This is a genomic window from Spirosoma knui (genome assembly GCF_054780635.1).
Genome location: NZ_BAAGVY010000002.1, coordinates 862,395 through 920,065, shown reverse-complemented (window position 1 = coordinate 920,065; position 57,671 = coordinate 862,395). Strand labels below are relative to the sequence as shown.

The following is a 57,671-nucleotide window of genomic DNA, read 5'->3' as shown; positions in this document are numbered from 1 at the left end:
TGCCGGTTGGGAGCTTGCTCATCAAATCGCCCCTGCCAGACCTGCCGCCGTTCCTGTTCAACGGCGTTATCCAGAAACGCATCCGGCATAATTCCCCGGTAGGTTTCCTGCCACGAACGAGCATGCAGCCCCGCAATCTGTTCGGTATCAGCCGTGGTTGCTGTCCGGTAAACGATCGTATCCATACGCGTATCAGGCCAAGCGTCTTCGGGTAAAACTTACACTTCTACGGGCATGTCCACCAGTTGTTCACTCTCAGCGGCAACCGTTACCGTTTCGCCGTGTACGTTGATGGTAATCGCCTGCGGGGAAAAATTGCGTACCGTTACGTCTTGCTGGGTTGTCGTGACTTCCAGCAAGGCCCCCCGGAACCGAATCTTGAAGGCAAAGGCCTTCCAGTTCTGGGGGCAATAGGGCGCAAGAACCAGTTGCTCGTTTTCGATGCGCAGCCCGCCAAATCCTTTCACAACGGCCAGCCAGGTACCCGCCATAGACGTAATGTGGCAGCCATCTTCGGTATCGTTGTTGTAATCGTCGAGGTCGAGCCGGGCCGTGCGCAGGTACATCTCATACGCTTTCTCTTTCATCCCCAGTTTCGACGCCTGAATGGAGTGCACGCAGGGCGATAGCGACGATTCGTGCACCGTCATGGGCTCGTAGAACTCGAAGTTGCGCCGGAGCGTGTCGGTGTCGAACTCATCTTCAAAGAAGTAAAGCCCCTGCAACACGTCGGCCTGCTTAATGAAGCATGAGCGCAGAATCCGGTCCCACGACCAGTTCTGATTAATCGGACGCTGGCCTTTCGGAATATCGGCTGCGGGCATCAGCTCTTTATCCAGAAATCCTTCCTGTTGCAGAAAAACTTTTTTCTCCTTGTCGTAAGGTAAATGAATTTTCTCAACGATGTCCTGCGCTTTCGGGATTTCAGCCTCTTCATTAAAGTGGATTCGAGCGGCCAACTCAGCGTATTTGGGAGCATCCAGGGCCTTCACCTTACCGACAGCTTCGATCGTGTAGCGTAACGTCCAGGCGGCAATGTAATTCGTGTACCAGTTGTTGTTGACGTTGTTCTCGTACTCGTTCGGGCCGGTTACGCCGAGCATGACGTACTGCTGCTTAGCCGCCGACCAGTTCACGCGTTGGCTCCAGAATCGGCTAATGGCGATGAGCACTTCCAGTCCATACTCGACCAGGTACTGCTCGTCGCCGGTATAGCGAACGTAGTCATAAATGGCGTAGGCAATAGCCCCGTTCCGGTGAATTTCTTCGAAGGTGATTTCCCACTCGTTATGGCACTCCTCGCCGTTCATGGTCACCATCGGATAAAGCGCAGCACCGGCTCGGAAACCTAATTTCTGAGCATTCTCAATAGCTTTACCAAGTTGCTTATAGCGGTAAACGAGTAGATTTTTGGCTACTTTCTGGTCGGCCGTCGACAAGTAGAACGGCAGGCAGTACGCTTCGGTATCCCAATACGTCGACCCGCCGTATTTCTCACCGGTAAAGCCTTTCGGACCAATATTGAGCCGTTCGTCTTCGCCGGTATAGGTTTGGTTCAGCTGGAAGATATTGAAGCGAATGCCCTGCTGAGCGGCAATATCCCCGTCGATCACAATATCGTTCATCTTCCACTTATCCGCCCAGGCCTGCTTCTGTTCGAACAGCATCTTCTCGAATCCCTTGCGGGTAATCCGCTGGATCGAGTTATGTGCTTCTGCAATAAGCGTATCCGTCTCGTAGTTCATCGACGACAGGTTGACGACGTATTTATAGATGACGGTTTCCTGCCCCCGCTCGCAGTCGAGGGTTATGCGGTTCGCTACGTACTTCTCGTACTTGATCGGCTGCGACTGGTAATCAATTTTCACTCCATCCTGCTCAATCTCTACGCACATGCCAGTGGCGACATGAAAGCCGGTTTTGCGGGTACGGAGTTCGATGTAAGCTTCGCCGTAGGCCGTCTCTTTACGCACCTCGTCCCAGAACGTTTCGTCGTAGTTGGCGTCCCGGTTACGAATGGCTCCATCAATGTACGGAGTTACCGTAATTTTGGCGTCGAAATTAAGGGGCTTCACGGCATAGCGAATCACGCCAGCCTCGTCGTCGACAATGGAACAGAACCGCTTTGCATTGACCTGTAGTTCTTTCCCGCTTTTGAGAACCGCCACGAACGACCGTTCCAGGTAGCCTTCCCGCATGTTGAGTTCGCGCCGGAAATCGCGCACTTCGCAGGTGTTCAGATCCAGCGTTTCGTACTCGATCTCGATGTCGATACCGATCCAGTTGGCGGCATTCAGGACTTTGGCGAAGTACTCAGGATAGCCGTTCTTCCACCAGCCCACGCGGGTTTTGTCGGGGTAATAGACGCCCGCTACGTAGTTACCCTGCAGCGTTTTGCCGGTAAATTTTTCTTCGAAGTTGCCCCGCTGGCCCAGACGACCGTTACCCAGCGACATCACACTTTCGGTTATTTCATTGTAGTCACGGTAGAAACCCTCCTCGACGATACGCCAGGGGTCTTGCGTTATGTAATTTTTCATCACAGGTTGTTAGTCGTATCAACAAAATTACCCATTTCCTGCTTTACGCGCATGGCCTGGTTAATATGCCTCTCTGTATGAGACACTAGCATCTGCATTACGTCACCCAGCCGCAAGGTCAACCAGTTGCCGAACAGGCTCGTTACCTTCTCTTTATTCCAGTCGAGGTACGTCGCTTTGTCGAGTAATTGATGCAGCAACGTCTGCAACTCAACAAACTGCGGGATCACGTCTGCCGGTTTCAACTCCCCGGCCCGACGGGGACGAATCATACCGGGAGCGGGCACTTTAAATTTCACCTGCGGATCGACTGCGTAGCGCATAATTTTCCCGATCCAATCGCTTTCCAGCGGCTGATCGATCGGATTCGTTTGCTGAAGGCCGAGCCGATCCACTTTGTGCTGAATATTTCGAATATAAAACCGTTCGGCCAGGTTTAGGTGCTGCAGGCATTCCAGCACACTCCATCGATCGGGCGCGGGTTTCCACCGAAGCTGCTTGTCAGACAACGGCTGAAACTCCTTCGCTACCGTATCCAGGATGGCCGTAAGGCGACCTTGCAGTTCGCGGGCGGTTTCAAGTTTTTGCATATCAAATAGACTATGTCCCTTTTTGCTATACTGATTAACTAATACCAGTATAAGAAAAAGCAACTCGTGACGAATTTAGCCTTTTTGTAGATACATTCCTGATGACCATGATGATCGATTCAATAAAGCCTCGGCTCGAAGCCATACCTGCTGTGGCTTGAATACAAAACAAGCCCGGTGCTAGTAACGCCGGGCTTGTTTTGTGTTTGTCCGTAAAATGCGCTAGGGTTTGATCACCTTCACGCTTTGCCGCTGAGCCGGTAGACCTGCACCGGCTTCGCTGACCACCTGCAACAGATACAGCCCACTGGCTTGCCCCTGCATATCCCAGTCGAAACGTTGCTGAGGCTCGGCCTGAGTCCAGCGCTGCTGACGTATCGGCTTACCACTTAGATCAATCAGGTCTACTTGCAAGGAACGTCCCTCCGCACCGCGTACTATAGCACGAAGACGATCCTGCTGGATAGGGTTGGGTGCTAGCTCCACGTGTAAGGGTGTCTCTAGCTGAGCTACTTCTCGGGCCCGGCAACTGGCGTCTACTGTTAGCCGGTAGGGTCCGTACACCTTCACCTGACCTGAACGGTCGGTGACCTTGAGAAAGAAGTTGCCCTGGGTGTTGGTCTGGGCATTGATCAACGTCAAGCTCGACGTAGCCGTACCCCGGAAGAGTTGGGGCGTTTCCATGATCTTGGGGCTAGTCAGACTATTCTTGTACCACTCGTACTTTACTGGATCACCCTCAACTATTACGTTGATCACCGCCGTTCCTCCCCGGCACACGGTGGGGTTGTTGCCACCCGTTACCGTCGTGGATGCTATAGTTGAACAACCGTTGTCCTGGCGGGTTACGGTCACCGAGTACACCCCCGCCGTGGTGACACTCGCCTTGTTGCTACTGCCCTGCTGGGCAGCGTTTGAACTAAAGTTATAGCTGTAGCCTGCTCCTTCTGTAGCGGTGAGCGTTACACTGGTGTTGGTAAACGACACGGGACCGTTGTTAGTCAGGCTTACGGTAGGCCCAGCCAGGCTGATGCCCACCTCCGTGGTGGCCATCGTTGAGCAGCCGTTCGCCCCTGTTACGGTGACGGTGTAGCTGCCTCCATTGCTCACCGTAGCCTGAGCGCTTCCATCCTGAGTGATGGGGTTGGCTCCCGTGAAACTGTAGCTCAGCGCACCGCTCGTCGTGCTGGATGCGTTGAGTTGAACCGACGTCTTCGCACAGGTCAAAGGGCCGGTATTGACTAAGCTCACATTCTCAGGAGCGGTGGTGTTACTTTCTACCGTAGTAGTTTGGACGGCCGTACAGCCATTGGTGCCGGTTGCCGTCAGCGTATACGTGCCGGGGCGGTTGACACTCGTCATACCCCCACTGGCGCTATAGCCCTCTGGTCCGGTGATGCCATACGCCACTCCAGTCGTGGAGCTGGATGCGCTCAGATTGACACTGGTTTGAGAACAGCTCAACGGACCATTATTGGTTAAGCTCACATTCTCAGGAGCGGTGGTGTTGGTCTCTACGGTGACTGTCCTGGTAGCACTACAACCGTTGTTGCGGGTGGCCGTCAAAGTGTACTCACCGGGCTGGCTGACGGTGGCCGTGTTGGCCGAATAGCTCTGACCACCCGGCCCGGTGATGACAAAGCCGGGATTGTTGTTAGCCGAAGCATCCAGCACCGCCGTTGGCTGAGCGCAGGTGATGATGTTGCTCACCGTTAGGCTCAGGTTGCGGGGCGGATCGGTGTTGGCCTCTACCAGCGTGGTCGCGGTAGCGGTGCAGCCCTGGGCGTTGGTGACTAAGACGGTGTACTCCCCGGGCTGGCTGACGGTGGCCGTTCGGCTGCTGGTACCGGTGGGCTGACTGACGGGGAAGGGGCCGCTGAAGACATAGGTAGCGTTGTTGCCAACAGAGGGCACAGCTAGTCGAACCGAGGTCCGCTCACAGCTCAGCTGGCCGTTGTTATTGAGGCTCACGCTGAGGGTGGGATTGACGCTCAGGCCAGTGGTCGCCGTTGCCTGTGTACCCTGACTGCTGACTAGCAGCGTATAGCTCTGGCTGGCGGAGCCGCTGGCTGTCAGACTCTGACTGAAAGCGCCACTGGTTGAGCTACCTGACAGGGGTGCGCTCTCTCCATTAGTCAGGGTATAGCTGTAGCCGCCTGAGTAGTTGCCAACTGTGGCGGTGAACGTGACGGGACTACCCGCGCAAACCGGGCTAGGACTCGCGCCAAAGTCGGTGATCGTTGGAGTGGGATTGCTGACCGTCAGACGGTAAGGGCTACTCAAACCCGTGCAGCCCTGCTCAGCCTGGGCTTGCACAATGATCGAGTAACTGCCCGTCTGGGTAGGGACGCCACTCAATAGCCCACCTTGTGATAGCGAGAGCCCTTCTGGCAGGCTGCCGCTGACTACGCTATAGCTGTAAGTGCCCTGCCCACCGCTGGCTGAGAAAGATTGGCTAAAGCTTACGCCCACCGTAGCGGTGTTGGCCGAAGGAATAGTTACAGTGGTGACTGTAGGGCTGGCCTGGTACTCATAAGCACCGATATCGATGCGGCCACCCGTGGGGTAGAAGCGGGGCTGACCGGCCAGGTCGGTGGCTCCGCTGGTCGCAGAGGTGCTGGCCGGGTTACCGGCGTTGATGGCCTGCGAGCAGTCAATAAGCCGCAGGTCGGTATCGGAAACGAACGGCGAACGGGTAGCCACGATGTTTCCTGTGCCCGAAAAGGTAGTTTCGCCCTCGCCAATCACGCAATAGTTGGCTGTTACGCTGCCACTAGCAATGCCAATGGCCTGATTGCTGGCTTCCTGATTATCCCACAGGATGGTGTTAGTAAAGATAGCCTGACCGTTTCCTTGGTTGAATAGAGCCGCCCCGATGCCAGTGGCTCGGTTCTGACTTAGCGTGCAGTTGGTAATAGTAGAGCGGCTGGCTTCAGCGAAGACGGCCCCACCAGAACGGTTAGCTGAATTATCCTGCAGGACACAGTTCGTTAGACTGAGATTACTATTGGTTATATTGAATAGGCCCCCGCCCAAGATGGCCGTATTGCCCTTTAGGATACAGTTACTTATATTAGGGCTGCTGTTATTTCTGACGCTCATGCCACCACCATAATTAGCCGTATTAGCCTGCAAGAGGCAGTTAATTACTGTGGGGCTACTATTAGAAATAGAGATTCCCCCGCCAAAGTCAGTGTTGCCCCCGGTGATGATAAAGCCGTTCAACTGGGCACTGTTGGTCTGCCCTCCGGTGCTAGCGATGACACTACGGCCATTGCCTGCCAGCGTACTACTTGAGGGTCCACCACTAACTGGATTGACCGAAGGCCGATCCTCGCGCACCTCTTCTGTGCCCCGAAAGCCCCCGTAGATGGCCACGCCCTCTTTCATGGCAAAGCTGGTGTTGAGGGCGGGCTGGTAGCGTCCTGTTGCCACCCAGACCTGCTCCACCCCAGCCTCGTTGATCATGGCCTGCAAGTCACCTGAAGCATTAGCCCAGCTGGAGCCGTCACCCGTACCATTGGGCTTGACGTAACGGATTGGTTGAGCTAGCTCATAGGAGATGACAACCAGCCCATTGCCTATTTGGCCAGCGACCCCGGTTAAGCTACTGGGATTTGTGCCCGAATTAAATGACCCACCGCCACCACCTACACCATGATCAGCTCCCCCTCCAGAGTAGCCGCCCCCGCCCCCAGCATCCGCCATGCCACTTCCATAACCGCCCCCACCAAAACCACCAGCACCATTCACTCCTCCCACTCCACCGTTGACAAACGCCCTACCCCCCGTAGTGCCACTTCCCCCTCCGTTTGTGTACAAGCCGCCACCAGCTCCAATACCGCTTCCAGATTTCCCTCCTTGTCCATCTACTCCTCCAGCACCCCCACTAGCGCCCCTTCCACCCCTCGGCCCAGCCTGACCGTGCTTTTGCTCAGGATCATTTATTTCCCCACTCCCTCCACCCCCACCAGCAATGAGTAAAGGCGTATTCCCGGCAGCGATGACAAACGTACCGCCACCCCCATTATTATCACCCGTGACAGGTGTTCCTCCTACGAGAATACTCAGCGACTGCCCGGGGGTGACAGACACGGTACCGGTGATAATGGCCCCCCTGCCTGGTCCAAAAGCGGAACCTCCGTTCCCTCCCTCGGCTCCCCTGGCTTCAATGGTCAGCGAGGTCACCCCAGCCGGTACAATCCAGGTTTCAATCGTTTCGGTAAAGACAAACGTTACTGAGGTAGCCGCAGCTAGTCGGCCACTGGGAAGAGGCCGCATAATAGTAACCTTAGCCGGTGCAACCGCCCTGAGTTGGTTGGTAGCCGGTTTGGTGGGGGGCACATTCCGGCGTTCTTGTCGCTCAAGAAGTCGGTCAATCTGTTGAGCCGAGCCGCTTACAAAACCAGTCAGCAAGAAGAGAAGGGTACACAGGTGTTTCATGCGAATAGAATTGGATTGAGTGTTAAGAAGTTAAACGTCCTGTAAAGCTACTTACTTGGTATACTGACCCCAAGTAACTATCAGAATAAAAAAGGGTATTTAGTAAGTAGAGGGCACAAAAAAGCCTGGCTGCATCGCGACCAGGCTTTTCTTCATTCTGCTTAATGAAACATTGTTTGGCTGACAAAGGTATACGGCCTAGGTTAATCAGCGTATTTACGGCTTGGCCACCTTTACGCTTTGCCGCTGAGTCGGTAGACCGGCACCGCCTTCACTGACCACCTGTAGCAGATACAGTCCGCTGGATTGTCCTTGCATGTCCCAGTCGATACGTTGCTGAGGCTCGGCCTGAGTCCAGCGCTGCTGACGTATCGGTTTACCGCTTAGGTCAACCAGTTCTACCTGCAACGAGCGACCTTCTGCTCCACGCACAATCGCCTGTAAGCGCTCCTGCTGGATGGGGTTAGGCGCTAGCTCCACTTGTAAGGGTGTCTCTAGCTGAGCTATCTCTCGGGCCCGGCAACTGGCGTCTACTGTTAGCCGGTAGGGTCCGTACACCTTCACCTGACCTGAACGGTCGGTGACTTTGAGAAAGAAGTTGCCCTGGGTGTTGCTCTGGGCGTTGATTAGCGTCAGACTTGACGTAGCCGTGCCCCGGAAGAGTTGGGGCGTCTCCATCAGTTTAGGGCTAGTCAGACTGTTCTTGTACCACTCATACTTCACCGGATCACCTTCCACCACTACGTTGATGACCGCTGTACCGCCCCGGCAGACGGTAGGGTTGTTACCTCCAGTCACCGTTGTGGAGGCCGTAGCCGTACAGCCGTTGTCTTGGCGGGTTACGGTCACCGAGAAGACACCCGTAGTTGTGACGGTGGCGGAGTTGGTTGTCCCCTGCTGCGTAGCCCCCTGACTAAAGCTATAGCTGTAGTTATTGTCTGGGGTAGCCAGTAACCTAATGCTGGTGTTGGTAAAGGACAACGGGCCGGTATTCGTCAGGGACACGTTCTCAGGGGGTGTTGTGCTGCCCGTTACGTCCGTAGTCGCCGTAGCGGTACACCCGTTGGCGCCCGTCACGGTGACGGTATAAGTCCCCTCGGCTGTGACCGTAGCGGAGGGGCCACCTGTCTGGGTAATAGAGCTGGAGCCAGGCCCACTGAAAAGATAAGTGAGTGTACCACTGGTACTGCTGGCGGCAGTGAGCTGAACGGTAGCCTTGTTACAAGTGATGTTCCCATCCGTTGTCAGGGTCACACCCTGAGGGGGCGTTGTATTGCCAGTTACCTCCGTGGTCTGGATAGCCGTGCAGCCGTTGGCCCCAGTCACGGTGACACTATAAACTCCTTCATTGCTCACCGTAGCCCTGTTGCCATTGGCCGTAGTGCCGTTACTGAAGACGTAGCTGTTCCCCCCATCTGCAATTAAGGTCACCGTGCGGTTGGTACAGGTAATAGGGCCGTTGTTCGTTAGGGTAGCCGCCGGAGCGGTCGTGTTGCTTTCGACCGTCGTAGTTGCCCCATTTATACACCCATTGGGGCCAATTGCCAGGACAGTGTATTGGCGGGCCTGATTGACCGTGGCTATCCCCTCACTACTCGCCACCCCAACAAAACTGTAGCCGACGCCCGGCGTAGTGCTGCTGGCCGTCAGGGTTACACTGGTTTGGGAGCAGGTCAGCGGGCCATTGTTGCTTAGGGTTACGTTCTCGGGAACCTGTCTGTCAGTGATGACGGTGGTAGAGGCTACCGTTGAGCATCCGCCGGAGTTAGTCACCGTAACACTATATACCCCTCCACTCCTCACTCTGGCGAAACTCGTATTGGGACCACCCCCACGAATCGCTCCATCACTAAAGGCATAGGTGTTGTTAGTCCCACCATCAGCATCCACAATTATTTCTATCTCATCGTCTTTACAATCAAGGGTCCCATTCTGACGGAATGTAACAGTGCTGGGCGGGGCATTCACCGTTAAACTTACCAGACGGGTGCTGATGGAGTTTTCTGCTGATAATGAAGCTACCGTAACGGTTAAAGTTTGTACTCCACTCACGTCTGCTCCCACACTCGCCGACACCGCGCTGGTACTGGTGGCCGAGAGGGTGATGCCTTCCGGAGCGGCCCAGGTGTAGGTGTAGTCCGGCATTCCGGTCGTGCCACCGGTAGCCGTTACTGACAGTGCCACTGTGCTGCCCGCACAAACGGGATTGGGGCTGGCCGATACCGAGAGAGTAGGTGCCGGAATTGTGCAGTTATAAAGCACCGAGACCGTATTGCTGCTGTAATTAGCCGTGACCAGGTCAGGCTTGCCATCGCCGTTGAAATCGCCCACCGCTACGGATTGGGGCCTGCTGCCTACCCCAAAGTCGGCTTTGGGCCCGAACCCGCCCTGGCCATCGCCCAGCAGTACCGAGACGGTGCTGTAGGCATCACTAGCCGAGACCAGGTCATCATAACCATCGCCGTTGAAGTCCTCTACGGCCACCGTATAGGGCTGAGGATTCACCTCAAATTCGGGGGAAGTCGGAAAGATTCCAAAACCAAAGCCAAGCATCACCGAAACCGAACTGCCGCTATTATTAGCTACGGCCAGATCAGGCTTGCCATCGCCGTTAAAACTCCCCACCGCCACAGAAACGGGTACAGCATCTCCCTGAAAGGGAATTGCGTTGTTGAATCCTCCCGTGCCAGTGCCCAGCGCTACCAAGACTGTGTTGTTGCCAGAATTAGCCACGGCAATGTCGAGCAGATCATCGTCGTTGAAGTCCGCCACCGCCACCGATTGAGGGCTACTGCCCACCCCAAAGTTGATAGCGGCACCGAACCCTCCTGCGCCATTGCCCAGCAGTACCGAAACGTTGCCACTACCCTGGTTGGTCGTGATCAGATCAGGCTTGTCATCGTTATTGAAGTCTCCCACAGCCACCGAAGAGGGGTTACTTCCCACCGCAAAATCGACCTTGGCGCCGAATCCACCTGTGCCATTACCCAGCAGCACCGAAACCGTATTGTTGTTATAATTGGCGGTGACCAGGTCGGGATTTCCATCGCTGTTGAAGTCCCCTACAGTCACGGATCGGGGCTGAGTACCCACCGCGAAGTCCGTTTTGCCGCCGAATCCACCCAAGCCATCGTTTAGCAGCACCGAAACCGTATTGCTGTTACTGTTAGCTACGGCCAGGTCAGGCTTATTATCGCGGTTAAGGTCCGCCACCGCCACCGATTGAGGCTGAAGACCCACCGGAAGGTTAAGCATATTCTGAAAACATTGCGCCCAGCTAGTAGCCTGACTCAGTAACAGCAGCCCCAAGAGGCTGAAAACGTACTGAGTATACTGGCTACGGAAGGCCATACAGCGGAGTCGATTTGGGCCATTTGTCTTCAAATGGTGGCCGACTGTAAACAGATCGGGTTGAGTAAGTAGATTTGGGTTCATGATCGATATAAGATAGCTGGATGAGAGAATAATCGAGTCGTTCTGGGACATCAAAGAGCCATTTGTAAGGTTATCTCGAAACGACCCGGGCCGGGTGAGCGCAACGGGAATCACTCGATCGAAGGCAACTGGGGCTTTTAGTAAATACTCGATTGATTATTAATTGAACATAGATCGGCTCACCGAGAAGAGTCCTGATAAACGCCGAGCACCTGCTGATACTGTCTGGCCAGGTTTCGCAGCGAATCGGCAATCGGCAGCCCGTCGAAGGCTTCCACGGGTAAATCAACACGAATGCCCTGCTCATCAATCAGATAGGCCGATACGAGCGTATTTCCCAGAGAGACAAAGCTGTTGAGTACTTCGAGTTGCGTGTCCAGTTCGGCACAGCAAACGCAGGGGCTATCAGAAGCGCCCAGGGTGAAATGAAGGGTCATGTCGTTGACGGTAGTTTAACGGGTTAGGTACAACTTCTCCGGTTGGGATTGACCGGAAGTCCTGGCTAATCCCAACCGGAGAAAAATCTAGAACGTAATCTTAAACAAGACTCCGTCGCCCATACTGGTTAGGTAAGCGGTGTGATTATCCACCACTTTCAGGTCCGTTGGCATGTTCAGCTTGTCGATCAGTACGTCATTGGTGGTTCCATTTGCCCGTATCAGCCGACCGGTTTTGGGCGTCCAGCCCATTGGGCCAAACACGGCAAATTCAAGGGCTAAATAGTTACCATTTCCATCGTTCTCAATGTCGACCAGACTGTTGAAGGTCTGCTGAAAGACGCTAAGCTTGCCCGACATGTCCATCCGGTAGATAAGCGCTTTACCGGCCGGAAACGGAAAGCCCAGCAACGTACTGATGGCGAACTGCTTGCCGTCGTAGGTAATGCCCGTAGGCACCGACTGTACAAAGGGAGGACCTGGAGGGGGCCCGGCTGGATTGGGATTGGCAATGCCCGGCACGGCCGCTACCACACTCAACTCACCAGTTTTAGACCGGCGTATAATGGCGTTGGCGGCTGCATCGGTGAAGTAAAGCGCCCCGTCGGGTCCCAGAATCATGTTGTACAGATGCGATTCGCCGGTATCCTCAGTGAAGGAATAATCGATGACGAACTTCTGAATAGTTTCCGGTGTCAGACTGGACGCAGCAATCGGCGCATCGCCGGTTTTATACGAGCTTAAATTAAAGGTGTAAAGTCCTTTGGCATTCAGTACGTAAAGGATGCCATCGACTGCCAGCAAGTGATCGGTAGCGTCGAGTTCGTTATCGGGACGTTTGAAGGAATACAGCCCCGTAATAATCGGATGTACTTTTCCATCCGGTGTGATTTCCGACACGCGGCCATCGTTGTTGCCGGTACCTTGTTCGGTTACAAAGACCCGTCCACGGGAGTCGGTCTCTACGCCAATCACCCCGACCAGACCTGTAGCCAGCGTGGTCGTCGTGAGTTGAACGGGCTCGGTGGTAATTCGGTGATCCTGGCATCCGGTGAGTAGGCTACCCATCAGAAATAAACCTAAAAGGGGTAATTTGTTCTGCATAACATGAGGTGTTTTAGAAAAATGGAGCATCTCGACCATCGACTCGTTTCTCACCGAATACTGTCCTGACAGGAATTTGGCAATCAGCCGGTTAACGAAAAAGTGGTCGATCAGGGCCGGGTCAAAAGTAGGGACCAGGCACCCCTTAGGACGATAAGAAATGGTCCAAATCCGATAAGAAATGGTCCATTTGTGGTTAAGACGCCCAAACGATGAGCTAGACAGCGCTCTAATCAGGCTTAATCGATAAACCTGCCAATGCTTCCCGGACGAGCTTTCCGAGAGCATTGGCAGATGCAGGTCGCATGCCCGACACTGGCTGGCATGCCAGTTAATTTAGATGACGTAGTTGCTCGGGCTGGCGCTGCTACGGGGGGCGTATTCGCTCACAAAAAGTGCAGTTCCGTTTTGGCCCCTTTCCACAGCTTCCAGATAGGTTTGGGCTACCATAGCCGCCGTTGGATACAGTGTTTGATCCAGGCCAAACGAACGGGCGGTTTCGGCAACCAGGGGCGGGTGAACAATGACCAGCCTGCGCCCTTCGGTCATGTCCAGGGCAGCCCCTCTGACAAAGCCTTCCAGACCAGCGTTGACCATGGCTACCATCGACGTTGCAGGCCAGGGCGAGTAAGCCAGCATACCGCCTGTCATAACAATCACCCCGTTGGGCTGAAGCTTGGCCATGCCGCTACGTACCATGTTAATCTGGCCCATCAGTTTGCTCGATAACGTCAGCTCTATTTGGGAATCGGTTAGCTGGTCCAGCGAGCCAAAGGCTGCATCACCGCCAATAATCAGAATGGCATCCAGCTCGTCGATCTGCTCGTAAAAAGCCTTGATGCTGGCCTGATCGGTAAAATCAACGCCGGGCTGAGTAGACCGGGAGGCTGTTCTAAGCGTATGTCCCTGCTCGCGAAAGAGCCGATCGACAGCGCTGCCGATGGTGCCCGAGGCTCCAATAAGTAGTACGTTCATCAGAAAGAGTATTGAGTAAGATTAACGTGGGAATACGATCTCGTATGGACCGGTCAATGGAAGTTCTTAACGCACCGGGTCTGCCAATTACACTAAACGGCTGATGGGACGGTACCCCGTAAACGTAATACCAGGTGCCAGGTAACCCGGTTTGATGGGTTCCTCCCGGACTAAGTCGGTACTGAGGTATTTTTTGTTGCAGTCACACAGAATTGTTACCACGCGCGCTTCGGGGCCCATTTCCTGTTGTAGCCTGATCGCGCCGATCAGGTTAGCGCCCGACGAAATCCCTACCGCTATGCCCAGTTGTTGAGCCAGTTTCTGGGCCATGAGTATAGCATCACCATCGCTGGCCTGCACCACAGAATGTAATTCGTTCAGGTGGATACCATCAGGGACAAACTCGTCGAAAAACCCTTGAATTCGGTGCGTTCCGGTTTTATATCCGACGGATAGGGTTGGTGATTCCGCGGGTTCGAGCGGGTGAACACGGATGTCGGGTTTGCGGGACTTGAGGTAACGGCCTACGCCCATCACTGTACCTCCCGTACCCACCCCGGCCACAAAAGCATCGGGTGTAATCCCCACCTGCCGAAGCTGCTGCCAGATTTCCCTGCCCGTTGTCAGACGGTGGGCTTCGGCATTGTCATTATTGGAAAACTGGCGGGGTAGAAAAACGCCCGGGTCAATGACGGCCATCTCTTCCGACCGTCGGATAGCGCCCGTAAATCCACCTTCTTCTTGCGAAAACAGCTCAATATCGGCACCCAGACTTCGGATAATATCAATACGTTCCTGGCTCACACCGGCGGGCATGATAATCGTAACCGGATGCCCCAGCGCCCGACCTATTGCCGAAAAAGCAATGCCCGTACTGCCGCTGGTGGCTTCCACTATACGGTCGCCTGGTTGAATGGTGCCTCTGCGATACGCCTGATGCAATATGTGAAGTGCCATTCGGTCTTTCATGCTGCCGGTCAGGTTGTACTGCTCACACTTTACATAGAGCGAACCAGACTGTCCCTGATACGTATAGGACAGTTCCAGCATAGGGGTGTTGCCAACCAAATACCAGAGTTGTTCAAACTTCTCCTGAACAATGGGTGTCAGCGCAGTTTCCAGGGATAGAATCATAAAACGAAGAGTTTAGGACAGGCTTTATAGTACGGATTGACGCATTCAGACATTCGACCAGGGCGGCCGCTACGTTTATTTTACCTCGTGCAGGTACAGGTAAATAGCTCTTAATTCATCATCGGAATAGGTGAACGCCTGCACGGGCATGTACTTGCTTAACACGCGCCCTTCGGGCGTTTTGCCCGTATGGAACAGGTTGACAAACCCTTGCTGCGTCCATTTACCCAGGTTTCCAGTCGACGAAATGTCGGGAATGGGGGGTTGTTCAGGCGAACGGGAAGGCGCTCCTTTGAAACTGTCGGTGTGGCAACCGGTACACGTAACGGCCAGGTATTTTCCGTAATCAGCGTTAACCGTAAGTTTTACGTCGTCCACATACGTAGCGGTGTGATCAATTTTTTCGGCGGGAAGCAACGGAAATTCACCCACAAACGTAAGAATGCGCCCGAGTGGCTTCAGCGACTTCGGCGGGGTTGTTTTATCGACAGGTGGCTGCTTTTTGACGTAGCTGATGAGGGTCGCCATGTCCTGGTTCGATAAGCCACAGATCTCGTGCGACGGCATAAACCAAAGGGGTTTGTTATCTTTCCCCAGGCCGTGTCGCAACGCCCGAATCCAGTCCTGATCCGTGTACTGAATACCGCCTTTACCACTGGTAATGTTTGACGCCTGTATGTAGCCAATAGGCGACTGTTCATCGGCAAACACTTCACCCGTAGCGAGATCGGCACCATGACAAGCCAGGCAACCCCTGATCTCGGCCACGTGCCGACCTGCGACGTAAGAAGCTGAATCGTCGGGGATGGCGAGAGTCTGGAGTTCTACGTCGTATATTTTATTAATACTCGCTTCGGTTTTGGCGTAAACAAACCCGTAAAATGCAAGGAGCAGAAGGACCAGGCTGCCTAAAACAATACCAGTCCATTTGACAATTTTCTTGAACATGGGAATGATTAATAAAAGGGAAGATTCGTTGGATATTCTAGATCTTAAGACAAGCCAAAAGTAGGGGACGGGCACTGCTGGGAGCGATAAGGATTGATCCAAATCCGATAAGAAATGGTCCAAAGGCGCATAAATACCCCTGCAAAGGCTACCCAATCAACCTTGAGCGACAAACTCGGTGGGACTCAACTGATACAGGTCCCGAAACAACTTGCTGAAGTAGGCCGGGCTCTCGAAGCCCACCTGATAGGCCACTTCCTTCACTGAAACGCCTGAGCGCAGGAGCTGAGTGGCTCGTTTGAGCCGGTAATTACGTAGCAGTTCATGGGCGGTCAGCCCCGTCAGCGCTTTTACCTTGCGGAACAGATTGGTGCGGCTCATGCCTAATTCACTCAACATGTGATCAAGACCAAAGCCAGCGTCACTCAGGTTGGCTTCGATCAGGGCGTACAAGCGAGTCAGAAACGGATCGGTGGGTTCGGAGACCGGTTGAGAAAGAGCCGAATTAGGGTTATTTAGACTGGCCTGCACCCAATCGCGTTGCCGTTGTTTGCTCACCAGTTGGTTGCGTACCCGAAGTTGAAGTTCGGTGATCTGAAAAGGCTTGGTCAGGTAATCATCGGCCCCGAGCGAGAGACCCGCCAACCGATTCTCCACCGACGACTTGGCCGTCAGCAGGATAATCGGGATATGGCTGGTACGTACGTCGGTTTTTAACTGATTGCAGAGTGTGAAGCCGTCCATCAGCGGCATCATCACATCGGAGATGATCAGATCAGGCAAGTGCTCCAGGGCTTGTTCCAGCCCATCGCGTCCGTTCACGGCGCGCCGAATGCGATACGTATGGGGCAGGCTTTCGGCTATGAACCGGGCCAGTTCATCATTATCTTCCACGATAAGTAACCGGGGCTGTTCCGATTGCTCTGCAACTGTCGGGGCATCGTCGTTAGCAATCTGTTCCCAGGGAGCCGTTACGTCCGGAGTTGACTCCGATGGTGCAGCCCGTCGATATGGTAACTCGACCACGAACGTAGTGCCTTTGTGAAGCTGGCTCTCAACTGAAATCCGCCCTCCCTGCAACTGGACCAGCTCCTGAACCAAGGCCAGACCGATACCCGTACCCGGTGTATCGTTCGTATCATGTACCTGGTAAAAGCGGTCGAAGATATGAGGAAGGTGCTGAGCCGAAATTCCAGCGCCCGTATCGCTAACGGTAAGTCGGATATGCCCCGAGGCTTCCGTCAAGGATACGGTAATGGTACCCGCTTTGGTGAATTTAAGCGCGTTGGCCACCAGGTTAGTCACAATCCGTTCCAGCTTTTCGGCATCGAACCAGTAGTCGCCCGTTACCTCGGAGTCAAACGTCAGACTCAGCCCCTGATTAGTAGCCTGATCCGTTAAGGGATTTAGCCAGTGTCGGATAAATTCGGTTAGGTTTCCCCGCGACTCGTGCACGGGCATGACGCTGGCTTCCAGCCTGGACAGATCCAGCAATTGGTTGATCAGCCGTAGCAGTTGGTGGGCGTTCTGTTCAATGGTTTGCAGTCTTCGCCGATTTTTTGGAGTCGGGTTCTCACTCGCCATCTGTTCGGTAGGAGCCAGAATGAGCGTGAGGGGCGTCCGGAACTCGTGGGTGATGTTGGTAAAAAAATTGGACTTGAGTGTATCGACGGCCCGGAGCTGGTCGGCCTCCTGCTGACGGAGCCGAATGGCCTGGTTGAGTCGGAGTCGATTGAAATAAATCCGAAGGAGCCCCCAGGCTATGCCTAAACCGATCAGGACATAAAGAACAGTGGCCCACCAGGTGGCCCAGAGGGGCGGCTGAATGGTGATGGCCAGCTTACGCACGTACCGACTCCACCGGCCTGACGTATTGGATGCGTTAACAGCCAGCCTGTAATCGCCCGGTGGCAGGTTAGTATAAACGGCCTCGGGCCGGTCCGTTTCTTTCCAGGCATCTTCCAGTCCTTCCAGCCGGTAGCGGTAGCGGTTCTTAGCGGGTTGATTGAATTGCAGGGCCGTAAACTGAACGGTCAGGTAATTCTGATCGTGGGCTAACACGAGCTGATCGGTAGCCTGGATGGGTAACGTGCCCAGTAAAGATCGGTTAGCAGACTTAGTTGTGTCCGTACCGTTCAGGACTGGCAGATCAGGCTGAATTGCCTGATTATTCACCTGAAGTTGCGTTAATTCAACTCTGGGCTCAAACGTATCCCGACCAATCTGGCGGGGATTGAACAGAGTGAAGCCTTCCAGACCAGCCATCAGTATGTTGCCCTCGGGAAACTGGACGTAATGGTTCCGGTTAAACTCGTCGGCCATAATGCCGTCATCCCGCGTAAAAGTCTGAGTGGTAAATGTCCGGCGGTTCATCCGGCATAACCCTTTGTTGGTACCCACCCACAAATACCCGTAGTGGTCGGGCAGGGCCGAGTACACGACGTTGTTGGGCAACCCGGCAGATTGGGTAAACCGGCGAAATCGCCCCGTTCGTTTGTCGAACAAACACAACCCACCACCAAAGGTACCGATCCATAACCGGTTAACGTCGGCGGGATCGGCTGACAAACAGTAAAGCGCATTACTGCTCAGGGATGTAGCATCGTTGGGTCGGTTGACAAATTGCTGAACCTCGCCATTCCGTCGGTCGAGCCGCCAGAGCCCCCCCAACTGACTGGCCAGCCAGAGCGCCTGTTTATCGACCACGAATTCTGTAATAGGACCTGAGGATAAGCTGGTAGGAATCGGGTAGCGAAACCGGGTCCAGCGCTGCGTCGACTCATCGAACCAGAACGCCGTTGTGTCATACACCGCCCAGACCCGGCCCTGGGGATCGGTGGTCTGAGGGCTGGGATGGATTAAACTCCCTTCGGTGATATAGCGGGTGGGTAAGGGAAAAGGCTCGGTCCGGCCGGTTCTCCGATCCATCCGATACAAATCCGGAGTGCCTACGCTGAACCAGAAACGGCCTGCCCGATCAAAGGTCGATCGAAACGTATAGGTATTTAATCCGCGCAGGTTGGCTAGTACCGCCGGGGAAACGGGGGGAAGACCCAGCGAATCGCGGGTGAGCAGGTCCAGGTAAAATTCACGCCTATACCGGCGCTTCTGAAAAGGACTCGGCTGCAGATCGTAGGTGCGGATTCCCGCTCCGCTGGTACCCATCCACAAGACATTGGTCCGATCGACGAGTAAACTCTGGCACTCATCGTTAGTCTGGTCCCAGTGTGCAACGAGCTGGACACCCTGCGTGTCGGTAAATCGAAATAAATTACCCAATCTCCCAAAATAGACCGCTCCCTGCCGGTCGATAGCCGTATGCCAGCCTACTCCATAACTCGCAACTGGCAATGGATAGGCCCGCAACTGACCCGTGCGGGGCTGGAGCAGCGTCAGGTAGTGCTGCGAGAAGAGCAGGAGCTCACCATTCGGCCGGAGACGAATGGTGGTGGGCATATCGTTCGGCAGTAACTGGGCCTGCCCAGGCAAGTCTCGCCAGTGGGTAAATTGTTGAGTAGCTTCGTCAAAGCGGTCCAGTCCACGAACCGTCACCAGCCAGATCGTCCCGTCCGCATCTTCCTGCATAGAAAAAATGCTATTGCTACTGATAGACGAAGCTTGCCCGGGTTGGTGACGAAACCACTGCCCCTGTTTTTTGGCTACATCCCAGCAAAAGAGGCCACCGCCAAAATCCATCAGCCAGAGTCGATCCTGTCGATCGATGTATATACTATAGGTAGTACCGGGCTTTACCAGTTGGCGGAAAGCGGCTTGCTGGGAGAGATTGGTAAAGGTTTCGGTGCGCGGGTCGAACACATCGATATCCCCCCGCTCGGAGGTGATCCAGATGCGTCCGTGCCGATCCAGTTCAATTTGGTTAACGCCCACAAAAGAAAGAGAAGGCCGCCCGTTGGGATCGGGTTGAAAGACTTTAAACCGCTGGCCATCGTACCGGCAGAGGCCATCACGGGTAGCGGCCCAGATAAAGCCCTGTTTACCCTGAAGGAGAGCAGGGACAAAGGCCTGCGGTAATCCCTGCCTGTCGGTGATGAGTTTAGGCTGGGGTAATTGAAACGACTGCGCCCGTAGGCCGTCCGATGAGGCCAGCGTGAGCAGAACAATAAACAGAACGCGTATAACCGACGGTATGTACCTGTTCATACCAGATTACGAGGCTCAGTGTACATCGTCCAGACAGAGATGTAGCCTAGAGGCATCGCCATTTGTTTATGGGTTCGTTGAGAGATGAACGTAACAAAGCTAGCTCTTTTACAGTAGAGTCAACGCTTCCTGCCTCAAAATGAGCGTGTTTTACTCATATGTCACTTCATCTACCCTCAACCGTGTTTAACTGGCGTTAAAACCAGAAACAATTGCTTGTCAACATGCAGGAGTATAGTAACGTGTACTGATATGAGCTTGCTCGATTTCATTCCTAACACATCCAATATACGTTAACCACACTGCGAAGCCTTATTACTAGATAAGCCTTGGGCTTATTCTTCCCGTTACGTTATGATACTAGCTCACACTTCACCCGATAGAATCTTTTTCCGGTGTAATTCGCCCCAGTTACGTAGTGATTCGATTACATCACCCAGCGTTTTACTATGTGGGGTTAAGGTGTAGGTAACTTTTACCGGATACGTATCATACACCGTTCGTTTTACTAATCCATTTACTTCCATATCGCGCAATTCCTTGGAGAGCATCCGGTCGGTAATTCCGTGAACCTCCCTGGAAATTTCGCCAAACCGTTTCTCCCCAAACGTGAGTGCCACAATAATGGGCAGTTTCCATTTGCCATTCAATACGTCCAGCGCATCCCGTATCGGACGTAAAGTAGTCACGCATTCCTCTTGCTTTAGTTGGGTTGCTTCCATCTTATTCAGCATCTACAAAGTATACGCATAAAAGTAGCATAATTCACTATACTCAAGTATAGAGCTATACAATAGTATAGTGCTTACAAAAGTATAGTAAACAACGTAAATTTGCACCAGCAATACGGGAGAACATTTCGCCCTGTTTAAAAAGCATACGACATGACTATTCATAGAGAATTGGTTCATATATACACCCCTCCTACTCAACAGGGATTTTTGGGGGCAGGTCACCTTGCTAGTCCGGTTATTCAGGTGGACTTTACGGAGAGTGACCCGTTCATTATTTTAATGGACGATCGACTCGACAAACAAGATGAGCTACCGGTCGGAGGGGCGCACCCGCATGCCGGTTTCGAAACGGTATCCTTACTCCTGGAAGGTGGAGTAGGCGACGAGGCCCATCGAATGAAAGGGGGCGATTTACAGCTTATGACCGCAGGCAGTGGGATCATTCACACAGAAACCATCGATCAAAAAGCGACGATGCGGCTGTTGCAGTTATGGCTGAATCTGCCCAAAAGAGATCGATGGGTTCAGCCACGGGTACAGGATCTTAGGTTGGAAAAGGTACCTACCCTAACCCAGGAGGGCCTCACTATAAAGGTCTACAGTGGTTCGCTGGGTGGTGTAACTTCACCCATTCAAAATTACGTTCCTCTGCTTATCGCCGATATCCAGTTGTTGCCGGGCGTGACTACTGTGCAACAGATTCCGGCATCGTACACCGCTTTTTTGTATGTTCTTGAGGGGAGTCTACAAGTTGGAGACGAAGCGAAAGAGGTCCATCAGAATCAGGTGGGCTGGCTTAACCGCTACGCTGAGGAAGCTCAGAGCGAAATCAAACTGACCGGTGGCGAAGCCGGCAGTCGGGTTATTCTCTACGGCGGAGAGCCGCAGGGAGATGCCATCGTGTCGCATGGCCCTTTCATTGGCGATACGCAGGAGGATATCCGAAGGCTCTATCAGGAATACAGGCAGGGTCGAATGAACCACATCGCTACCGTACCAGCATCGCAACGGATTCTCTGGTAAACCCAACCACGGGTTCGGTTTCATTTTAAAGACGTTTTGCCTGAGCAGTGCCTTAAACGCTTACTAAATACTTTCAAATTTTCAAATATTTAGATTTATGTCAACCACAAAATGGGTCCTCGACCCTACTCACAGCGAATTAGGTTTCAAGATCAAACACCTGATGATTAGTAATGTATCGGGTACGTTCCAACAATTTCAGGTCGAAGTTGAAACAGATGATGATGATTTTAGCACGGCCCGGATAGAGGCTACCGCTGAGATTGGATCAATCCATACCAACAATGAACAACGAGACGATCACCTGCGTAAGTCAGATTTTTTTGAAGCCGAAGTTTACCCTCAGCTGTTTTTTCAGTCAACTAACGTAGAGAAGTTGGACGAGGATCGCTTTTACGTCTATGGCGATTTAACGATGAAAGGTGTCCGTAAACCCGTTAAATTATCAGTTGACTACAGTGGCATCACCAAAGACCCCTGGGGCGGAGTCCGAGTTGGGTTTACCATCAGCGGCAAAATTAACCGTAGCGATTGGGGCATAAACTTCAATGGTGTGCTGGAAACGGGTGGGTTAGCGCTGAGTGAGGAAGTAAAGATTCAGAGTGAAGTTCAACTCGTTAAGCAAACTGAATCCGTACTGGCCTGATTAAAAAGTTTTGTTCTAAGCCGCCCGCTAAAGCTCCTGAAAAGCCAAGAGTTTTAGCGGGCGGCTTAATTATTTCACTGTGTGGCAACTTTATTGAGCGACTAAGGGTCTCTTCTATAAATTGACGTACGTATGACCAATAAAGTGTCTTTTGTTCCTGCCTGGCTAATCTTGTTATCTTCGGTCAGTATCTGGCTTGTCACCTCCTGTGCCAGCCCCAAACCTTTTTCAATCAAAGGTACCGTTCAACGAACGGAGCCGGGTAAGGATGGGTATACGGCTAGCCTGCGCGACCAACAGGGAAGCGAGTTTGATGCCCTGGTGAGCCGGGTACGTATGCAGCAATCGTATCGTCAGTTGGAGGTTGGCGAAAAAGTAAGGCTGGTTGGCGATACCATTCACTTGAATGGACGCGTTCGCGTACTGGTCAACCAAATTCAATGACTTTCTCACTCGATTACCTGCCAGTAACTAACGATAACCCAACTTAATACGTATTTGTCGCAGCGTCTACAGCGGTGGCAAACGTTACGTTATACGGAGAGTTGAGCCTGCCTGAACAGGTCTACATCACGGCGTGAGTTCAGGTCAATAGCTCCAGCCTCGAAAGGCACTTCCGAACAATCGCTACGGTGCCGCACAATCACCCACTTTACGCCTTTGTCGCCTTCGAGCTGAAGCAGCTCCGCGAAATAATCGCGACTGAACAGGGCTGGTACGCTAATCTGTGTATCGTACCGACAAGCCACTATTCCTTTTTGTTCATCCTTCTGTACTTCGAATATATGTAGCAATAATCCCAGCGATACCATTGGCTGATCCGTGTGTAGCACCAGTACCTGGTCAATGTCCTTGTGCGTAATATAAAGAGCCGCCAACCCCGTTTTCAACGACGAAGCCTGCCCCGTATGCCAGCTTGGATTATCGACCAACGTAACGGGTAAACCACTTAATTCGGGTACGATACGTTCTCGATTAGCACCAAGTACTACCACAACAGGTCCTCGTTGTAACGCCAGTGCGCTTTCCGTAATCCGACGGATAAGCGATTGATCTTTGTACATCAACAATTGTTTGGGTTCGCCCCCCATACGGGATGAGTCCCCGGCAGCTAATATGATGGTTCCGATTTTCAAAGGAAGTTTATTTAAGCGAGTTCGGCAGTTCAGCGCTTGTGATCCGATCATTGCGGGGCATTCCGGCTATTTCTAGGTAATGTATCTCCGGTACCATCGCAATGAAAAAGACAACGGCTGAACCGTATACCATCAGAACACCTTAGCCCGCCGGTGGGTTCTGTCGATGGGCAAACACATCCGCTGGATACCCTACCTCAACCAGCGAAAGTCCTTCGGCGGGAGCCGCCCGACCAGCTTGTTTACGATCGCGCGCATCAATCACCTGATTAAACTCAGCTACGCTCAGGCGGTGCTGACCTACATCCAGTAAGGTGCCAACAATGGCGCGAACCATACCCCGCAGAAACCGATCCGCCCGAATGTGAAAGGTTAATTCGCCCGTGGGTTTCTGTTCCCAATACGCTGTATCAATCCGGCAGTTAAAGGTTTTTACGTCGGTTTTAACCTTACTAAAACTTTCAAAATCCGTGTGCGTGAGCAAACAACTGGCCGCTTCGTTCATGCGCGGTACGTCCAGCGGTAAAGTAAATACGTAGGCCAGCCCCTCGCGAAACGGATCTTTTCGGCGGATAATCTGATACTGGTAATACCGATACGTAGCGGTGTATCGGGCATGATCGTCGGCACGTACCGGAAAGCAATCGTACACCGCAATATCCGGGGGAATTAAACTATTTATCGAACGGAGCAGGTTCGTGGGCAATAGAGACTCCGTTTCAAAATGAGCAAACTGTTGCCCGGCATGAACACCAGTATCCGTACGTCCGCTGCCCACAATAGCAATCGGTTGCCTGAACACCGTTGTCAGTGCCGTTTCGAGTACCTCCTGCACACTGATTCCGTTGGGTTGCCGCTGCCAGCCATGATACCGAGTGCCCCGGTAGGCCAGCTCAAGAAAGTAACGCATAGTTAGGGCAAAAGTACGAAGCACACGGCAGGATGAAATGGTAAAGGGCTTTAGCGTCAGACTAGATTAGTCTAAAGCCAAAGCCCCGGTCAAAGAAGGAAGGAACGAAAACTAAACGAGAAATCTGCTAAACTGTTTACTCATTGGAAGTTAACCGCCAAATTTCTCGTTGCGTCCGCTTTTATCGGCGTCGCCGGTGATTGCCCCCTTGGCCATCTCGAACAGCTTCACCATTTTACCACCCGGCCGGTCCCAGTACTCGCCCGCATGAATGGTAACTTTCAGCAGCGCGATGTGCGGGTCTTCTTTTCCGTTCGGAAACCAGGTTTTCAGAAAATCGCTCCAGAGCTCATTGATTTTCATGCGGTCTTTTACAACCTGGGCGATTCCTTTCGTGGTTACGTATAACTCCGATCCCGGATCGGAGAAGGCGACACTCACCCGCTGGTCATGCTTCACCTCGTCTACCTTAGGTGAATTGTCGTAGGTGAAAAACCACATCGTCCCGTCAGGGTCCATCTGGTGAGTCGCCATCGGGCGCGTATGAAAATCGCCATCCTCTTCCAGCGTGGTGAGCATGGCAATTCGGATGTCCTTGATTTTATCCCGGAGCTTGTCCAGCTCCATCGAGTTTAATGTCTGTTCAGCTTGCATCAGCCTGGTTCGTTTGTTGTCTTTCCTTAAAACTCCATTATATGGATAGGGTTTAAAGAAATACACGAAAACTGAACCAGCGCCTACTTAAACCGCCCGAGCGTTTACAAGCGTTCAACTTCAAACCGGAGTTCATCAACCAGTTGCCGAAGGCGTTCGGTATTGGGGGCGGGCGGTGGCAACTGCTGGCTGACAAAGGCCCGGATCTCCCAGACTTCGAGAACCTCTTTCAACGCAATCTCGCGGTTTGGAATGGTGGGCTGATCGGCCGTCAGCAGCAGCGTTCCTTTGACTTTCACCTGATTGTACACTCTCCGACAGCAGATACCCACGCCCTGCACGAGCAGGATATACATTTTTCCGTCGGCAATGTCGAACCAGTTTCTGACGAACTGACCCACCAGCAACGCCCCCGGAAACGTAAAATCATCGCCTGCTTCGAATGCCCGGTAATGGCCTTCGGGCAGCGTCGGTAGGTGCATGGCGGGCAGCCGGTGCAAAAAATCAGCGTGCTGATACCGCTGGCTATAGTCGCCAAACTGGTGCTGCATCACAACCGGGATGGTCGGCGCTACGGCCTGAACCGGCGGATTGGGGCGCGTGGACGTACTGGCTCCTTCGTAAACATTGTTGAACGTAAGCGGCTCGGCAGCCCGGCTCTCGGGCTGCCGTATCGGTACGCCCGACGACAGTGCTGACCGATTTTCGGGCTGCTGACCAAACAGCCGATCCACCGGCGACTCGGTAGGCGCTGGCTGGAACCCGGCCGACTGCGTGCGTTCGCTGACCGGGTGCATGGGTGGTGTAATTACGGGCGGAGCGGGCGCCTGACGCACCTCGCGCGGTGGGGCGGGACGTACCTCTTCCTGCTGGCGATAATACTTGCTCAGCACCGAAGCCAGTGGCTGCGGCTCGGGCGTTTTCGGCTCCGGCTGGGCAAATATATCGGGGAAGTCAGGATGCTGAAATGGATCGTCCTCGTCTGTATCAATCTTTCCATCCGAGCGAATGCTGTGCGTACGCGACTCGGCCGATCGGCCTGACTGACCGAGGGGAATGCTGAGGTTAGGCGTTTCACGAATTTTTCGCAGGTCCTGCCGCGTCAGTAATTCAACCGTGGTGTTAAACGCCTTGGCTATGGCTTGTAAGTTCTGTTGATTCGGGTTAGCTCTGGCTTCCTCATAAGCTCCTAGCAACGAACGCTTTATATTTATCTTCCGAGAAAATTGCTCTTGCGTTAAACCATTCAGTTTGCGCAGGTAGCGGATGTTTTCACTGACGAGCGTCATCCGGTTTGGGTTTACTAAAGTTTGAGCTAAGATAGCCGATTCGGTTTTAAATGCCAATGTCAACCATTTCGGCCATTATTTTGTATTTTAAGGGTATTCGTTTGACTTGATCGTATCGAATTGATTTCCTTTATGAACACCTTACTGGCCAGTACCGATTTGCGGGATGATTTACAGGCGGTTTTTGCGCAACAGCGTCGGCACGCTCCTCAAATGGCGCTGACGACGGCCGATCAGCGTATTGAACGCATCCGGCGCATTCAGCACTGGATAACGACCCACGAATCGGCTATTCAGCAGGCCATGTATGCCGATTTCCGCAAACCATCGGCCGAAGTGACGCTGGGCGAACTCATGGCGCTTCATGCCGAAATCAGGTACACGATCAAGCACCTCAAGCAGTGGATGAAGCCCCAGCGCGTGCCAACCCCGCTTAGTATGGTCGGTACGAAAAGTCATATCCGGCACGAACCCAAAGGCAACATCCTGATCATCTCACCCTGGAATTACCCGTTCGTGCTGTCGATTCGGCCGTTGGTGTCAGCCCTGGCAGCGGGTAACGTAGTGATTTTGAAACCATCGGAGCTAACGCCGAACACGGCTGGGTTAATCCGGCAAATGATCAGCGAGCTGTTTCCAGCCGACGAAGTGGCCGTGTTTGAAGGCGACGCCGAGGTTGCTAAAGCGTTACTTGACTTACCCTTCAACCACATCTTTTTTACGGGTAGTCCGGCGGTTGGACGTATCGTTATGGCGGCTGCAGCCAAACACCTGGCTTCGGTTACGCTGGAACTGGGCGGCAAGTCCCCCGCCATTGTCGATGAATCCGCCAATATTAAACAGGCAGCCGAACAACTGGCCTGGGGCAAGTGCCTGAACAACGGGCAAACCTGCATTGCGCCCGATTATCTGCTGGTTCATGAGTCGGTGAAGCAGTCGTTGATGCAGGCTATGCAGACTGCCATTGCGGCCATGTATAGACCCGAGGAAAAACCGGTTGAACAGTCAGATAGCTACGCTCGCATTGTAAACAACGCCCATTTTCGCCGGATTAAAGAACTGATCGACGATGCGGTGCAGAAAGGCGCTTCCGTTACGTTGGGCGGACAGATGAATGCCGATCAGAATTTTATTGAACCGACCATTCTGGAAGGGGTTACGAACGATATGCGCGTGATGCAGGACGAAATTTTTGGCCCTGTTTTGCCCGTTCTAACGTATTCCACGCTGGACGAGGCTCTGCAAATCGTTAATCAGCGCGAGAAACCGCTGGCCCTGTATATCCACAGCCGCAACCCGCAACGCACGCAGTATATTCTCGACCGCAGCACGGCCGGTGATAGCGTTGTGAACGATGCGCTGCTCCAGTTCAGTAACGTTGAGTTGCCGTTTGGGGGCGTTAACAACAGCGGACTAGGCAAATCGAACGGCTACTTCAGCTTTCAGGAGTTCTCGAACCAGCGGGGGGTCATGCAGCGCGACTTCGGCACGATGAAGTTTATCTACCCACCGTACACCGACAAGGTAAAGAAGCTGATCAGCTTTCTGGCGAAGTATATATAAAGGGGCGGGACGTTGCATGCTCCGACTTACCGCTTTCGCTCATAAATAATCGTCTGCCCGAAGAGCTCATTGGCAATAGTACCACAGTTGCCGGATTGACCAGCAATCGTAACGACAGATCGGCAAATAACCGACCCATCGCATCGGTAAATGACACCGCCACTGGCGTCAATGCCTATGAACGAGTCGATCTGAAACACCGTGTCGCCCCGGTACGAGGCCTGATAAACCGTTACGTCGGCGTTGTAACGAACAGCACTTGCAATACTATCTTGCAGCCAGTTAAGATCCTTAAGTGGATCGTTGACCTGACAGGTGTTCGGTCGAAACGGTTCATTATGACACGCCAGTATAGCAAGCGCTCCCAGTACAATCAGGTTCTTACCCATAGCTCCTATTTTTAAACGAAGACCCATCTAGGAGTCGGTAAGTTGTAACCGATTCTCGTTGTCCTCCGGCACTATTCTCACTACGTGCTGCAATAGCAGGCTGCTGCGGTAGTAAACAATGGACATCTGCCGTACATTCGTAGTCGCTACTTATGAAAACGTCATTGCTAACGGTGGTTAGCTTATTAACAACGCTGACCACCTTCGCCCAGATTCTTCCCGTTTTAGACCAGAACCCAACGAGCCTCCGCTGGTACCGGCTATCCACTCCTCATTTTCGCGTTGTTTACCCCGCTGGGTTCGATTCTACGGCGCAGCGTACCGCTCACCGGTTAGAGAGTTTGTACGAACCCGTTAGTGCTTCGCTCCAAAAGCGTCCCCGTCCTATTTCGGTTGTTCTTCAGAATCAGACAACCAACAGCAACGGCTTTGTTACGTTGTACCCGCGTCGGTCGGAGTTTTTCGCCGTTACGCCCCAAAGTCCGGGTCTGCTCGGTACGTATAACTGGCTTGATCTGCTTTCGGTGCATGAATACCGGCACGTTGTTCAGAACGACAAAGCGCTACAAGGCTATGGTCGGGTTCTGTATACGTTCCTGGGGAACGGAGGACTATTTTTCCCGCTGATTACCGTGCCCGACTGGTTTGCGGAAGGCGACGCGGTCGGCACCGAAACCTTGCTCAGTAACAGCGGCCGGGGCCGGATTCCGAATTTCAGTCTGGGCATGCGGGCCAATCTGCTGGCGGGCAAGCGATTCGATTACCCCAAAGCCGTGGCCGGTTCGTATCGCGACAACGTACCCGATCATTACGTGCTCGGCTACTTTCTGACTACATATCTCAAACGCACGCATGGACCCGATGTCTGGAGCCGGGTGCTAAACCGCAACTACCGCCGTTTTCCGTGGCCGTTTGCGTTTTCAGCCAGTATCAAAAACGAGACCCGCCTGCGCACCGAAGACCTGTACCAGAAGACCATGGACGAGCTGACTGAATCCTGGCAGAATCAGCAGAAACCTCTGTCGTTGACACCCGCTGCTCCGTATCCGATCCAGGCCGAAAAACAGGACTCGAAACGCCCGGTGTTCACCAATTACCAGTACCCGCAATGGGTGTCTGATTCGACGGTACTCTGCGTGAAGAGTGGGCTGGGCGACACGCCCCGATTGGTGTTGCTGACTAAAAATCAGCCGGAGAAAACCATCTTCGTACAAGGATTTCCGAATGATCCTGACCTGCTGTCGGCTACAGCCGAGAAAGCGTGCTGGATTGAGTTTGGCTACGATGCGCGTTGGGGGCAACGGATTTTCTCTAATATCCGATTGCTTGATTTAAAGACTGGTACGCTCACTCGCCTAACGCACCGCGCCCGGTACACAGTAGCGACGCTTTCCCCGGACAGCAAGAAACTGGTCGTGGTGGAGAATACCGCCAACTACACCACCCGCCTGCTCGTCCTTGACGCGACAAATGGAAGAGTTTTGAGACTCGTACCCAATCCGGATCAGGACTTTTTCCAGCACCCTCGCTGGTTAGCCGATAATCAGACGCTCGTTGTGGTCGCGCTTCGGAACGGACAGAAAACCCTCCAGTTGATCGATACCAGAACGAACCAGAAAACCGACCTCCTTCCGCGCGCGAACGAAAACATAAGCCATCCGCAGGCTTGGCGAAATTTCGTTCTTTACAACTCGCCCCGGTCGGGCATTGACAACATTTATGCGGTTGACATCCGCACGAAAGCTCAATTTCAGGTTACGTCGCGTCCGTTAGCCGCTTACCATGCCGCAGTATCGCCATCCGGAAACCGGCTTGCGCTTGAGGACTTTTCAGCGAACGGGTATCGGATTATGGATATGCCGCTCAACCCCGCCGACTGGCGTCCTATCTCCTCCCCTTCCGGTCAGGCAGTGAACAATCCACTCACTCAGTTCATAGGACAGCTTCCGCAGTTGGACCCAGGCGCGAATTCGGGTCGGCAAGTTTTAGCGGATTCGGTACCATTTGCCAGCACTTATTCGCCCTCGCGGTTTAACCGGCTCGCCAACGCCATTAACATTTATAGCTGGGGGCCAACGGTCGGCAGCACGGGCCAGGCCTTATCGGTTGGGTTGAGTTCGCAGGACATCCTAAGTACCACCCAGCTTGGCCTTGGCTACACCTACAACCAGGCCGAACAGGTTGGTAATTTTTTCGCCAACTTCAGCTACCAGGGTCTCTACCCCATCATTGACCTCAGTTTTCAGCACGGCAACCGCAATACGTCGCTCTACGTCGACCGGGTCGAACCCGCCGACAGCCTCCGCTCTGACCGATGGCAGTATAATCAACTAACGGCGGGCATTCGACTGCCCTTCCGCCTGACCCAATCGAAATACGCCCAAAACGTAAGCGTGGCCGCTTATTACAATTATTTGCAGGTGACGGGCTATGATTTGCCCTTCCGGTTCGTAACCGAAGTAGGCTCGGCGGGCTCTCTAAATGCCTTAACGTATAGCTTTAGTTACTCGCGGCTGCTTCGCCAGAGCAAACGGGACGTAGCGCCCCGCTGGGGTCAGACGGTATCGGCCAACTATCGCACCACCCCCTTCGGCGGTCGGCTCAATGGCAATCAATGGGGCGTTCAGGGCAATTTGTATTTCCCTGGTCTGGGGAAGCACCATTCGGTACGGTTACGGGGTGGTTATCAGCAACAGCTCCAGGGCACGTATCGATTCAGTCCGGTGATCTTCTATCCACGCGGTCAACCTTACATCAGCGACGACCAGATCAGTGCGGGTAGCGCCGAGTACCGGCTTCCCATCGCCGACACGCACTGGTCGCTGGGCCGCTGGCTGTACATTCAGCGCATCAAAGCCGCCGGTTTTTATGACCTGGCCTCCGGTTCCAGCCGACTCGAAGTGCGGGATATATACGGGCGGCTGCGCGGTTACGAAACCCGGCATACCGCCTATCAGACAACGGGGGTTGATGTGTCCTTTATCTTCAATGCGCTTCGACTGCGCACGCCCTTTGAAGTGGGGCTTCGAACCATTTACAACGTAACGACTCAGGAGTTTTTGGCTCAGCCGCTAGTGATTGACATCGGTTTTTAACGCAAACAGCCCGAACATTTACGAATGTTTGGGCTGTTATTAAGCTTTTAGCGTTGCTACAAAGCTATTACTTCGCGGAGAATTGATCGAGGAACAGATACCGGTTACGGTGCTTTTCCGTTTCGGCGTGGCTGTCGACATCCAGGCGCATATATTGCACGTTCGTCCCGGCGTTCGCGGTTGGCCAATTGGGGAGGCCAGCACCGTTCGGATTGCCGGTTTTGATGAAGTTGGCAAAGTAGTTCTGCATCAGTTCCGAAACTTTGTAGTCTTCGGGCGTCCAGGCGTACACTTTGTTCGACGCCAGGTTACCCATTGCATACTCGATTTCGGCTGAGTGTACCGCACCACGAGCGGGAGGCATCTTCACCGCGTTTGCATCACCACCCCGCACGACGCCCCCGGCTAACCCCGGTGTTGCGTCGCCCATCTGGGCCGTCATGGCCGGACGGGGACGGGCGTAGAAATAGCGGTATACGGGCTTGCCGCCACCGGTTTTGCTCTGCATATCCGCCCACTTCCACGTACTGTAGCCAATGAACCGATCGCCCGCCAGGTCGGTAGCGGCCTGCTGAATTTCGTCTTCGGATGCGCCCGCGTAGAGTTTCAGGGCTTCGTCGGCCCGTTCGCCGTATAACTTTTGTACCGCCTTCGTGTAATTTTCGGCTGTCGGCGATTCTTTACCTAACACCGCCCGGTAGTTCATTTCCTCCGAGTTCCAGCCAACCAGCAGGGGAACTTTGGCCTGTTCGCCAGCCGCGAAGATCTGAGCGGGTGATTTTGGAAAGAAATAGCCATCGATCGTAGACGAAAAACGCGGTGTGCTCGGCTTGGCCGTTGCTTCCAGAATCTGCTCGGCGGGCAGGGCCCGTAATTCGGCCAGCGACTTAACGCCAAGCTGTTCAGCGAATTTAACGCCACTCTGCTCAGCTTCGGCCAACGTAACGGGCGGCAACGTACCGAGCAGTGAACCACTTTCGCCGATAGCGCCGGCGATCAGGTTTTTGGATAAGGGCGACGTCATTTGCGCACTGACCGAGATCGAACCGGCCGACTCTCCGGCGATGGTCACCCGCTTAGGGTCGCCCCCGAAGGCGGCAATGTTCTGTTGTACCCAACGCAGGGCCGCACTTTGGTCGAAATAGCCGTAGTTCCCCGACGACTTATGCGGAGATTCCTTGGTTAATTCGGGGTGCGCCATGAAGCCGAACGGCCCCAGTCGGTAATTTACGGTAAGCGTTACAATGCCTTTGCGAGCCATACTTTCGCCGTCGTAGCGCGACTCCGAGCCGTCTCCAGCGATAAAACCGCCCCCGTAGAAATACACCAGCACTGGCAGCTTTTCCTTACCGGACGTAGCAGGCGTCCATACGTTCAGGTACAGGCAATCTTCACTCATCCCGTCAGACCGGAAGCCCATATCGCCAAATACGGCCCGCTGCATAGCGCGTGGCCCAAACTTGTCAGCCTTCCGAACACCCTGCCAGTTTTTAGCAGGCTGGGGCTCTTTCCAGCGCAAATCGCCCACGGGCGGAGCCGCAAATGGAATACCTTTGAACGACCGAATTCCGCTGGTCTCAACGACGCCCTCTACCGTACCGTTCGCCGTTTTGACGCGCGGGGCCGATGACTCTTTGTTCCCCTGCGCCAGCGCCCTGGGAACCATTTGCACCGCCAGCAGAGAAAGCACTAAAAGCGTTTTCATGGTGATTAATTTAAGCATGAGAAAAGGGATTAATCTGCGCAATTCAACTGGTTTTGCGGGATATTCTCTGAAACCGGTTATTATTGTCGCAAACTGTGACAATAATAACCGGTTAAATTGAAAGCGGCAAATTTTGTTAGTTGCGGTACAATTTAAATAGCATGCACACTCCCCTAATTCGCGAAGAAATTGATCCGAACGGCGACGGTTTTTTACCGGGGCTGGCCATTGACCTGGTTATGTTTGGCTTCCACGAAGATCAGTTGAAAATTTTGCTGCTGGCCTACAAGAATACCGATCTGTTTGCCTTGCCGGGTGGGTTTATCAAAGAAACCGAGAACGTAAACGATGCGGCCCGCCGGGTGCTTTCGGAACGTACCGGCCTGCACGACATCTATCTGGATCAGTTTTACGTGTTTGGCGATACAAGCCGACATAATGCCGCTCCGTTGCGCGCCATCATGCAAGCCAAAGGCATTTCGCCGGTCGAGACGCACTGGCTATTACGTCGGTTTGTCACGGTAGGGTTCTACGCCCTGATTGACTTTACCAAAGCGGTGCCCATTCCGGATTTGCTATCCGATCGGTGCGAGTGGTACGATTTAGGGGCGCTCCCCCCGCTGATGCTCGATCACGAACAGATTGTGCAGAGAGCGCTGGAAACGCTACAGGCTAACCTCGACCGGAAACTGATTGGCTTTAACCTGCTGGGCGACACATTTACAATGGGCGACTTACAAAGCCTGTACGAAACCATTTTAGGCCAGAAGCTCCATCGATCAGGCTTTCAGCGAAAAATGCTCAGCTTAGGCATCCTGGAACGTGTCGAGAAAAAATTCAGCGGAGGAGCCCATAAAGCGCCTTACCTCTACCGGTTCGCCAGGGGGAGGGCAAACGAGTAGTTTATCCGATAAGCAAAAAGCCGTATGACCTTTCGGATTCATACGGCTCATTACGTATTGAAGAACATCAGGCTCGTTTAGCCTTTGTAAAACACCCATTTGGACAGCTCTTTGTAAGACACTTTCTTGCCGTACATTAGAATACCAACGCGATAAATACGGGCAGCTAACCAGATGGTACCGATAAAGCCTACTACCAGCAACGCCATCGATAAAGCCAGTTGCCAGCCGGGCACCCCAAATGGAATTCGTACTAACATAACCACCGGCGAGGTAAACGGAATCATTGAGGTCCAGAATGCCATAGCACCGTCGGGTTCGCGGGCAGCAATTTGCGCGAACGCAATGGCTGCAATGATCGGCATCATAATTGGGAACATAAACTGCTGCGTTTCTGTCTCGTTATCTACAGCCGCGCCGACAGCGCCGAAGAGCGCACTGTAGAGCAGGTACCCTCCCAGAAAATAAAATAGGAAGCAGCTTACAATGAGCGGAATAGGAAGAGTTTCGATGGCGTCCATTACCTTGGTTACAATTGTTCGCTGCATCTTAGCGTCCTGAGCCGGAACTCTCTGTGCACCAATGACAGCCGATGGCTGTACCGCTTGCCTACCGCGTTCAACTTTGTCCCCCATGATGGCACCACCGAATGAAAACAGTCCTACTGTTAGTAGAATCCAAAGCATAAACTGGGTCAGACCAACCAGAGCAACGCCAACAATCTTACCAATCATGAGCTGAAACGGCTTTACTGAGGAAATAATAACCTCCACGATTCGATTGGTCTTCTCTTCCATCACCCCCCGCATGACCTGGGTGCCATAAATCAACAACGAAAGGTAGATCAGCAGCGCACAGAAGTAGCCAATCACGTACATCGCAATGGAATTACTACTCTTTTCCCCTCCTTCACTCAGACTAATTGTCTGCGCATCAACGTCAACTTTGGCATCTTCAATGACTTTCTGCGTAATCCCGGCCTGCCCTAACTTAATCGTTTCGATCTCTTTCGAAATAGCTCGTTCAATATTGTTCTGCACTTCTAAACTCACCCCCTTCTCGGCAAAAATCTGAACAGTCTTGGGTTGCTCAATTACGTTTTCGGGAATGAAAACCAGCGCATCGTATCCTTCTTTGATGAAGGCTTTCTTGGCCTCTGCGAGTCGTTGTTTTGTGTACGAAAAAACGGTTTCATCATCGTTCTTGAAACGATTCGTAAACCGGCCACTTTCGTCTACAACAGTTACCTTCTTTTGATTTATAGAACTTACGGCGGCCCAGCCAATAATGGCATAGAAGCCAAAGATTAGCAGTGGTCCAAGAATGGTCATGATGATGAATGACCGCTTGCGAACCCGCACCAGGTATTCGCGCTTGATGATAAGGAAAATAGTATGCATAGGTATTAATGAGGGAAATCACTACACGAGCGAAAAAAGTATCAATGGGTCACCTGCTGTTTCGTTGATCGTTCAATCATTCGTTTCGCCTACTGTCTGGATGAAGATGTCGTTCATACTCGGAATATCTTCGCCGAACGAGCGCACAGCTACCCGATCGAGCAAGTGGCGAATCAGATCATTAACGCTGGCATCGGGTGGTATCTTTATATTGGCCCGCACGAAGCCATCATCGGTGGGCTGCGTATGAATCACCTGAAAAGCGGTCGGTAATGCATCCAGTGTCCCCTGATACTCGACGTGGTACGTGTGCGTTTTGAACTGCTCTTTTATGGCTCGCTTCGGACCATCCAGCACTTTATGCGAGCGGTTAATGAGGGCAATATGATCGCAGAGTTCCTCCACCGACTCCATGCGGTGGGTCGAAAAGATAATGGTCTTGCCGCTGTCGCGCAGTTCCAGAATCTCGTCTTTAATCAGGTTCGCGTTAATGGGGTCGAAGCCCGAAAAAGGTTCATCGAGAATGATCAGGTCGGGCTCGTGCATAACCGTAGCTACAAACTGTACTTTCTGCTGCATGCCTTTCGACAGGTCCTCGATCTGTTTGTTCCACCAGGTCTTGATATCGAACTTCACGAACCAGGTTTTCAACTTGTCCATCGCCTGCTTCTCGGTCAGCCCTTTCAACTGCGCCAGGTAGAGTAGCTGTTCGCCAACCTTCATTTTCTTGTACAGACCGCGCTCTTCGGGCAGGTAGCCGATGCGCTGAATATGGTCGGGTTTCAACCGTTCGCCCCCCAGAATCACCTCACCCGCATCGGGGGCGGTGATTTGATTGATGATCCGGATAAGCGAAGTTTTTCCCGCTCCGTTTGGGCCGAGCAATCCGAAAATACTACCCGTAGGAACAGTCAGGCTAACGTCATCCAGGGCTCGGTGTTGGGCGTACTGCTTAACAATGTTGTGAGTTTCGAGGATGTTGGTCATGAAATCATTGATTTGCTTAGGTTAATGAGGTAACGTATCTGAGGACGAACGTAGCCAACTGACAGCCGCCGACCCTCGGAGTAGCTTAGACCGGATTTGGTCGAACCTGGTCTTTGTGGACTAAAACTACGGTGTTCTGCTCAGTACCGCCAACCAAATTACGGATGAACTGCCACACAGCTATACAGACGGTTATAAAAAAACCACAATCCGACGTGGACTGTGGTTTTTTATGAGGATCTGAGCGCCGTTAGGCTTTCACAACGACTGTTTTGGCCCATTTATCGCCAAACCGTTTTCGGTCATCGCTAAATACCATCAGGGCGTCGACAATATTGAAAAGCGGAATGAGCAACGAAACCTGCCGCGTAATGGCGGTGCCGTAATCATTCGTCAGCATCTGGCCCGAATCTTCTTTGATGACCTTAATGCCCATCAGCTTTTTGCCAATGCTTTGCCCATCCAGAAAGGGCAAAGCATCCTTGGTAAGCAGATAGCCAATGGCAACGGCATACCCAACCATCGCCAGATTATAAGACACCATAGCCAGCAGCCAAACAGGTACATTACCAATAAGACCGTCAATAAAGGCGGCAGCAAAACGCTGGATAGCGGTCGCTTTCACAGAAGCACTAACTGGAGTAAATGAGGATTCCACGGCAATCGGGTTTAGGTGAATGAAAACATAAACAACGAAAGCCTAACCTACACAGTTAGTACACACGATCGTTCTGCGATTGTGTGAAAGGTAAAACGGTTTATTAAGCGGTAACCTCGTCCGATTCAATGGGTTGCGTCCGAAATTCACCTTCCCATTTCGAGATTACGCAGGTAGCGACGGCATTGCCCGCTACGCTCGTGGCGCTACGTCCCATATCGAGCACCTGGTCAATTCCTAGCAACAGGGCCAGGCCTTCGATGGGGAGGTTAAACAGAGACATCGTGCCGGCAATGACCACCAGTGACGCCCGTGGCACCCCCGCAATTCCTTTCGATGTAATCATCAACGTCAGCATCATGGTGATCTGCTGCTCAATGCTAAGTGGTACGCCATACGCCTGCGCGATGAAGGCCGTAGCGAACGTCATATACAGCATAGACCCGTCCAGGTTAAACGAGTAGCCCAGCGGCAGGACAAACGAAATGATTCGCTCCGAGCAGCCAAATCGACGTAACGCTTCGATCGTCTGCGGAAACGAAGCCTCTGAACTGGCTGTACTGAACGATAAAATAATAGCCGACCGAACTTCTTTCAGGAGGGCGATGTACGGAATTCGAACCACCAGGCAGATAACCGCCAGCACGACAAACACAAAAAAGAGCAACCCGCCGAAGAAGCAGAGAATCAGGTACGCGTAGCCCGCCAGAATACCCAGCCCCTGCTTGGCCACCACCGCGGCAATAGCGCCTAATACGCCGAAGGGCGCAAACGCCATAACGTAGCTGGTCACCTTGAACATTACGTGAGACAACGCATCCAGGGCTTTAATCATGATTTTCCCCTGCTCTCCAATGGCCCCGACGGCGATGCCGAAAAAGATGCTGAAGACGACAATCTGCAAAATCTCGTTCGTAGCCATCGCATCAATAAAGCTGGTCGGCACAATATGCGTAATGAAATTATCAAAGGTCAGTTTCTGCACTTCAACTCCCGTGTCGGTTCCCTTTGCGGGCAACGGCAGACTCATGACCTCGCCGGGTTTCATGATGTTCACCACCAGCAGACCGACAACCAGCGACAGGATCGTAGCGAAATAAAAATAAGCCAGTGTTTTCAGACCGATGCGGCCGACGGTACCGAAATCACCCAGCTTTGCAATCCCAACGACCAGGGTAGCAAATACGAGCGGCCCGATAATCATTTTTATGAGCCGTAAGAATATTTTAGACAGGATGTTCAGGTCAGAACCCGAGAAGCCAGCGTTGGTATCCGGAAAGAAATAACCAATGGCGATACCGAGCACCATGCCCAGAAAAATGCGAGTAGTTAAGTTGGGAAGTTTCATGCAAGCGTTTAAATAGCCGTATCAACAAATGTAACGGAATATTAGGAGTTCGGAAAGCCGCTGGCCGGGGCAATAGACATCCTTCATGCATCGGCTCAACTTCTTCGTTTGACGGCACTAAAATGAATTTATCTTTGTAACCATACGTAACGTTGTACTGACAGCGAACGTAGCCATAGTTTTTAGCCTCTTTGTTTGTTGAATACGCGTCGATAAATAGGTTTACGATACGCAAATAGTAGCCACATAATGGGATAGAACAAATAGTCGGTTAGCCAGAATGGCGTCCGATACGTAATGTCATCAATGAGGATTGTCTTGTCGGATTCGTCGCGGATCAACCGATGGCGATGCCGCCAGTAGCGGAGAAAAAATGGCAACCGGGTGCCCTCGTCGATAAAGAAAATTTCCGAATCGGTACGTTGCTGATCCGTTATCAGACTGATCCAGTCCTGGCGAAACACCCCAAAATTCAGCCGCAGATGAACCACATCCCCTTGTAGGCAACCATCAAACCGAACCACCTCGACCGGCGGAAACGGCGGGCTGAGCTGACTGAATAAAGCCCGATCGAAACCAGACCACACTATTGATAATGAAGTATTTACCTGCGTTTTAAGAACGAGTTTCATGGTCGTGACCGACGGTGTATAGATTGGTGAAGGCGAATTAACCGTTAAATAAAAAACGCTACCGTAAAATTGATAAACCCGTTAATATGAACGAATTTGACCATCTGGTTTCGGCTTCTACAGAGCTGAATCGGGCAAAATCCGGGTCGGCTTATGCATCAAATTAAGCGGTGGTTCTGTTGGGTGCTGGTTTTGTCAGTAGCGTTGCCCGTTTCGGCCCTACCGACCGATACCAACAAACCGACGCCCGAATATATAACCGTACGGGACGGACTACCACAAGGTTTTATAAAATCATTGGTTCAGGACCGTCGTGGCTTTATCTGGCTTGCCACGCGCGACGGTTTATGTCGCTACGACGGGGTACGCTTCCGGATCTATAACCACGACGCTCAACAGCCGAAATCTTTATCCTTCAGCAGCATCCTCGAAATTCAGGAAGATAACAGGGGACGGTTATGGGTACGTACCGAAAATAACGACGTCGATTGTTTCGATCCGGTCACGGAACAGTCGGCTCGCGTCTCAAATTCCGCTCAGTTTCGTCAGGCGCTGGGTCGTGATCAACTCGTGGGCATTCAGCCCGATCGCGCGGGAAATGTTTGGGTAGCCACGCAGAACAACGGCTTTTTCCGGCTGCACGCCAATGGAACCATCTCGCACCGCCAGTGGGCCATTCGCAATGATACCGTACAGCAGGTTACCCATGCGCTGCTGCTCGATAAAGGTGGTCAGTTGTGGCTGGCTACCCGCAATGGGCTGTTCCGCTATAGTATAATCACTAATCAATACACCAATTATCAGCTTGCTCAGGGTTTGCCCCAACCAGATGTTTATAATCTCCACGAGCGCGCCAATGGTGAGCTGATGCTTGGGTTTCCGGGCAAGTTTGCCATTTTTACCCCAACGACTGGACTCGTTCGGCTACTCATCCCCGTTCCTGGCAGCCCGACCGCGGGCCGGATTCCTTTGTTTACTAGAGACGAGCGGGGAGCCGACTACGTAAATCAGCACTACTATACCGACCAAACCGGGCTGGTTCCGTCGCCTGCCGATCCCAAGCTCAGCCAGTATCCAGCCCTGTCGCTACTCGTCGACCGTTCAAATGTACTTTGGATGGGCTTAAATGGCGACGGGGTCATAAAATGCGACCTGAACAAAAAGGCGTTTCGGGCTTGGCCTTATACCCTTGGATTCCATATCGATTGGCTTACGCAGCAGTTTCAGATTCCCCTATCCGCCATTCCACCCGCCATTCAACAACAAACGGCCTTTAACATCCGCTACTTGGTAGACCGGCGCAAAACGCTTTGGCTTAGCAGTTCAGGAACCGCCCCCTACCGGTATGATGCGGCCCGGCAGTCGTTTGATGCAGTAAAACCAGTCGGTATAAACCCCAAGTGGCTGCCCGGCGGTCTGTTTCGGCTCACGGCACTAGCGACCGGCCCTCAGGGTGAGCTCTGGGGCTTACTGGGTCCAAACAGTCAGGCGGTGGTACGTCATAACCCTGATTTGGAAACGTTTACGGCATTCCCGTTACCGCTGCCTGCCAATCATCCGTATCAGATTCAGGCGATGGTGGTTGATGGAGGACGTATCTATTTGGCCACGAAAAACCACGGTCTGCTCCGGGCCGATCTGTCGACCAAGCGGCTGGTACGCTGGCACGCGGGGGGCGAGGGTGCCTTGCCGAATAACACCTTGCTTTGTTTAGCCCAGGACCCGGCGCAATACAACCATTTGTGGATTGGCACCTTCGGCAGCGGCTTATGCCAGCTCGACAAGCTGACAGGTCGCATCCGCCGGTTTTCGGTAGCGCAGGGCTTGCCCAATAACGTGATCTATGCCATACGGCCGGACGCAGATGGCCACCTTTGGCTGAGCACCAACCGGGGCCTATGCCGCTTCGATAGCCGAACCTACGAAGTGAGGAGCTACACCGCCGACGATGGCCTACCCAATGAAGAATTCAACCGGTTTCATGACGTAACCTTACCCGATGGCCGACTGATTTTTGGGGGTATCGGGGGCTACACCATCTTCGATCCGCGCCGGGTGAACGAGGACGCGTTTAAGCCGCTGGTTGCGTTAACGAGCTTACGGATCAATAACCAGCCAATACACGCCAACACGCCGAATTCGCCTATTCAGCAGGATATAAACGAAACGCCGGAGATCATTCTGGATCATCAGCAGAATTTTATCTCCGTCGATTTTGCCGCGCTACAGTTCAATAACACCCAAAAGAACCAGTACCGATACAAACTTGTCGGGCTTGACAAAGACTGGGTCTACAGTGGTAACGTAGCCACGGCTACCTACACGAATCTGTCGCCAGGAACGTACACCTTCATGGTGAACGCGTCCAACACATCCGGTGTCTGGAGTCCGCACACCCGGCAGATTCGACTTGTTATTGAGCCACCCGTTTGGGCAACCTGGTGGGCCTTCGTACTATATGTATTGCTGCTGCTCGGTGCGATTGGCTTATTTCTGCGCATCCGCCTTAACCGGATTCGGTTAAAGTCTCGTATGGAACTGCGTGAACAGGAATCTACGCAGCTCAAGCATCTGGACGAGCTGAAAACCCGCTTTTTCGCGAATATCACCCACGAGTTTCGTACTCCGCTCACGTTAATTCTAACACCGTTAGAACAGTTACTGACCGACAAAACCATTGCTGAAGACCAGCGTCAAAATCGTTTATCCCTGATCTACAGGAACGCGAATTGGCTTCTCCGGCTTATCAACGAACTCCTTGACCTGGCCAAACTCGACGCGGGTAAGCTGAGCGTTACGCCTGCCCCCGGTGATTTACCGGAGTTCGTGGAACGCATAACGACGGTATTCAACGAAGAAGCGTCGCGGAAGTATATTCACTTACAGACCAGTACCCAGTTAACGCAGCCGTATTATTGGTTTGATTCGGATAAGGTTGAGAAGATACTCAACAACCTTTTGTCGAATGCGTTGAAGTTCACCCCGGAAAATGGCCTGGTGAGCGTAACGATTTCAGCGCTGGGTCAAATGGGCAACGCTGACCAGCCGACAATAACCCAAACCGAACGCATTCGACTCGTTGTTCGCGATACAGGCATTGGTATTGATTCTAAAAAACTTCCGCTGATTTTCAACCGGTTTTACCAGACCAATCCATCCGTAGATGGCTCTGTAGGTGGATCAGGCATTGGTCTCGCGCTGGTTAAGGAACTCGTCGAAGTGATGCACGGCAGCGTGAGCGTCGAAAGTGAACGTAATGTGGGCACTACGTTCACCATTGAGCTCCCCTGTCGTCCGGCTCTTGCGCAGAGTGTGCCTGCTCAGCTAGACGGCCAGTCGGTGAATACCAAAGCGACTGGCATTCCGCTGGACACCAACGCAGCCCACATACTGCTGGTCGAAGACAATGACGACATTGCGGACTATGTCGTTTCGGTGCTGTCTGCCGAGTGGCACGTTCACCGGGTCAGTAATGGCCAGCAAGGGATTGATACCGCCATTGCGGAGGGACCTGATTTAATCATTAGTGATGTGATTATGCCCGAATTGAATGGCTACGAGCTTTGTCGGCAACTGAAAGACAATCCGGCAACGAGTCATATCCCAATCATTTTGTTGACCGCCAAAGCGGCCCTGGAGAGCCGGGTCGAAGGGTTAGCTGCCGGCGCCGACGATTACGTAGCCAAGCCGTTTCAGGTCGATGAGCTGCTGGGGCGCGTTCGTAACCGGCTGGAGCAGCAGCAGCGCATGCGGTTACATTATCGGGCTCAGTTACTTCGCGAAGGGCATCTTCCGACCGCAAGTCAGGCTCCCCAGGACGAGTTTATGAACCGGGTATATGAAGTCCTCGAAACTCGCTTAGATGATTCAACCTTTGGGGTGGAACCTTTGGCCGCTTCGGTAGGTATGAGCCGGATGCACCTGAACCGGAAGATCAAGGCAATGACCGGCATGACCCCGAATGAACTGATTCGGGTTGTACGACTTCGCCGGGCCGCCGAGCTACTGTTAACGGGCGCGTCGATTTCCGCCGTGGCCGATCTGGTTGGTTTCGATACGCCGGCCTATTTCTCAAAGGTATTCAAAGAGCAATACCACCTGACTCCCTCTGAGTACGTAGACCAAAACCGGCAGGAAGTCATTTAGGCGAGTCCGCTCGATCCAAGGTTGCACTGTCTATGTTTATCTCCTCCAATCAAAATCGCCCAAAACGGTATAGTTTGTAGTCTATTCTGAGCCAATGGCTCAGGTTAACGGGCTACTCTTAGGCAGATGTTACAAATTTTATAGGCTTTGTTACGTAAGAGCAAGAGGCTCGAAAGCATTCGGTTTAGTATTGTATCATAAACACTTGACCAACTTTCGATAAACCAAAACTGCAAACTCTCGTGACATACTTTTCTTCTGCTTCGAGCTCAGCTCGCACTATGCCAACGGAGTGGCCTCCTCTCAAACTGTACCTACGCGAAACAGGTCGGCAGTCGTTCTCGGTAGCTGATCTTGTTTATCTGCAAGCGGTAGCGAACTACAGCTGGCTGAACTGGGTAGACGGCCGTCGTATGCTTATGCCACGTACCTTAAAGTACTATTCCCCCAAACTGCCGACCGAATTGTTCATTCGCCTGCATCGCAACTGCGTTGTCAATCGGCGCTACGTCGAGCGGCTGGAACGTACCGATACCGGTGGGTTGGTTCATTTGTCAACGGGCGAAGTGTTGCCTGTATCACGTCGGCGTTGGACGACCGTTCGCCGTCAATTAGCTGGTAATGCGTCTCATCTCAGCTAATCTTTTTTTCAGCTTTTAATTCTTTCATAGCCATACGCAGAAGGGGCGCCCACTAGTGGGCGCCCCTTCTGCGTATGGTCAACTTTAGACGCTTACATTTTTTCCAGAACGCGTTCCATTGATACTTCCTGACCAATGCGCGCCTTTAACTCGCTGATCGGCACCCGAATTTGCTCGGTTGTATCCCGGTAACGGATGGTGACGGTGTCGTCCTCCAGACTCTGGTAATCGACGGCGATACAGAACGGGGTTCCGATCAGGTCCTGCCGGGTGTAACGCTTCCCGATAGCGTCGCGCTCTTCGTAGATGACCCGAAACTCCGAACGAAGGCTTTTCACAATCTGCTCGGCTTTCTCCGGTAAGCCATCTTTGCGCACAAGCGGGAACACCGCAGCTTTAACCGGAGCTAATGCCGGGTGTAGTTTCAGGTACGTACGCTCCTTCCGGTCGTCGCCTTCGCCAACGGTCTCCCGGGTAAACGCATTGCAGAACACGGCCAGAAATAGCCGATCCGCGCCTACCGATGTTTCCACTACGTAAGGAATGTAATTGCCGTAAGGCTTACCCGTTGCCGGATCAACGTCATTGTCAAAATATTGCTGTTTCTTACGGCTAAGCTCCTGGTGCGATTTTAAATCGAAATCGGTACGGGAGTGGATACCTTCCATCTCGCGGAAACCAAACGGAAATTGATACTCAATATCCACGGCGGCATTGGCATAGTGGGCCAGTTTCTCGTGAATGTGGAATTTCAGCTTTTCGGCAGGCAGGCCAACCGCCTGATGGAACTTCATCCGCGTATCCCGCCAGCGCTCGTACCACTCCATTTCAGTACCCGGCCGAACAAAGAACTGCATCTCCATCTGCTCGAACTCCCGCATGCGGAACGTAAACTGACGGGCAACGATCTCATTCCGAAACGCCTTCCCAATCTGGGCAATACCGAACGGCACCTTCATGCGGCCGGTTTTCTGTACGTTCAGGAAATTAACGAAAATTCCCTGTGCCGTTTCCGGACGCAGATAAATCAGGCTGGCGTCTTCCGCTAACGACCCAACCTGAGTTGAAAACATCAGGTTGAACTGACGAACCTCCGTCCAATTGTCGGTGCCCGAGACAGGGTCTTTGATACCTTCGGCAATAATCAGATTCCGAACGCCTTCCAGATCATTATCACCCAACAACCGACCCATTTCCTGCAAAAGCGCCTGACTCCGGGCTTCGTCACCCGCATTGGCATACTCCTCAGCCTTCAACTCAAGGAGTTGGTCAGCACGGTACCGCTTCTTCGAATCACGGTTGTCGATCATCGGATCATTAAACGAATCGACGTGTCCGGAAGCTTTCCAGGTGAGTGGATGCATAAAAATCGACGCGTCAATGCCGACAACATTGTCGTTCAACTGCGTCATAGCTTTCCACCAAAGCGTTTTGAGATTGTTCTTGAGTTCAACGCCGTTCTGCCCATAATCATACACAGCCTGTAAGCCGTCGTAGATTTCGGACGAGGGAAACACAAAGCCATATTCTTTGGCGTGGGCGATAATATCTTGCAGCGATGCTGCTGGCGGTCCGTCGGTACGGGTTTGAGTAGTATTCATACGTGCGGCAAAAATACAACAGGGAATGAATTAATCGGCTGAGAGCTAGAAATCCTACTTAAGTAACCTATATTGACCATTTAAAACTATACTGATCCACCGTATTCTCCATGTTCAACCGGTTCCAGTCGCTCATACGCGACTACTTTGGGCTTTCGCATAAGGAAGCCAGAGGAGTTATTGTCCTCCTTGTTCTTACCCTGCTTTTTGTCCTGGCTCCGTTTTTGACTCGCTTCTTTGCCGACAGGTCCTCCGTCACTACGTCACCCGCCGACCAGCGGAAGCTGGATAGCCTTGTCGCGCTGATGCAGACTGAAGAAGCGAAGCAGCCGAAATTTGGCGACCGCCGTTCTGCTGAAAAAACTACAGCCGAGCACTTTAGCGAACCTAAACTATTCACTTTCGACCCCAATACGGTCAGTGTGGCCGGATGGCAGCAACTCGGTTTGCCGAAATGGTTAGCCGAACGTATTGAAAAATACCGTAGTAAAGGCGGGCAGTTTCGGAAGAAAGAAGATCTGTTACGTATCTACGATTTCCCGCCTGACCTCTACGACCAGCTCGAACCCTATATTGCGCTCAAGGCAAGCCCAGCAGGAACTCGCCAGGAAAGCGGCAACTTCACCGCGTCAGCGCGATCAGGCTACTCCACTGACCGAACCGAACCAGCGGAGCGAACTACCTACGCTGAACGACCAGCTAAACCCGTACTTCAACCATTTGATATTAACACGGCCGATACGAGCCAGTTAATTGCCCTGAAAGGGATCGGCGCTACGTTAGCCGGACGTATCGTCAAATACCGTGATGCGCTGGGCGGCTTTATTTCAACGGATCAGTTTCGCGACGTGTATGGTTTGGATTCGAGCGCCGTCGACGAATTGCTCAAGTTCGGTAAGATCAGAACCAGCGCCCGCAAGATTCCGGTGAACACGGCCAGTGCCGAAGAACTAGACCACCATCCGTTTCTGTCGAGACGGCAAGCGCAGATCATCGTCAGTTACCGCGAGCAGCATGGTGCGTATACCTCCGCCGAATCACTAAAGCCGATACGTATTCTCGACGCCAAAACGATCGAGAAGATCGCCCCTTATCTAGAATTTTAGGAAGAAAGGGAAGAGGGGAAGGAAGGGGAAGATGGAGGAAAGGCAATCTGTCAATCTGCCTTATCCCCTTTCTCCATCTTCCCCCTCCTCCCCTTTACTCCCCTTCTTCCCCTCCTCCCTCTATTTCCTCTTTTTCAGCAATACCACATTCTCGACATGGTGCGTATGGGGAAACATGTCGACGGGTTGCACCTGGTCAATGACGTATCCTTCATCGAGAATGCCCAGATCACGGGCCTGGGTGGCCGTATTGCAGCTTACGTACACAATTCGTTCAGGGGCTGCGCTGAGCAGTTGACGGGTCACGGCTTCGTCCATACCGGCCCGTGGCGGATCGGTTATCACGACGTCGGGGCGGCCGTGCTGGTCGAAGAAGCTGTCCGTTAAGATTTCCCGCATATCGCCTGCATGAAAGCTGGCATTGGTAATATTATTGACCGTTGCATTTACGCGGGCATCAGCTACGGATGCCTCAACGTATTCGACTCCGATGACTTCCCGGGCCTGGTGTGCCACGAACAGCGCGATGGTACCCGTGCCCGTGTACAGGTCATACACCCGTTCGCGGCCCGTCAGTCCGGCCCAGTCGCGGGTCACCTTATAGAGATTGTAAGCCTGCTGCGCATTCGTCTGGTAGAACGATTTGGGGCCTACCCGAAACGTTAGGTGCTCCATCCGCTCTTCGATATAGGGTTTACCCGCCCAGTGGATTACGTCCTGATCCTGATAGCTATCGTTTTTCTTCGTGTTCAGAATGTAATTCAGCGAGGTAATCTGCGGAAACGTATCCCGCAGAAACGTAAGCAGGCCCGTTAACAGCTCGGGGTTGTCCTGCGCCACCTGCAACGTTACCATCACCTGCTGCGTAGTATCGGCAGTACGGATAATCAGCGTACGCAGAAAACCAGTATGCACTTTCAGATTATACATGCTGATGTCATTCCGAAAGGCGTAGTCGGCCACGGCCAGCCGGATGTCGTTCGATGGATCGGGCTGAAGGTAGCAATGCCGGATGGGCAGCACCTTATCGAATCGGCCGGGCACATGAAAGCCAACCGCCCTCGGGTCCATCGGCTCGTCAGAACGCACTTCGTCCTGGGTCAGCCAACGCCCTTCGGCACATGTGAATTCCAGCTTGTTCCGGTAATACTGAGTCGGGTGAGCCGCCAGAATAGGTTGAATCGTTGGCAGAGCGACCTTACCGATTCGGGTTAGGTGATCGACCACCTGTTGGTGCTTGAAGCTAAGTTGTTCGTCGTACCGGATGTGCTGCCACTTGCACCCGCCACACGTACCGAAATGCTCGCAGAATGGCTCCGTTCGTACGGAAGACCGTTCCTGAATGTGTTCTGCAACAGCCTCTCGGTACTGTTTTTTCTTATTGGTGATGCGCAGATCGACAATGTCGCCGGGTGCAACACCGGGCCCTCCCGTGGGATTTTCGACGAAGATGACACCTTCGTCGGTACGTACTATACACTTCCCCTCAGCGGCTACAGCATCGATACGCATGCCTGCCAACCGTTCGGGTGTTTTATGGATCTTCCTACGCATAAGTCCTAAAAAACTGCTAATTTAAGCAGCCGTTTTCGGACGAACCCAATTACGAACCGTTTCTCTCTATGTCCAACGTCTACCGTGTTTGGCGGTTAACGATTTTAGCAACCAGCTTTTTCCTGACACTCAGCCCGTTCGCGTTTGCTACGCACATCGTTGGGGGTGAACTCGAACTGCGCTATCTGGGTGCGCAGAGTGCGTTTACGCATCGCATCAACCTCAACTTATACTTCGATGATGTGAACGGCGACCCCGGTGCCGACGATGGTCGGGTAACGGTGGGGATTTTTGCCAAACGGAATAACCAGTTTATTGGGTACGTTCCGCTCAATCGAATCAGCAGCGAATACGTACCGTATACGCGACCGGCCTGTACCAGCGGCAGTCTGAGCACCCGCTTAATTCGCCATAGTGTCGATCTGACGCTCGATCCGAACGTATTCAATGATCCGAATGGCTATTACATCTCCTGGGAACGCTGCTGCCGTAATCGTACCATCGTAAACATTGACAATCCTGGCGGGTCAGGTTCAACATTTTACCTTGAATTTCCGGCCCTTACCAACGGGCAAACCCGGGTAAACAACTCGTCGCCGGTTTTTACTATTCCGAAAGGCGATTACGCCTGTGTTGGTCAACCGTTTACACTTGACTTCGGCGCGAAAGATGCCGACGGCGACAGCCTGAGCTACGCCCTGGTAACGCCTTTTAATGGCTTTAGCACCACACTTGACCCAAACCCAGGGGCGCTGAACCGTAACATACCGCCTTATTTTGCGTCGGGACCTTACCCGCCGGTGCGATGGATAAACGGCATTTCAGCTGCCAATCAGATTCCGGGTACGGTTCCGTTGCGCATCAACTCACGTTCGGGCCTGCTGAACGTAACACCCGACCGAACGGGCTTATTCGTCTTTTCGGTGGAAGTTGGCGAATACCGCGCAGGTAAGCTCATCGGGCGTGTCCGGCGCGATTATCAGGTGCTGGTACTCGACTGTCAGAAAAATGACCCGCCCAAGCTGCTGCTACGTACCGAAGGGCAAAAAGCGTTTTATGCGGAAGGAACGGTGCTGACGATTGCCGAGCAGGACACGAACTGTCTGAATCTGTATATCACCGACCCGAATGCCAACCAGCGTATTCAAATCATCAACATGAGCGGATCGCTGCCTGGTCTGAGCGTTGCGCCGGGGGAATTGCTTACCCGCACCAGCCGCGATACGTTGCAGGCCAAATTTTGCTTTGGCAAATGCGTGGGGGGCGATGGTCGCCCGTTTACCTTACTCATCCGGGCCAGTGACGATGGCTGTCCGCAAGGGCTGAGCGACACCATCAGCATTCGCCTGAACATCATTCCGGGCCCGAACAATAAGCCGGTTGCGAGCACAAACCTGGCCAATAACCAAAGCCGGGTTTCGGTCGGGTCGTCGCTTACGTTTACCGCCTTTGGCAACGATCTGGACAATGACAACATCAGCATCCAGGCTGTCGGACGTGGATTCGCCCTGGCTCAGGCGGGCATGTCGTTTTCCTCCGCAACGGGTATCGGTAAAGTCGCCCAGCCGTTTGTGTGGAAGCCAACCTGTTCGCAGGCGACGCAATCGGAGTACCTGGTTGACTTTATTGTAACCGATAATCGGTGCAGCCGGAACCTGCGCGACACCATTACCGTCAGACTCGCGGCTGAGGGGCTACCCAGTCACCCCCCCAACGTACGCACAAGCCTGGCGCAGCAAACTGTTGACATTATCGTTAGTCCGACGGGAGCCGACGGTCAGGTGGATTTCAATGTGCTCGGCAACGACCCCGACCGCGATACGTTGCAGCTTACAGGCATTGGCCGGGGATTCGACGTGAAGGGCGTAGGCATGTCGTTCACGAATAAGCTGGGTGCGCCCACTCTGCAATCGCCGTTTAGCTGGCGGCCAAGCTGCGAACTGCTCGCCGGACGTAATGAGGCAACATTCGTCGTAGATTTTGTTGTAGACGACCGTTCTTGCCAGCCTAACCACCAAGATGTAACGACCGTTACGTTTCGTCTGAAAGATCCATCGGTCGATGCGGAGATAACCGTTCCGAACGTATTTACGCCCAACGGCGACGGGATGAATGATTATTTTGCGGTGAAGGACTTGCCGGAAAACGCCTGTAGTGAACAGTTTAAATCGATTCAGGTCACCAATCGCTGGGGGCAGACGGTGTTTTCATCCATAGACCCGAAATTCCGCTGGGCTGGCACCGACGCACCAACCGGAACGTACTATTACCTGCTTACCACCAGCAAACGATCGTTTAAAGGGCCAGTAACTCTGATTCGGTGATACTATAAGAAAGAAAAAGACGTAAGGCGAAAGACTTGAGCCTCCTGACAGTGTCGTCTTCCGTCTTTTTTCTCTTTTTAAAAATCTATTTCACCCGGGTCCAGGTACGGGTTTTACCCAGCATACTGATGCCAAATACGTACCCATGCACGTCGAGCGTATTCGCGTCTTTAAGTGTTACCTGGCAGCCGTAGGTTTTGCCATCTTCAGGGTTGTAGATTAATCCATCCCCCCAGACATTATTGCCCTTGTAGCGAAGATCGGTCATAATTAGCATGTTGATCAGTGGCCGTGTCCGCAGTTTTTCATCGGGGTTTTTTCCATCTGCCTTTGGGCGGTTTGTGGACGGATCGTTGGGTTCCTGCATCCAGACCAGCTTCCCATGGTAGCTAGTACCCTGTCTATAAATCTGCACCTGATTTTTCTTCTTTGAGCTAAGCCACTTTCCCACCACCGCATCCGGATTATCCGATTTGGGCGAGAACGAGCTTGTCAGTATGGCTACTAGTAAAAGCAGCAGTGCCGGGCGAAATCTATACATAACTAAAGGATACACTGTCGGTTTATGCTTACTCTATAACGAAAATAGCAGACGGATGCCGATACGACTCGGAAAAATTACTGTATGAGCATACTCTAAGTTGTCTCGACATAACGGCTTACGTTTATTCAGGCCTTTAGGAGCTATGCTGTGTCCATCGCAGTTTACCCCCCATACTTTACCCAAATCCGCATGACTAGATTGGCAACAGACTACTCACAAAGCAAAGGTTTATGCAAATGCCGGACGATCTGTGGCGTATGACCAACTAACGTAAAGAGTACGATCAACGACTGGTATAAATCAGCGCACAACCGATACGAAGCCGTCAGCAAACCGTCCATCAGTCAAACGGCACCGTTTTTGAATCAGAAGCTACCATATATGCAGCCCGGCCATTTGACAGTTCTGGTACTCGTAGGTTTAAGCAGGTAATCAATAATATCCAACGTAATGAATTATTGGCAATTACTCGGTTGGGGAGCAGGGTTGATAATGTTCTACACGCTGGTATTGCGGAGATATAATTCGCTGGGCTTCCGGCTGTTCTCAATATGTTTCCTTATCAGCATCAGTCTGTGTTACGGCTGGTTTATCCATTTTCGCTCGCTTAGCGAGGTAAAGAAACGCAGCGCTATCACTCAGGCCACGGTGATTGGTAGGTCGACCCAGTTCATGACTACCCGCGTCCAACTGCGCTTTACCGACCGAACCGGTAAAGGCCGAATTGGTCAGCAAACTGTTAGCCGATGGGACGATACGTTTACGAATATACAGCCCGGCGACGTAGTACCGATTTTTTTCAACTCAGCTTCCAATTCCGTGTGGCTGGTGATCAGCTACCAGCGCCAGCTTACAACCACAGTTTATCTGCTGATTTTTCCCATTTTTCTATTTGTACTGGGTATTATGGGTTGGATGCTGCTGGGTAACTATCGGATTGAGACACATCAAGGCACGGTCTTCGAATACCTGACCGACGAAAATGGCCAGGTCGTGTACGATACCCGACAGTTCCTTTCCCGAACCCTTTACCCAGCGCGTGTCGTCAGCCGCATCGGGCAACTTTTTCAACGGCCGTAACGGGCAAGCGTTTTCCTGGTTAGGTTGGCTGCGCTCCGGATATAAAGTCAGACCCACCAATTTTCCCAGAAAACCGACCGGCTAACGAGTTCGTCCGCTACGGCCAACTTGCAGATTTACCTTTAAGTAAGAGCGCGGCTGATCCTGCACCCGTTACGCACTAACTTACAGCGCTCCAATCTACATCCTTAGTTCATACGTCCTTACAGGCTAATTAGCCTGGTTATGTCTCATGAGGTATCTGCGCTGCTTTTTCTGGGTTATGCTGGAGCTTTTGCTAGCTGGAACCGTCAGCGCACAGATGCCTACGCTGGCCCTCGAACACCTGACCACTAAAGAAGGATTACCGTCTAATGATATCTGGTGTACGAAAAAGGATAAACAGGGCTTCCTGTGGGTAGGCACCGGCCGGAACATCTGCCGGTATGACGGCTATACGTTTCAGCGGCTAGAGACCTTAAAAGTCGGCTACTGTTCCAGCATCGCACTCGACTCGAATGGTACGGTATATGCGTCCATTGCTACAGAAGGGTTGTGCGCCATTGATGCCGGGCGGCTGACAGCCCAAACACTACTCCACAATAATTACGAGGATAAGGACCCAACGAATGACATGCATGAGCGGGTCTTTGTGGATTCGTATAATCAGGTTTGGATGTCCGATTACACCTCGGTTAAGCGCTATGATCTGCGTCAGAAAAAGCTTCGCAATTACGCCCTTTCCTCGGCTGATAACGTCCACCAGGATGCCACTTTTTTTGAAGATAGCCGCCATCGGCTCTGGATAATTTCCGAGATTGGTCTTTACCAGTACGACCGCCGGACCGACCAACTGAGCTGCATCATCGGCCGCGAAGCCCAGTTGGCCAAGAATAAACGGCCAATCCGCCTGGAGAAAGCCTTCGAAGATGCGCAAGGTATTATATGGATTGGCGGGTATGACCAGGGGCTGATTCGGTTTTCGCCCGATGACAGGTCATTTTCGGTTCAGTCCGCCGGTTTCGAGAACCAGAACGTCATTTGTGGGCAGGAGTCGGTCGACGAGAATGGCCGAAAACTGTTGTTTATTGGCACGGAGAAAGGCGTAAGCCTATACTATCCGGCGCAGGGTAAGGTGTACCACGTACCGGAATTTTACAATAGGGGCATCCACGTCAAAGACATGTATGACGATAAAGAGAACGGCATTCTCTGGATCGGCACGCGGGAGGGCCTTTTCAAATACCGGTACCGCAATTCAGGCATTCATACCGTCGATGTCCCCGCCAGCGCCGTCAGACTACCGGTCGAACTGACTAGTCCCCTGCAAAAGCCCGACGGAAATTACCTGCTGGGGCTGTCGCACTCGGGCGTCCTGGACTGGCACCAATCGACAAATCAGTTTAAGCTGCGTTCATACCCGACCAATGCTTACACCTACCGTCTCCGCTGGATTCAAAACCGTCCGGTTGCATTTACCGATAAAGGCGTATTTTTTGGCGATGCCGCTCAAGGCAATTTCGTGGCTGTACCGGCCGTAGCCCGGCTGTTTACCTCTGTCGAATTCCGGGACGGGTTGCTGGATCGAAAAGGGCGATTCTGGATCGCCAACCTGACCGAAGGGCTAAAAGTGATTGACCCAACCAGCTATGCCGAAGTGAAGCTGTGGACTAGTGCGATGGGCAGACAGCTTTGCCAAAACAATTACATAAAATCGATTACAGAAGGAGCCGACGGGAAAATATGGGTAGCTACCTGCCCAAATGGGTTATATTATTTCGACGAACGGCCATCACGCCCGGCTCAATCGCGGTTTGTTAACATCAATGAACTCCCCATCAATACAGGTAAACCGCTGGGTGGCCTCTGTATCAACGCCGTACAAGGGGCGGAAGACGGATCGATTTTGGTGGCCAGTTGGGGCGGAGTCAACAAAGTTTCGGCGTCAGGTGCGATTCTGGCTACGTTCGAATACAAGCACGATAAACTGGCGGATACGTATTGTTCGAACATCTGCGAAGACAAATTGGGGAACTTATGGTTCAGTACCAACGAGGGAATTCATATTGCTAATCCGAAAACGCGGAAACTAAAATACCTGACCACAATTGAAGGACTGCACAGCAACTACCCAGTTGGATTTCTGAAAACTCAATCGGGCGAACTGCTGATTGGGCACATCAATACCCTCAACATCCTAAACCTCGATACGTTAAGTGTCCGAAAAAGTGCGCCCAAAGTTGTTATCACGTCCGTTGAGGTAAAAGGAAATTATTACGTCGGCAATCCGACCCAGGGCATCACCGTCAACCCCGACGAAAACGCGCTTACCTTCAGTTTTTCGTCCTTGAATTTCGAGCCAGCCTCCCAAAACCGGTATCAGTACCAGCTCGAAGGTTACGATGACAGTTGGGTAGACCTTGGCACCAAGAACACGGTTTCGTTCACCAACCTTCCGGCCAAAACGTATCGGTTACAGGTAAAAACAAGCAATAGTTTTGGCGAATGGAGCGCTGCGCCTTTGGCGGTGCCGCTGACGATTAAACCGCATTTTACTGGTACCTGGTGGTTCAGAAGCCTGGTCGGGTTGGTTGTAGCGGGTATTCTGGTCGGTATTATGCGCTGGCGGGTGTACACGCTGGCGGAGCGAAATCGGCTGGAGTTACAGATGACTGAGCTGAAGCTGAAGGCCCTGCAATCGCAGATGAACCCTCATTTTCTGTTCAACTCGCTTAACTCCGTGCAGAATTACCTGCTCACCAACCAAGGCATCGAAGGCGCGAAATATCTCTCAAAATTCTCGAAGCTGGTTCGTCGGATCATGGAGAACTCGAACCACCAGTATCTGCCGTTCGAGCAGATCATTGATACGTTACGGATGTACGTCGAGATCGAGTCGTTCCGCTTCAACCATGAGTTCAGCTACGAATTTGACATTGCCGATGACGACGCCCTGCTGAACACGCTCCTGCCGCCCATGCTCCTGCAACCTTACGTCGAAAACGCGATCTGGCACGGCCTGATGCCGAAAGAAGGCGAGAAAAGGCTTATTATCTCGGCCAGGGTTGACCAGCAGCACATCATTTGCACCATCGAAGATAACGGCGTAGGCCGGGCGTTTTCGCCCCGCCGTGAAGGGCACATCTCCCGAGGACAGGAAATGACTAACGGTATCTTCGAGTCGCTGCGCCATAAAGACAGTACCGCCCGCCTGGCCGTAATCGACCTGGTCGATGCCGACAACAACCCCGCAGGTACCCAGATTGTCATGACTATTCCGCTTGAAACGCCCTGAACCAATGAATCCGCTACGTGCCGTTATTATCGACGACGAAACCAACGCCCGCCAGGCCCTCTCGAACCTGCTTCAACTACTTTGCCCGGATGTGGTTATCTGTGGCGAAGCGAAAAATGTGGATCTGGGCATCGCTCTGATCCATGAGCAGCGCCCGAATCTGATTTTTCTGGATATTCAGATGCCGGGCAAAACTGGCTTCGACCTGCTGTCCAGCTTCCCCAAAGCCGACTTCGGGGTGATTTTCACCACCGCTTACCAGGAATACGCCATCCGCGCGTTTCGATTCAGTGCCATCGATTATTTGCTCAAACCGATCGATCCGGATGAACTTCAATCGGCCATCGGCAAGTTCAAAACAAGGCTGTTACCCGTCGATCAGCAGCAGTTGAAGATTCTACAGGAACACATCGACGAGCCCCAGCATACGGGTCTGAAACAGCGGACGCCCAACGCCAACCAGCGGCTCGCCCTGCCCACCGCCGAGGGCATTCATTTTGTGCAGATGGCCGACATCATCCAGTGCGAATCGCTGGGTTCCTACACAAAATTTCACCTCACCACCAGCAAACCCATTGTGGTATCCCGGCTGCTGAAAGAGTACGAGGAGATTCTGGACCACTATTATTTCTTCCGGGTCCATCAGTCCAACATCGTGAACCTCGAACACATCAAACGATACGTTAAAGGCGATGGCGGCCAGGTGTGGCTAAGCGACAACTCCGAAGTAGAGGTATCCCGTCGACGTAAAGAAGATTTCCTGTCGTTACTGGCTGACTTTTACGTAAACTCCGGCAAGATCGCCTGAGTTAGAACACCGCCCGGGCAATTGTCGTGATGTTGTCCGATTTGCCCATCGTGTAAAAATGCAGCACCGGAGCGCCACCCGCCAGCAGCTCGCGCGACTGCTGGATGCTCCACTCAATACCTACCTGCCGGGCCTGCTGGTCGTTCTCACAGGCTTCAACGGCCCGCACTAAGTCGTCGGGCATGTCGAGGTGAAAGAGTTTGGGCAGCACTTGAAGCTGCTTGCGCGTACTCAGGGGTTTCAGGCCCGGAATAATTGGGATGGTAATGCCGTGCTGACGACAGCGCTCGACGAAGTCAAAGTATTTCTGGTTATCGAAGAACATCTGCGTCACGATGTAGTCCGCTCCTTTGTCGACCTTTTGTTTTAGATACTGGAAGTCGATGTCGTGGTCGGCGGCTTCAAAGTGCTTTTCGGGATAAGCCGCTACGCCAATGCAGAAGCTGCTCGGGGCCAGGGGCGTATCTTCTTCGTGCAGGTACATTCCCTGGTTCATATTGGCCACCTGCTCGACCAGTTCGCTGGCGTATGCGTAGCCGTTTTCCTTGGCTTTGAAGGTCGTAAATGGCATGGCCGGATCGCCCCGCAGCACCAGGACGTTGTCAATGCCCAGGTAATGCAGATCGATCAGGAAATCTTCGGTTTCTTCCCGCGTAAATCCTCCGCATAGGACGTGCGGCACCGGGTCAACGCCAAAGCGGTGCATGATGGCCGAACAGATGCCTACCGTACCGGGACGCTTGCGGGTGACAATCTTCTGGATGGTGCCATCGGGTAAGGGCCGTTCGATGTATTCTTCGCGATGGTACGTAACGTCGACAAACGGTGGCTTAAATTCCATCAACGGCTCGATATTGTCGAGCAGGCTTTTCAGATTATCCCCTTTAATCGGCGGAATGACTTCAATGGAAAAGATGGGCTTGCCATTAGCAGCCTGAATGTGGTCAGTAATTTTGGTCATTACGTAACGAATCTAACGCGAGAACACCAACAGGCGGACAGAGATTCCGTTGGCGGTTCCGTTACTCCAGGGCTGTACATCCAGCCGTTGCCCTAGTTCACTCGTATTTTTCAACTCGTGCAGTTTTGGGATCCCCCACCCCAGCAGAGAGCCAACGGCAGCCCCGGTCAACAGATCGGAAGGGTAATGCAGCCCGCCTTCGTAGCGAAGCACCGCCGTGGCCGTGGCGAGCCCCAGCGAACCGACCCATACCACCGGCTTCAGCCGCGAGTGCGGGAAATAATGCCGAAACACTTCCGCCGTAAATACCGCCGTCGCGAAGGCGTTAGACGCATGGCCGGAGAAAAACGACTGACGAGCGTCGCGCTCCAGCTTCTCGTCCAACGGAGCAATTGGGTTATAGACAAAAGGCCGGGTACGTTGGGTAAGGGCTTTTACAGTGCCTTTAATCCCGTTGGTCAGGAGCATGGTCTCTACGTACATCACCGCCACCGTCTTTATATCCTGGCGCATAGCCGGAGCCGCTACGGTCAATAGGCCCGTCAGGGCGATATTTCCCGCCAGCGTTACGTCACTGAGCCGATCAGCACCTTTCGACCAGTTGTTGGTAGCCCTGCGGTCAAAGGCGTTTATATCCGCCCGATTTAGCGTAGCGATGTCAGCGGCCGTTAGTGGCTCGATCGTGCTACCCAGCGCCAGCGATGCACCAAAGGTGGCCACACCAACCCCCAAGGTAGTTAGCTCACGGCCGGTTTTCAGTTGGTAAGGGGATGAATGACCAGGTTGGGCTGCAT

41 protein-coding genes (2 of these 41 cut by a window edge) are annotated in these 57,671 nt (G+C 52.8%); 13 read left to right on the top strand and 28 right to left on the bottom strand.

Going from position 1 to position 57,671, the window contains the following annotated elements:
• The 12 genes from ACYVIY_RS08570 to ACYVIY_RS08515 form a co-directional block, all read right to left on the bottom strand.
• Window positions 1–185 carry the beginning of a GNAT family N-acetyltransferase gene (locus ACYVIY_RS08570; protein ID WP_460975890.1) on the bottom strand. Its footprint begins 331 nt before the window's first position, so only the first 185 of its 516 coding nucleotides appear in the window; the start codon lies at window positions 183–185; its stop codon lies off the left edge, out of view.
• A 33-nt stretch (window positions 186–218) separates the two neighbouring features.
• On the bottom strand, window positions 219–2,540 hold the full coding sequence (locus tag ACYVIY_RS08565; protein WP_460975889.1) for a glycoside hydrolase family 65 protein: 2,322 nt from the start codon (window positions 2,538–2,540) through the stop codon (window positions 219–221).
• Complete coding sequence (locus ACYVIY_RS08560; RefSeq protein WP_460975888.1) at window positions 2,540–3,130, bottom strand: DinB family protein; 591 nt, start codon at window positions 3,128–3,130, stop codon at window positions 2,540–2,542. Before ACYVIY_RS08560 ends, ACYVIY_RS08565 begins: the two co-directional genes overlap by 1 nt.
• A gap of 222 nt (window positions 3,131–3,352) precedes the next feature.
• Window positions 3,353–7,573, bottom strand: a complete 4,221-nt coding sequence (locus ACYVIY_RS08555) for a putative Ig domain-containing protein (RefSeq protein WP_460975887.1) — start codon at window positions 7,571–7,573, stop codon at window positions 3,353–3,355.
• 216 nt (window positions 7,574–7,789) lie between these two features.
• A complete protein-coding gene (locus ACYVIY_RS08550) occupies window positions 7,790–11,008 on the bottom strand; it encodes an FG-GAP-like repeat-containing protein (protein ID WP_460975886.1) in 3,219 nt (1,072 codons plus the stop codon).
• A gap of 179 nt (window positions 11,009–11,187) precedes the next feature.
• Complete coding sequence (locus ACYVIY_RS08545; RefSeq protein ID WP_460975885.1) at window positions 11,188–11,445, bottom strand: hypothetical protein; 258 nt, start codon at window positions 11,443–11,445, stop codon at window positions 11,188–11,190.
• Window positions 11,446–11,532: 87 nt separating this feature from the next.
• Window positions 11,533–12,549, bottom strand: a complete 1,017-nt coding sequence (locus ACYVIY_RS08540; RefSeq protein WP_460975884.1) for a ScyD/ScyE family protein — start codon at window positions 12,547–12,549, stop codon at window positions 11,533–11,535.
• A gap of 336 nt (window positions 12,550–12,885) precedes the next feature.
• A complete protein-coding gene (locus ACYVIY_RS08535) occupies window positions 12,886–13,524 on the bottom strand; it encodes a short chain dehydrogenase (protein WP_460975883.1) in 639 nt (212 codons plus the stop codon).
• A gap of 87 nt (window positions 13,525–13,611) precedes the next feature.
• Window positions 13,612–14,658 carry a PLP-dependent cysteine synthase family protein gene (locus tag ACYVIY_RS08530; RefSeq protein ID WP_460975882.1) on the bottom strand — a complete coding sequence of 349 codons (1,047 nt, stop codon included), beginning with the start codon at window positions 14,656–14,658 and terminating at the stop codon, window positions 13,612–13,614.
• Between the two features lie 75 nt (window positions 14,659–14,733).
• A complete protein-coding gene (locus ACYVIY_RS08525; RefSeq protein WP_460975881.1) occupies window positions 14,734–15,606 on the bottom strand; it encodes a c-type cytochrome in 873 nt (290 codons plus the stop codon).
• A 156-nt stretch (window positions 15,607–15,762) separates the two neighbouring features.
• On the bottom strand, window positions 15,763–19,767 hold the full coding sequence (locus tag ACYVIY_RS08520; RefSeq protein ID WP_460975880.1) for a hybrid sensor histidine kinase/response regulator transcription factor: 4,005 nt from the start codon (window positions 19,765–19,767) through the stop codon (window positions 15,763–15,765).
• 365 nt (window positions 19,768–20,132) lie between these two features.
• Window positions 20,133–20,489 carry a winged helix-turn-helix transcriptional regulator gene (locus tag ACYVIY_RS08515; protein ID WP_460975879.1) on the bottom strand — a complete coding sequence of 119 codons (357 nt, stop codon included), beginning with the start codon at window positions 20,487–20,489 and terminating at the stop codon, window positions 20,133–20,135.
• A gap of 162 nt (window positions 20,490–20,651) precedes the next feature.
• On the opposite strand from ACYVIY_RS08515, the gene ACYVIY_RS08510 reads away from it, so the two are divergent.
• The 3 genes from ACYVIY_RS08510 (at window position 20,652) to ACYVIY_RS08500 (ending at window position 22,614) form a co-directional block, all read left to right on the top strand.
• Window positions 20,652–21,524 carry a pirin family protein gene (locus tag ACYVIY_RS08510; protein WP_460975878.1) on the top strand — a complete coding sequence of 291 codons (873 nt, stop codon included), beginning with the start codon at window positions 20,652–20,654 and terminating at the stop codon, window positions 21,522–21,524.
• A gap of 97 nt (window positions 21,525–21,621) precedes the next feature.
• Window positions 21,622–22,170: a YceI family protein gene (locus ACYVIY_RS08505; protein WP_460975877.1), complete on the top strand. Its 549-nt coding sequence runs from the start codon at window positions 21,622–21,624 to the stop codon at window positions 22,168–22,170.
• Window positions 22,171–22,302: 132 nt separating this feature from the next.
• Window positions 22,303–22,614 (top strand): hypothetical protein, encoded by a 312-nt coding sequence (locus ACYVIY_RS08500; RefSeq protein ID WP_460975876.1) that lies wholly within the window; start codon window positions 22,303–22,305, stop codon window positions 22,612–22,614.
• Between the two features lie 89 nt (window positions 22,615–22,703).
• Here ACYVIY_RS08500 and ACYVIY_RS08495 read toward each other — a convergent pair whose 3' ends face one another.
• From ACYVIY_RS08495 to ACYVIY_RS08480, 4 genes are all read right to left on the bottom strand, one after another.
• Entirely contained in the window at window positions 22,704–23,306 is a 603-nt protein-coding gene (locus ACYVIY_RS08495; RefSeq protein WP_460975875.1) for a nucleotidyltransferase family protein, read from the bottom strand.
• A gap of 142 nt (window positions 23,307–23,448) precedes the next feature.
• Window positions 23,449–24,216 (bottom strand): tRNA pseudouridine(38-40) synthase TruA, encoded by a 768-nt coding sequence (gene truA / locus ACYVIY_RS08490; protein WP_460975874.1) that lies wholly within the window; start codon window positions 24,214–24,216, stop codon window positions 23,449–23,451.
• Window positions 24,217–24,366: 150 nt separating this feature from the next.
• On the bottom strand, window positions 24,367–24,870 hold the full coding sequence (locus tag ACYVIY_RS08485; protein ID WP_460975873.1) for a pyridoxamine 5'-phosphate oxidase family protein: 504 nt from the start codon (window positions 24,868–24,870) through the stop codon (window positions 24,367–24,369).
• A gap of 104 nt (window positions 24,871–24,974) precedes the next feature.
• Window positions 24,975–26,159, bottom strand: coding sequence for a helix-turn-helix domain-containing protein (locus tag ACYVIY_RS08480; protein ID WP_460975872.1), 1,185 nt, complete (start codon window positions 26,157–26,159; stop codon window positions 24,975–24,977).
• Between the two features lie 132 nt (window positions 26,160–26,291).
• On the opposite strand from ACYVIY_RS08480, the gene ACYVIY_RS08475 reads away from it, so the two are divergent.
• Entirely contained in the window at window positions 26,292–27,722 is a 1,431-nt protein-coding gene (locus ACYVIY_RS08475; protein ID WP_460975871.1) for an aldehyde dehydrogenase family protein, read from the top strand.
• A gap of 26 nt (window positions 27,723–27,748) precedes the next feature.
• Here the strand turns inward: ACYVIY_RS08475 and ACYVIY_RS08470 are convergent, their stop codons facing one another.
• Window positions 27,749–28,138 (bottom strand): hypothetical protein, encoded by a 390-nt coding sequence (locus ACYVIY_RS08470; RefSeq protein WP_460975870.1) that lies wholly within the window; start codon window positions 28,136–28,138, stop codon window positions 27,749–27,751.
• A 125-nt stretch (window positions 28,139–28,263) separates the two neighbouring features.
• Here ACYVIY_RS08470 and ACYVIY_RS08465 point away from each other — a divergent pair, with 125 nt between their 5' ends.
• Window positions 28,264–31,206, top strand: coding sequence for a hypothetical protein (locus tag ACYVIY_RS08465; protein ID WP_460975869.1), 2,943 nt, complete (start codon window positions 28,264–28,266; stop codon window positions 31,204–31,206).
• A gap of 67 nt (window positions 31,207–31,273) precedes the next feature.
• Here the strand turns inward: ACYVIY_RS08465 and ACYVIY_RS08460 are convergent, their stop codons facing one another.
• Entirely contained in the window at window positions 31,274–32,911 is a 1,638-nt protein-coding gene (locus tag ACYVIY_RS08460) for a carboxylesterase/lipase family protein (RefSeq protein WP_460975868.1), read from the bottom strand.
• Between the two features lie 161 nt (window positions 32,912–33,072).
• On the opposite strand from ACYVIY_RS08460, the gene ACYVIY_RS08455 reads away from it, so the two are divergent.
• A complete protein-coding gene (locus ACYVIY_RS08455; RefSeq protein WP_460975867.1) occupies window positions 33,073–33,813 on the top strand; it encodes an NUDIX hydrolase in 741 nt (246 codons plus the stop codon).
• 77 nt (window positions 33,814–33,890) lie between these two features.
• Here ACYVIY_RS08455 and ACYVIY_RS08450 read toward each other — a convergent pair whose 3' ends face one another.
• The 5 genes from ACYVIY_RS08450 to ACYVIY_RS08430 form a co-directional block, all read right to left on the bottom strand.
• Entirely contained in the window at window positions 33,891–35,213 is a 1,323-nt protein-coding gene (locus tag ACYVIY_RS08450; RefSeq protein ID WP_460975866.1) for an ABC transporter permease, read from the bottom strand.
• Between the two features lie 72 nt (window positions 35,214–35,285).
• Window positions 35,286–36,200, bottom strand: a complete 915-nt coding sequence (locus ACYVIY_RS08445; protein WP_460975865.1) for an ABC transporter ATP-binding protein — start codon at window positions 36,198–36,200, stop codon at window positions 35,286–35,288.
• A gap of 250 nt (window positions 36,201–36,450) precedes the next feature.
• A complete protein-coding gene (locus tag ACYVIY_RS08440; RefSeq protein WP_460975864.1) occupies window positions 36,451–36,858 on the bottom strand; it encodes an RDD family protein in 408 nt (135 codons plus the stop codon).
• Between the two features lie 103 nt (window positions 36,859–36,961).
• Window positions 36,962–38,206 (bottom strand): dicarboxylate/amino acid:cation symporter, encoded by a 1,245-nt coding sequence (locus tag ACYVIY_RS08435; protein WP_460975863.1) that lies wholly within the window; start codon window positions 38,204–38,206, stop codon window positions 36,962–36,964.
• A 182-nt stretch (window positions 38,207–38,388) separates the two neighbouring features.
• Window positions 38,389–38,838, bottom strand: a complete 450-nt coding sequence (locus ACYVIY_RS08430) for an SRPBCC family protein (RefSeq protein WP_460975862.1) — start codon at window positions 38,836–38,838, stop codon at window positions 38,389–38,391.
• A 153-nt stretch (window positions 38,839–38,991) separates the two neighbouring features.
• Here ACYVIY_RS08430 and ACYVIY_RS08425 point away from each other — a divergent pair, with 153 nt between their 5' ends.
• Together ACYVIY_RS08425 and ACYVIY_RS08420 are read left to right on the top strand one after the other, a co-directional pair.
• Window positions 38,992–42,984 carry a hybrid sensor histidine kinase/response regulator transcription factor gene (locus ACYVIY_RS08425; RefSeq protein WP_460975861.1) on the top strand — a complete coding sequence of 1,331 codons (3,993 nt, stop codon included), beginning with the start codon at window positions 38,992–38,994 and terminating at the stop codon, window positions 42,982–42,984.
• A gap of 281 nt (window positions 42,985–43,265) precedes the next feature.
• The gene (locus tag ACYVIY_RS08420; protein ID WP_460975860.1) at window positions 43,266–43,625 is read left to right on the top strand and encodes a LytR/AlgR family response regulator transcription factor; all 360 of its coding nucleotides are present in this window, start codon (window positions 43,266–43,268) and stop codon (window positions 43,623–43,625) included.
• Window positions 43,626–43,717: 92 nt separating this feature from the next.
• On the opposite strand, the gene ACYVIY_RS08415 is transcribed toward ACYVIY_RS08420, so the two are convergent.
• Window positions 43,718–45,226 (bottom strand): glycine--tRNA ligase, encoded by a 1,509-nt coding sequence (locus ACYVIY_RS08415; RefSeq protein WP_460975859.1) that lies wholly within the window; start codon window positions 45,224–45,226, stop codon window positions 43,718–43,720.
• 110 nt (window positions 45,227–45,336) lie between these two features.
• Between ACYVIY_RS08415 and ACYVIY_RS08410 the strand changes: the two genes are divergently transcribed.
• Window positions 45,337–46,332, top strand: a complete 996-nt coding sequence (locus ACYVIY_RS08410; RefSeq protein ID WP_460975858.1) for a helix-hairpin-helix domain-containing protein — start codon at window positions 45,337–45,339, stop codon at window positions 46,330–46,332.
• A 120-nt stretch (window positions 46,333–46,452) separates the two neighbouring features.
• Here the strand turns inward: ACYVIY_RS08410 and rlmD are convergent, their stop codons facing one another.
• Complete coding sequence (gene rlmD, locus ACYVIY_RS08405; RefSeq protein WP_460975857.1) at window positions 46,453–47,886, bottom strand: 23S rRNA (uracil(1939)-C(5))-methyltransferase RlmD; 1,434 nt, start codon at window positions 47,884–47,886, stop codon at window positions 46,453–46,455.
• A 68-nt stretch (window positions 47,887–47,954) separates the two neighbouring features.
• On the opposite strand from rlmD, the gene ACYVIY_RS08400 reads away from it, so the two are divergent.
• A complete protein-coding gene (locus tag ACYVIY_RS08400) occupies window positions 47,955–50,210 on the top strand; it encodes a gliding motility-associated C-terminal domain-containing protein (protein WP_460975856.1) in 2,256 nt (751 codons plus the stop codon).
• Window positions 50,211–50,295: 85 nt separating this feature from the next.
• Here the strand turns inward: ACYVIY_RS08400 and ACYVIY_RS08395 are convergent, their stop codons facing one another.
• Entirely contained in the window at window positions 50,296–50,751 is a 456-nt protein-coding gene (locus tag ACYVIY_RS08395; RefSeq protein WP_460975855.1) for a DUF2147 domain-containing protein, read from the bottom strand.
• 453 nt (window positions 50,752–51,204) lie between these two features.
• Here ACYVIY_RS08395 and ACYVIY_RS08390 point away from each other — a divergent pair, with 453 nt between their 5' ends.
• The 3 genes from ACYVIY_RS08390 (at window position 51,205) to ACYVIY_RS08380 (ending at window position 55,916) form a co-directional block, all read left to right on the top strand.
• Entirely contained in the window at window positions 51,205–51,834 is a 630-nt protein-coding gene (locus ACYVIY_RS08390; protein ID WP_460975854.1) for a hypothetical protein, read from the top strand.
• Window positions 51,835–52,096: 262 nt separating this feature from the next.
• Window positions 52,097–55,108, top strand: coding sequence for a sensor histidine kinase (locus ACYVIY_RS08385; protein WP_460975853.1), 3,012 nt, complete (start codon window positions 52,097–52,099; stop codon window positions 55,106–55,108).
• Window positions 55,109–55,112: 4 nt separating this feature from the next.
• Complete coding sequence (locus ACYVIY_RS08380; RefSeq protein WP_460975852.1) at window positions 55,113–55,916, top strand: LytR/AlgR family response regulator transcription factor; 804 nt, start codon at window positions 55,113–55,115, stop codon at window positions 55,914–55,916.
• A 1-nt stretch (window position 55,917) separates the two neighbouring features.
• Here the strand turns inward: ACYVIY_RS08380 and metF are convergent, their stop codons facing one another.
• Window positions 55,918–56,877, bottom strand: coding sequence for a methylenetetrahydrofolate reductase [NAD(P)H] (metF, locus tag ACYVIY_RS08375; protein ID WP_460975851.1), 960 nt, complete (start codon window positions 56,875–56,877; stop codon window positions 55,918–55,920).
• Window positions 56,878–56,889: 12 nt separating this feature from the next.
• Window positions 56,890–57,671 carry the 3' portion of a phosphatase PAP2 family protein gene (locus ACYVIY_RS08370; protein WP_460975850.1) on the bottom strand. 76 nt of this gene lie beyond the right edge of the window, so only the last 782 of its 858 coding nucleotides appear in the window; its start codon lies off the right edge, out of view; it ends in the stop codon at window positions 56,890–56,892.

Bases quoted from the DNA above. Each gene is read 5' to 3' on its own strand.
- ACYVIY_RS08390 (WP_460975854.1), top strand. From the start codon at position 51,205: ATGAATTATTGGCAATTACTCGGTTGGGGAGCAGGGTTGATAATGTTC.
- ACYVIY_RS08420 (WP_460975860.1), top strand. From the start codon at position 43,266: ATGCCAACGGAGTGGCCTCCTCTCAAACTGTACCTACGCGAAACAGGT.
- ACYVIY_RS08500 (WP_460975876.1), top strand. From the start codon at position 22,303: ATGACCAATAAAGTGTCTTTTGTTCCTGCCTGGCTAATCTTGTTATCT.
- ACYVIY_RS08385 (WP_460975853.1), top strand. From the start codon at position 52,097: ATGCTGGAGCTTTTGCTAGCTGGAACCGTCAGCGCACAGATGCCTACG.
- ACYVIY_RS08510 (WP_460975878.1), top strand. From the start codon at position 20,652: ATGACTATTCATAGAGAATTGGTTCATATATACACCCCTCCTACTCAA.
- ACYVIY_RS08430 (WP_460975862.1), bottom strand. From the start codon at position 38,838: ATGAAACTCGTTCTTAAAACGCAGGTAAATACTTCATTATCAATAGTG.
- ACYVIY_RS08425 (WP_460975861.1), top strand. From the start codon at position 38,992: ATGCATCAAATTAAGCGGTGGTTCTGTTGGGTGCTGGTTTTGTCAGTA.
- rlmD (WP_460975857.1), bottom strand. From the start codon at position 47,886: ATGCGTAGGAAGATCCATAAAACACCCGAACGGTTGGCAGGCATGCGT.
- ACYVIY_RS08525 (WP_460975881.1), bottom strand. From the start codon at position 15,606: ATGTTCAAGAAAATTGTCAAATGGACTGGTATTGTTTTAGGCAGCCTG.
- ACYVIY_RS08545 (WP_460975885.1), bottom strand. From the start codon at position 11,445: ATGACCCTTCATTTCACCCTGGGCGCTTCTGATAGCCCCTGCGTTTGC.
- ACYVIY_RS08445 (WP_460975865.1), bottom strand. From the start codon at position 36,200: ATGACCAACATCCTCGAAACTCACAACATTGTTAAGCAGTACGCCCAA.
- ACYVIY_RS08470 (WP_460975870.1), bottom strand. From the start codon at position 28,138: ATGGGTCTTCGTTTAAAAATAGGAGCTATGGGTAAGAACCTGATTGTA.
- ACYVIY_RS08565 (WP_460975889.1), bottom strand. From the start codon at position 2,540: ATGAAAAATTACATAACGCAAGACCCCTGGCGTATCGTCGAGGAGGGT.
- ACYVIY_RS08450 (WP_460975866.1), bottom strand. From the start codon at position 35,213: ATGCATACTATTTTCCTTATCATCAAGCGCGAATACCTGGTGCGGGTT.
- ACYVIY_RS08380 (WP_460975852.1), top strand. From the start codon at position 55,113: ATGAATCCGCTACGTGCCGTTATTATCGACGACGAAACCAACGCCCGC.
- ACYVIY_RS08460 (WP_460975868.1), bottom strand. From the start codon at position 32,911: ATGAAAACGCTTTTAGTGCTTTCTCTGCTGGCGGTGCAAATGGTTCCC.
- ACYVIY_RS08400 (WP_460975856.1), top strand. From the start codon at position 47,955: ATGTCCAACGTCTACCGTGTTTGGCGGTTAACGATTTTAGCAACCAGC.
- ACYVIY_RS08415 (WP_460975859.1), bottom strand. From the start codon at position 45,226: ATGAATACTACTCAAACCCGTACCGACGGACCGCCAGCAGCATCGCTG.
- ACYVIY_RS08555 (WP_460975887.1), bottom strand. From the start codon at position 7,573: ATGAAACACCTGTGTACCCTTCTCTTCTTGCTGACTGGTTTTGTAAGC.
- ACYVIY_RS08485 (WP_460975873.1), bottom strand. From the start codon at position 24,870: ATGCAAGCTGAACAGACATTAAACTCGATGGAGCTGGACAAGCTCCGG.
- ACYVIY_RS08480 (WP_460975872.1), bottom strand. From the start codon at position 26,159: ATGACGCTCGTCAGTGAAAACATCCGCTACCTGCGCAAACTGAATGGT.
- ACYVIY_RS08410 (WP_460975858.1), top strand. From the start codon at position 45,337: ATGTTCAACCGGTTCCAGTCGCTCATACGCGACTACTTTGGGCTTTCG.
- ACYVIY_RS08515 (WP_460975879.1), bottom strand. From the start codon at position 20,489: ATGGAAGCAACCCAACTAAAGCAAGAGGAATGCGTGACTACTTTACGT.
- truA (WP_460975874.1), bottom strand. From the start codon at position 24,216: ATGCGTTACTTTCTTGAGCTGGCCTACCGGGGCACTCGGTATCATGGC.
- ACYVIY_RS08505 (WP_460975877.1), top strand. From the start codon at position 21,622: ATGTCAACCACAAAATGGGTCCTCGACCCTACTCACAGCGAATTAGGT.
- ACYVIY_RS08530 (WP_460975882.1), bottom strand. From the start codon at position 14,658: ATGATTCTATCCCTGGAAACTGCGCTGACACCCATTGTTCAGGAGAAG.
- ACYVIY_RS08520 (WP_460975880.1), bottom strand. From the start codon at position 19,767: ATGAACAGGTACATACCGTCGGTTATACGCGTTCTGTTTATTGTTCTG.
- ACYVIY_RS08475 (WP_460975871.1), top strand. From the start codon at position 26,292: ATGAACACCTTACTGGCCAGTACCGATTTGCGGGATGATTTACAGGCG.
- ACYVIY_RS08465 (WP_460975869.1), top strand. From the start codon at position 28,264: ATGAAAACGTCATTGCTAACGGTGGTTAGCTTATTAACAACGCTGACC.
- metF (WP_460975851.1), bottom strand. From the start codon at position 56,877: ATGACCAAAATTACTGACCACATTCAGGCTGCTAATGGCAAGCCCATC.
- ACYVIY_RS08550 (WP_460975886.1), bottom strand. From the start codon at position 11,008: ATGAACCCAAATCTACTTACTCAACCCGATCTGTTTACAGTCGGCCAC.
- ACYVIY_RS08395 (WP_460975855.1), bottom strand. From the start codon at position 50,751: ATGTATAGATTTCGCCCGGCACTGCTGCTTTTACTAGTAGCCATACTG.
- ACYVIY_RS08455 (WP_460975867.1), top strand. From the start codon at position 33,073: ATGCACACTCCCCTAATTCGCGAAGAAATTGATCCGAACGGCGACGGT.
- ACYVIY_RS08540 (WP_460975884.1), bottom strand. From the start codon at position 12,549: ATGCAGAACAAATTACCCCTTTTAGGTTTATTTCTGATGGGTAGCCTA.
- ACYVIY_RS08435 (WP_460975863.1), bottom strand. From the start codon at position 38,206: ATGAAACTTCCCAACTTAACTACTCGCATTTTTCTGGGCATGGTGCTC.
- ACYVIY_RS08560 (WP_460975888.1), bottom strand. From the start codon at position 3,130: ATGCAAAAACTTGAAACCGCCCGCGAACTGCAAGGTCGCCTTACGGCC.
- ACYVIY_RS08535 (WP_460975883.1), bottom strand. From the start codon at position 13,524: ATGAACGTACTACTTATTGGAGCCTCGGGCACCATCGGCAGCGCTGTC.